Here is a 55,386-nt window from a genome sequence, read left to right on the forward strand (position 1 = left end):
CGCGGCGGAAAAGTCGGAAGAACTGCCTCACTCCTCGGCGAGGAGTTCTCCGACGCGCACCTGGAAGTCGAACGTCGAGGTGTGCCCGTGCGCGACCACGACGTAGGAGTCCGGTGCCACCCGGAAGACCTGCCGGCTCCGCAGCGCCCACGGGTACGCCGGCACGTACCGGTGCGCCAGGTCGAGCGCCAGCGCGCTCGCCGCCTCCCGCGACCCGGCCCGCTCCGTGTGCGAGAGCGTCCGCTCCCGGCCGTCGCCGAATCCCCGCACCTCGTCGATCAGCACCCACCACTCGCCGTCCACGCGGATTCGACGACCGCGGCGGCGGGGCCGTTCCCGGTCAGCCGAAGGCGAGCGCGATGCGCCGCCGGGCGAGCAGCCGCGTGAGGTGCACCTCGGGACGCACCGGGAGGCCCGGCCTGCGGTCCAGGCGGTCGTAGGACTTCGCCAGCAGCCAGTGCGCGGCCTCGGCGCTGATCCGGGTCAGCGGCGCGCAGGTGCTGAGCCGCTCCTTGACGAACGCGGTGTCGCGGACCACGAACGCGTTGCGCACCACACCGGCGGCCTTCTCGTCGAGCAGGAACACGATGCCGTGCTCGACGTCGCCGTAGGCGTAGGCGCAGAGCAGCGCGAGGTACCCCGCGTCGACGGACCGGTCGCCGATCCAGCACTCCCCGAACGTGAGGGCGCGCATGTCGTCCAGCCAGGGCGGCTCCTCGATGCCGCTGCCCGTGAGCACACCGGCCGCGGTGGTCGCCCACTCCCCCGGCCTGCCCGGCAGCAGCGACTCCAGCGCGCGCAGCAGCGCGAGACTGCGCCGGCTGGGCACCTCCACCGCACCCGCCACGACGTCCTCCCACACGCCCTCGCCGGCCTCGGCGCGCGCGGCGGACTCGCTGACGATCAGCTCGACCTCCAGCGGGTCGGCGAGGGGAGGCAACCGGCGGCCCGCGTCGAGCACGGCTCGCTGCACCGGGCTGAGCGGTGTCCGCTGTGGACGGCAGACGACCGGCACCGACGTGACGGGGCGCCGCAGGGGTTGCTTCCGAGACCGCGTCTTCCGCCTCACGCGGCCAGGCTGCCACGGGAGGTCGGACCCCGCCGGGCGAGAGGCGCCGGTTCCTCCTCCCGGTACCTCGTGCCGCCCGGCCGGGTGTTCAGCGACGGGGCCGGGCGGTCGTCACCGCAGGGCGAGCAGCAGCTTCGGCAGGTCCACGCCCAGCTCCGCGGCGGCCTCGCGGACGCGCTCGGGCACGGGTGCCAGGGGGTGGTTCTCGCGCGTGGGCGGCAGGCCCTCCGCGCCGACGAACTTCATCTGGGGCGTCACGGGCGCGTTGATCGTGTAGACGCGCCACCTCGGGATCTTGGAGTCCGCCATCGCCAGCGTCGTGCCGTGCCAGATCAGCACGATCGACTGAGCGCTGTTGCGGGCGAGCACGCACCCGCGCCCGATCAGCGTGATCGCTCTGGCGGCGACCTTCAGGGGCTTGCGGAACTCTCCGTCGACCACCCACACGCCGTCGATGCGCTGGGCGGAGATTCCCTCTGCTTCGAGTGCGTCGAGCACCTCGGCGTCGGGGTCATCGGCTGTTGTACTCGCCGACTCGGTCACGTTCTCGACCTCCACACTCACCTTCGCGGTGCTCGCACCCACCCGCGCGAGCACGTCCATTATCCGCCCTCTCCGGCGGCGTCCCCGAGTGGTGTCCGCCGGTCCGTCCATACTGGTCGCGACGACGCTGCCGAACGGAAGATGCGGTCATGGGCAAGCGCACCCGCGCGCGACGAGACGACCGGCCCACCGCGGCACCGCTGGACACCGAGGAGGTGGCGCGGCTCGTCCGCGCCGCCGCGACGGAGCCGCGCACCGTCGCCGAGCGGCTGGACGAGCTCGACCAGGTGGAGTCTCCGCAGCTCGGAGTCGCCGCGGACCTGGCGCTGCACCGCGAGCTGGACGTGCTGTGGACGCACGGCTGGCTGCCCGTGGACGTGGTGGAGATCTCGCGCCGGCAGCTCGGCGAGTCCGCGACGACGCTGGTGGTCGACGCCATCGCGGCGGAGGCCCTGCGGTACCCGGCGGCGACGGTGCACCAGCGCTGGCTGGACCAGCTGACCGAGATCGGCGCCGAGGTGTGGTGGAACTCTCCCGATCCGCTGCTGGAGCACTGGGCCGCGCGGCACATCGAGCTGCGCCGGGACGCCCTGGCCGTCGTCGTGGACGTGCTGGGCCTGTTCACCACGCTGCCGCCGCTGCCGGTGATCGTGGCGCGGCCGGGCACGGCCCACGCGGTGGCCGAGCACGCGGGGGTGGACCGCAAGGTGCTCAAGCGGGTGCGCGGTCTGCTCGCCAAGGCCGAGTCGACGCAGTTCCCCGACGAGGCCGAGGCGCTGTCGGCGAAGGCCCAGGAGCTGATGAACCGGCACGCCTTCGAGCGGGCCGCGCTCGACGCGCGGGACCACGTCCCGCAGGAGGCCACGTCGCGGCGGATGTGGCTGGAGAAGCGCTACTTCACCGAGAAGGCGCAGCTGGTGAACGTCGTGGCGGACGCCAACCGCTCGCGGGCGGTCAGCTACCAGCACCTCGGGTTCGTCGCGCTGGTGGGCGACGAGCTGGACCTGGAGATCGTGGAGGTGCTGTCGACGTCGCTGCTGGTGCAGGCGACCAGGGCGATGGTGGCCTCGGGCGACGGGGCGCGGCGCGGCGACGAGGAGCGCAGCCGCGGCTACCGGCAGTCGTTCCTGGTCGCCTACGCCCACCGCGTCGGCGAGCGGCTGCGCGCCGCCACCGAGGTGCACGAGGAGGACGACCGCCTGCTGCCGGTCCTGTCGGAGCGCAGGCAGGCGGTCGACCAGCTCTTCGAGACGCTGTTCACGCGCACGGTGGCGAAGTCGGTGTCCGTGCGCAGCGAGGCGGGCTGGCACGCGGGCCGCGCGGCGGCGAACACGGCCGACCTGGGTGTGCGCCGCCGCGCGGTGTCCGGGGGGTAGGCCGCGTCCCGAACCGGACCTCCTGGGCAGGACCTAACCGAGCACGTGGGCGATCCGGCGGCGGGTCAGGAGTCGCACCACGTGCACGTCGGGGTCGATGCCGCGGTCGGCGCCGGTGTCGACGCGGTCGTACGCGGCGGCGAGCAGGGTGTGCGCGTCGACCGGGTCCAGCGGGCTGAGCGGCACCTCGGTGGCGAGCATCTCGGTGGCGCTGGCGACGTCGCGGGTGACGAAGGCGTTGCGCACGGCCCCGGACCGCACGGCGTCCACGAGGAACACCCCGGCGTGCTCCTCGTGGTCGTAGGCGTAGGTGCACAGCAGGGTGCGGTGCCCGGCGCCGGCCGCCTGGTCGGCGATCCAGCACTCGCCCGCGGTCAGGCGGGTGATCCGCTGGCCCCACACCGGTTCCGGAACTCCGGTGATCCGGTCGGCCTCGTCGCGGGCGAGGCCCGCCACGGGCTCCGGCAGCAGGGCGGCGAGGGCGCGCAGCAGCGCGAGGCTGCGGCGGCTGGGCACGGCGACCGCGTGCTCGATCACGACGTCCCACGGTTCCCGCCCCGCTGGCAGCGGCCCGACGGAGGCGCTGATCGCCACCTCGACGTCGAGGGGGTCGGCGAGCTGGGGCAGTTGGCGTGCCGCGTCGATCACCGCCTGCTGGGCCGGGTCGAGCGCGACGGCGCGGGCGCGCGGTCCGGTGGCCGGAACGATCGGGCGTCGGGGGGTGCGGGGTTGTGTCTGGCGACTCACGAGCACAGGTTGTCACGCCGCTCGCGTTCACCGGTGGTGCCGCTCCGGTGGCACCGGGTGATCTCCGCTGGACGCGCTACCGGTCAGGGCGCCTGGAAGAAGACCGCCGGGACGGCCGACGCCTGACGTGGCACGGCCTGCGGGGGCGGGCTGAGCACGATCTCCGGCTCGGCCTCCGGCGTCGCGACGGAGGCCCTGGCCGCGGCGACGGGTCGCACCTCGACCGGTTCCGGCGCGTTGAGGGCCTGGGAAGCCTGGTTGATCCACACGAGGCGCATGGCCTCGTCCCTGGTGCCCCTCGCCTCGGACCGGAGCCCGGCGAGCACTCCGCGCACCCTGGCCGCGAGCACCTGGTCCCGGCGCACCAGCGCCCACACCTCGCGGGATCGCGCGTCGCGGTTCTTCACCAGGTGGTCCACCTCGTCGGCGAGCTCCTCACGAGTGAGGGCACCCCACGAACCGACCACGTCCTTTGCTCCCGCCACACCTCCATTCTGCACCATCGCACGAGGGTGCAGACCATGTCGGCCGCGAGGCCGCGCGTCGAGACATGTAACTCGAACGGGTGAACTCCTGCGCGGCCGTACAGCCCTGACCGAAAGGTCCGTTTCGCCTCCTCCGAACGGCAACACGGCAGGCAGGGACGCTCGTCCGCCTTCTCCGGGCCCGCGAGCACGTGACCTTCTCGCACGGCGCGACCGTTCGCCGCCAATTCGTCACGTGCTGGAAACCTCCAGTTCAGGGGAACGCGCGGCGCGCACCGGGGGCGTGTCAACCGCTGTTGCGGTGGACGAGTTGTCCAGAAGCGCGGATTTCCTTGCCCGTAACACCACCGGTACACCTGGCGACGTAGCTTCCAGAACCCGCTGCGGGTGATTCAAGGACGATTCTCAGCCAGAACTCAACCAGACTGTCGCGATCCCGTTTTCCCGGAGGATCGCGCGTCTCGTACGGAGGCCGTCGTGGTCGTGTCCGCAACCCTGCTGATGGACGAGCTCAAGTCGCTGCGCAAGGGCCGCGGCGTGCAGGCGCCGGGGGTCGATCGCCAGGTGGGACCAGCGTTGCGCGAAGTCTGCGGCATCGCCGAGTTCGACGGCGCCGAAGTCGTGCGGGAGAAGCTCCAGGAGTGGGTGCTGACCACGACCGCCGCTCTCCCCGTCGATCTGCGGCTCGCCGTCACCATTCCGCTCGCCCTGCACGGAGAAGCGCAGCACGCATTCTTGTCGGATCGCGTCGCGTGGCTCGCGCAACGCGAACAAAGAGATGCGCGCACGATCCGGCGGCGCATAGATCTGGGCCTCACCCGGCTCGTGGAAGCCGCGGTCAGACCCTCCGGAAACGCGTTCGGCTCGTCCGCCGACGGGTGGCACGTGCGCAAGTTCGAAGCGCTCCTGCGGGTCGACGCCGCCACCCCGGTCTGCCTCGAACGGCACCTGATCGTCGCCGAGCGCGACGACGTGGAGCAGGTCAGGGTCCCGGTGAGCGCTCCGGGCACCCCGGAGGAGCTGGACGTGGAGGTGCAGCTCGGCGCGGTGCTGGTCGAGAGCACCCGCTCCCCCGACGGGCGGCTGGTGCTCGCGCTCCAGCTGCCGCGCGCGCTGCGGGCGGGTGAGACGCACGAGTACGGCCTCCAGCTGCGGCTGCCCAGCACCGTGCGGGAGCACTACGTGTTCCGTCCCGAGCGCCGCTGCGACCTGTTCGACCTGCGGGTCCGCTTCGACCCGGCGCACCGGCCCGAGGTCGTGCGGCGCGTGTCGGGCGCGGTGCTCCAGGAGGAGGTCAGCGGCACGGAGGAGCCCCTGGCCGTCGACCGCGTCGGCGAGGTGGGAACCTCGTTCCGCGAGCCCCACCCCGGCCTGGCCTACGGACTGCGCTGGACCGCCTGAACGGTTCTCCGCGTTCGCGCGGCACGCGGTTCCCTGGGAGTCTGGTCCTCGCACCCCGACACCGCGACGCAGAGAGTGATGACCATCAGCGCGAGGAGCACGAGGACGGGCCTGGCGACCCTGGCGGCGGGTGCGCTGCTGGCGGCCGTGCTGAGCGAGTGGGCCGGCGTCGCCGGTCCGCCGAGCGAGGCGGGCACCGCGGTGGCGGCGAGCACCTCCCCCACCGCACCCGGCACCGGCGAACCCGCCACCAGCAGCACGCCTCCCAGCGCCACCGCGCCGCGCGACGAGTGCGCCGAGCCGATCGCCGCGCTGTCCCCGCGACAGCGGCTGGCCCAGCTCGTCGTGGTCGGCGTCGACCCGTCCGGTCCGGCCGCGGCGCTGGCCGCGGTGACCGGGGAGCAGGTCGGCGGCATCTTCGTCGGCGGTGAGGCCACCGGTCTGCTCAGCGGGGACGCGCTGACGGCCGTGCGCTCGGCCGCGCGCATCCCGCTCACCGTGTCGGTCGACGACGAGGGCGGCCGGGTGCAGCGCGTGGAGGCGCTCGACGGCGAGCTGCCCAGCGCGCGGCGGATGACCGCGACCCGGACGCCCGCCGAGGTGCGCGCGCTCGCGGCGCAGCGCGGCAGGGCCCTCGCGGCGCGCGGCGTGACGATGAACCTCGCGCCGATCGCGGACACCAGCCCGCAACCGGACGGCAGCGTGATCGGCGACCGCTCGTTCAGCGCCGATCCGGCCGTGGCCCGCGAGTACGTGACGGCGTTCGCGGCCGGGCTCCAGGACGCCGGGGTGAAGCCGGTCCTCAAGCACTTCCCCGGTCACGGCAACGCCACCGGCGACTCGCACCTCGCCCTGCCGTCCACCCCGCCGCTGGACGCGCTGCGCCGGGCCGACCTGCTGCCCTACCGCGACATCGGCGACTACGGCGACGTCGCGGTCATGCTCGGTCACCTGGACGTGCCCGGACTCACCGGCGGTGAGCCCGCGACGCTGAGCCCGGCCGCCTACGCGCTGCTGCGCGAGGAGTACGGCTTCACCGGCCCGGCGATGACCGACGACCTCGGGGCGATGAAGGCCGTCACCGACCGCGTGGACCTGCCGCTGGCCGTGCAGCGCGCGCTCGCCGCGGGTGCGGACCTGGCGCTGTGGTCCTCCGGTGGCCGCCTCGGCGAGGTGCTGGACCGGTTGGAGCAGGCGGTGGCGTCGGGCGACCTGCCGCAGGAGCGCGTGACCGAGGCGCTGCGGCGCGTGCTGACCTTCAAGGGAGTCTGCTGACCCCGAGAAGCCGGGGGTGCGACACGGGGGACGGGATCGGGGTCTCCCCCGATCCGCGCGGCCCCCGCACCGGCGACGCTGACAGGACGGCGTCGGTGACCCGGTGGCCGGAGGGGAGACGACGCGGAGATCGCGGCACCGTCCGGGCACGCTCGCGGCGGCGTTCTCCGGCACCGGCGGCGTCGACCGGATCGGGCCGGCCGGGATCGGCGTCACGGCGCCGACCGGGCCGGGGTCCGGGCGACCGCGCTGACGCGGCACCCCGGTGAGCGCGCCGCGACTTCGACCCGCGGCGCGCTCCCGCACGTCCGCCCCTCCCCCGCACGCCCGGAACCGGCCCCCAAACGCGACCTTGACTCACGTCCACCGGCCCCCAAGACTGTCCGGACTCGGAGGACGACACCGTCTCCGGCTGGTGGCCGTTCGGAGGAACGTCGTGGAGGCAGAGGACGGGCGCCGGGGAGGGAGCACGGTCCTCACCGTCGCACTGGTGACCGTCGGCGTGCTGGTGCTGCTGGGCATCGCCCAGGCCGTCGCCGTGGGACGGGTCGGCATCGGCGACCTCGCGGTCGAACTGCGCGATCCGGCGCCAGCGGCGGCACCCCGCACGACGTCCCCCACGACGACCGGAGCGGCGGGCGGCGGCCAGGGGCCGTCCAGCTCTCCCCCCGTGCGGACGACGACGCAGAGCGGCTCCTGGAAGCTCCAGCGCGGCATGCTCACGCTCGACGTGACCTCCGTGGAGAGCCGGGGCGGACGCGTCGCGGTCGCCGTCACGGTCACCAACGCGAGCCCCGGACAGATGAACCTGCCGCTGGCGTCGGTCGTGGCGACCGACAGCACGGGACGCACCCACGCGGCCGGTGTGCGGGAGAGCACGTGGCCCGGCACGGTCGTCTCGGGCGACACGTTCTCCGGCACGATCCTGCTGGACGGCGTGTTCGACCCGCTGGCCACGACGTTCTCGCTGGCGTTCCCCGTGGTCAGCGGCCAGTACGCGCCGCCGAAGGGCGCGACGGTCGCCGACCTGCCCGTGCCGAGCCAGCTCCCGGCACCGCCCGGTTAGTGTTCGACGGGTGTTGGTGCTGCACGGCGTGTGCACGGCCGAGGGGCCCGCGCTCTGGGTGGAGGACTCCGGCCTGCCCGCGCGCGCCGGGGACGGCGACGTGCACCCGTTCGCGCTGGACGGCGCCGCGCTCGCCGCTCTGCTCGGCGGCCGGGTGCGCGAGCGCGTGCTGCTGCTGCCGTCCCGCCCGTCCGGCCCCGCGCCGTCTCCCGAGCTGGTGCGCGATCCGCTCGCTCCCGGCCCGGCGCAGCGCGGGAAGCTCCGGCTGCGGCCGTGGCGGGTCGCGACGGTCGGCCTTCGGCCCGGCGCGACCCCTCCGGCGCACTGCCGGATCGGCCGGTCGGCCCGCTACCTGACGGACGTGGCGTCCTTCGCCCGCGACCTCGTCGCGGGCGGGCGCGTGCTGCCGTCGGTGGACGCCACCGCTCCCGAGGCCCGCTGGGTCCCCGTGGTGTCCGGAGTGGACGCCGCCCGGTTCGCGCGGCTGCGCGACGCCATGCCGCCCGCGTGCCGGTGCGAACGCGGCCACGACGATCCCGGCGCGCTGCTGACCCGCGCGTTGGAGCGCTGCGTGGACGACGGGGTGCGCGCGGCGTTCCCGCCCGACCTGCGCCTGGTCCCGCACACCGGCGGCGACCCCACCGCCGTGCAGGCGTGGCTGCGCGCCCTGACCGGCGACCCCCGCTTTCCCGCCGACCCGGCGGACCTCGACGAGCTGCGTGCTCGACTGGCGGCGTGGCACGCCACGGCCACGCGGCACGCCCCCGTGCGCGTGTGCTTCCGGCTCTCCGCGCCGGACCAGGGCTCGCCGCACGACGACGTGTGGCGGCTGGAGTTCCTGCTCCGAGCCGTGGACGACCCGAGCGTGCTGGTGCCCGCCGCGCACGTGTGGCAGCGCGCCGACGCCGTGCTGCACCGCTGGGTCCCCCGGCCGCAGGAGGTGCTGCTCGCCGAGCTGGGGCGCGCCAGCGGGCTCTACCCCCGGCTGGACGAGGCGCTGCGCGCACGCCGTCCGAGCGACCTGGAGCTGGACGTCGAGGGCGCGCACGACTTCCTCACCCGCGTGACGCGGCTGGAGGACGCCGGGTTCGCGGTCCTCCTGCCGTCCTGGTGGCACCGCCGCCCGCTCGGCCTGCGGCTGACGGCCACCGGCGCCGGCACGGCGGGAACCGTGGCCGGGGAGAGCGAGATCGGCCTGAAGGCGCTCGTGCGGTACCGCTGGGACCTCGCGCTGGGCGAGGAGCGCCTGCGCGAGGACGAGCTGGAGCAGCTCGCCGCGGCCAAGGTGCCGCTGGTGCGGATGCGCGGGCAGTGGGCGCACGTCGATCAGGAGCGGCTGGCCGCCGGCCTCGCGTTCCTGCGACGCGGCGGGACCGGGCGCACGACCGCGGCACAGGTGCTCCGGCACGCCGGGCTGCACCCCGACGACGACGCGCTGCCGCTGCCGGTGACCGGGGTGAGCGCCGACGGCCGGCTCGGCGACCTGCTGTCCGGGCGGGTGGAGCACCGGCTGGAACCGGTGGAGACACCGGCGGGCTTCACCGGGGTGCTGCGCCCCTACCAGCGGCGCGGCCTGGCGTGGCTCGTGTTCCTCGACCGGCTGGGACTCGGCGCGTGCCTCGCCGACGACATGGGCCTGGGCAAGACCGTGCAGCTGCTGGCGCTGGAGACCGTGACGCGGGAGCGCGGTCCGCGCCCGCCGACGCTGCTCGTGTGCCCGATGTCGGTGGTGGGCAACTGGCAGCGCGAGGCGGAGCGCTTCACACCCGGCCTGTCGGTGCTCGTGCACCACGGCGGCGACCGGCTCACCGGTGACGAGCTGCGGGCCGCCGTCGCCGGTCACGACCTGGTGATCACCACGTACGCGCTGGCCACGCGGGACGCGCGAACGCTCGCGACCGTGGAGTGGGATCGCGTGGTGCTCGACGAGGCGCAGAACGTGAAGAACAGCTCGACCCGGCAGTCGGCCGCCGTGCGGGCGTTCCCGGCGCGGCAGCGCGTGGCCCTGACCGGGACGCCGGTGGAGAACCGGCTCGCGGAGCTGTGGTCGATCGCGGACTTCGTCAACCCCGGTGTGCTGGGCTCGGTGCACACCTTCCGCGCGCGGTTCGCCGTGCCGATCGAGCGGCACGGCGACCAGGAGGCGGCGCTGCGGCTGCGCCGGATCACCTCGCCGTTCGTGCTGCGGCGGCTCAAGACCGATCCGCGGATCGTCGACGACCTGCCGGAGAAGGTCGAGATGAGGCAGCTGTGCACCCTCACGGCGGAGCAGGCCTCGCTCTACCGCGCGGTCGTGGACGACGTGCTCGCCAGGATCGAGGAGAGCGAGGGGATGGAGCGCAGGGGCCAGGTCCTCGCGGCGATGTCGCGGCTCAAGCAGGTGTGCAACCACCCGGCGCAGCTGCTGGGCGACGGGTCGCCGGTGGCCGGGCGCTCCGGCAAGGTCGCCCGGCTGGAGGAGGTGCTGGAGGAGGTCCTGGCCAGGGGCGAGAAGGCGCTGTGCTTCACGCAGTTCGCGGAGTTCGGCGGCCTGCTCGTGCCGCACCTGGCCGCGCGGTTCGACACGGAGGTGCTGTTCCTGCACGGCGGCACGGCCAGGGGCGCTCGGGACGCGCTGGTGGAGCGCTTCCAGTCCGCCGACGGGCCGTCGATCTTCCTGCTCTCGCTCAAGGCGGGCGGGACCGGGCTCAACCTGATGGCGGCGAACCACGTGATCCACCTGGACCGGTGGTGGAACCCCGCCGTCGAGGACCAGGCGACCGACCGGGCGTTCCGGATCGGCCAGCGCTCGCGGGTGCAGGTGCGCAAGTTCGTGTGCGTCGGGACGCTGGAGGAGAGGATCGACCGGGTGATCGAGGACAAGCGGGCTCTCGCGCAGCTCGTGGTGGGTGCGGGCGAGAGCTGGCTGACCGAGCTGTCGACCGACCAGCTGCGCGAGCTGTTCGCCCTGTCCCCCGAGGCCGTGGGCGGATGAGCGGGCCGGCCGAGCCCCGCGAGGGCCTGACGCTGCGCAGCAGGCGCGGCGAGGTCGCGCGGACGTGGTGGTCCCGCCGGTTCGTGCAGGTGCTGGAGTCCCTGGGGATGGGCGACCGGCTGGAGAGCGGGCGCGCGTGCGCCAGGTCGGGCCAGGTGCTCAGCCTGTCCCTGTCCACCAGCGTGGTCGTCTCCCTCGTCCAGGGCTCGCAGCCGCAGCCCCACCGGGCGCGCATCGGCATCCGCTCCTTCACCGGCGCCGAGTGGGAGCGCATCGAGCGAGCGCTGGCGGAGCGGGCGCTGTACGCGGCGAAGCTGCTCGCGGGCGAGATGCCGCCGGAGATCGAGGACCTGTTCGCCCGTCTCGGCCTCCAGCTGTTCCCGCGGACCGGCTACGAGCTGACGATGGACTGCACCTGCCCCGACTGGCAGGTGCCGTGCAAGCACCTGGCCGCGACCTGCCACCTCCTCGCCGAGTCCTTCGACGCCGACCCCTTCGAGATCCTGTCCTGGCGCGGACGCACCCGCGACGACCTGCTCGACCGGCTGCGCGAGCTGCGCGGCGATCCCGGCGGCACCGCCGGGCTGGACACCGCCGAGCCGGACGCCGTCCAGCCCGCGGGCACGCCCCCGCTCGCCGACCGCGTCGACGCGTTCTGGGAGTCGCCCGGCACCCCGCCCGCGGTCACCTCCGTCCCCCGGCGTCCCGACGCCCTGCTCGACCAGCTCGACCCGCTGCCGTTCTCGGTGGACGGTCGGAGCGTCACCGACCTGCTGCGCCCCGCCTACCGGCTCCTGGGCGACTCGTGAGCGCTCCCGTCAGCCTCCCGCGATCGAGGGCAGGATCAGCACCTCCGCGTCCTCGGCCAGCCGCGCCCCGGCACCACCGATGCGGCGGCACTCCTCCCCGTCGACGTAGACGTTGACGTAGCGGCGCAGCTCCGCCCGCTCGGTGCGCAGCCTGCGTTCCAGCAGCGGGTAGCGCACCGCCAGCACGTCGAACAGGGCGCCGAGGGTCGCGGGCTCGGCCACGTCGACGTCCAGGTGCGCGGCTCCGTCGGTCACGCCGCGCAGCACCCCCGGCACCAGCACCCTGACCCGCACCTCAGACCACCGCCGCTCGCACCGACAGCACGTCGGGCAGGTTCGCGGCGACGCACCGCCAGGAGTCGCCCTGGTCCCGGCTCGCGTAGACCGCGCCCGAGCGGGAGCCGAAGTACACGCCGCCGGGGTCGGAGTCGTCCACGCACAGCGCGTCGCGCATCACGGTGGTCCAGAAGTCCTCCTGCGGCAGGCCCTCGGTCAGGGCCGTCCACGTGCTGCCCGCGTCCTCGCTGCGGTAGACCCGGCAGCGCCCCTCCGGCGGGAAGCGGTCGACGTCGGCGACCAGCGGGAAGGTGTAGATCACCTCGGGGCGGGCGGGGTGCACCGCCATCGCGAAGCCGAAGTCGCTGGGCAGGCCGTCGGCGATCGACGTCCACGACTCCGCGCCGTCGTCGCTGCGGTAGACGCCGTGGTGGTTCTGGAGGAAGTACCGGTCGGGGTGCGCGGGGTGCCGTGCGATCTTGTGGACGCACTGGCCGAACTCGGGGTACTGGTCGGGCAGGAAGTACGCCCTCAGGCCGGAGTTCGCGGGCCGCCAGGAGGCGAGGGCGTCGTCGGTGCGGTAGACGCCGCCGCTGGACATCGCCACCAGGACGCTCGCCGGGTCGGCGGGGTGCGGCAGCACGGTGTGGATCGCCTGACCGCCGTACCCGGCTCCCCACTCCTCGCGGTGCGGGTGGTCCCACAGGCTCTGCACGAACTCGTAGGTGAGGCCGCCGTCGGCGGAGCGGAACAGCGCCGACGGCTGGGTGCCCGCGTAGACGACGTCGGGTTCGGCGGCCGGACCGGGCGCGAGCTGCCAGACGCGCTCCAGCGACACCCCGGTGGACTCCGGGAACGCGATCGGCGGGCGCTCCGGCTCCCGCCAGGTGGCGCCGAGGTCGTCGCTGACCGCGACGGTCGGCCCGAAGTGCTCGCTCGACACCCCCGCGAGCAACCGGGGCGTCTCGCGGCGAGTGTCGATCGCGACCGAGTACACACCGGTCATGGCGTGGTGCGGGCCGCTCAGCTTCCAGGTCGCGCGGTCGTCCGTGCTGGTGGCGATCCAGAGACCCTTGCGGGTCCCGATGGCCAGCAGAACCGTGTCGGACACGACGGACACCTCCTTCGATGTGGTTGCAGTGTGACGCGGCGCACACTACGCCGGGCGACCGACAGTTTTCGGAGGCACTAAGTTACTCACTAGTAACACGCTCGCCGACGAGCACCGGAGGGAAACGCCGTGAACGACAGCACCGCCACCACCGCGGGGGCCGCAGAGCTGTTCGACCCGAACAGCTACGACCCGCAGCACCTCGACGCCGAGAGCCGCCGCCTGCTGCGCGCGACGATCGACTGGTTCGAGGAGCGCGGGAAGACCCGGCTCCTCGCGGACGACCAGAACCGCGTCTGGTACTCCGAGTTCCTCGACTTCGTCCGGCGGGAGAAGCTGTTCTCGACCTTCCTGACCCCGGCGGCGGAGGGGAACGGGGACCAGCGGTGGGACGCCGCCCGCAACGCGGCGCTGAGCGAGGTCCTCGGCTTCTACGGCCTCCAGTACTGGTACGCCTGGCAGGTCACGGTGCTCGGCCTCGGCCCGATCTGGATGAGCGACAACGCCGAGGCCCGCCGCCGCGCGGCGCGACTGCTCGACGAGGGCGCGGTGTTCGCGTTCGGCCTGTCGGAGAAGGAGCACGGCGCCGACGTCTACTCCACGGACATGGTGCTGACCCCGGACGGCGCGGGCGGGTTCACCGCGAGCGGCGGCAAGTACTACATCGGCAACGGCAACGTCGCCGGGATGGTGTCGGTCTTCGGCCGCCGCGCCGACCTGGAGGGCCCGGACGCCTACGTCTTCTTCGCCGTCGACAGCCAGCACGAGAAGTTCGACCTCGTGCGCAACGTCGTCGACTCGCAGATGTTCGTCTCCGAGTTCACCCTCCAGGACTACCCGGTGAGCGCGGCGGACGTCCTGCACACCGGCCAGGAGGCGTTCAGCGCCGCGCTCAACACCGTCAACGTCGGCAAGTTCAACCTGTGCACGGCGTCGATCGGCATCTGCGAGCACGCGTTCTACGAGGCGATCACCCACGCCCGCAACCGCGTCCTCTACGGCAACCCGGTGACCGACTTCCCGCACGTCCGGCAGAACTTCGTCGACGCCCACGCCCGGCTGATCGCGATGAGGCTGTTCTCGGCCCGCGCGGTCGACTACTTCCGCTCGGCGTCGGCCGAGGACCGCCGCTACCTGCTGTTCAACCCCATCACCAAGATGAAGGTCACCAGCGAGGGCGAACGGGTCGTCGACCTGCTGTGGGACGTCGTCGCGGCCAGGGGCTTCGAGAAGGACACGTACTTCCACATGGCGACGCGGGACATCAGGGCGCTGCCGAAGCTGGAGGGCACGGTCCACGTGAACCTCGCCCTGGTGCTGAAGTTCGTGCCGAACTACCTGTTCGACGCGGTCGAGCACGCCGAGGTCCCGACCCGGCTCGACCCGGCGGACGACGAGTTCTTCTTCCGGCAGGGCCCGGCCAGGGGGCTGGGGGCGATCCGCTTCCACGACTGGGAGACGGCCTACCGGCGGTTCGCGCACGTGCCGAACGTGGCCCGCTTCCACGAGCAGGCGGCGGCGCTGCGGACCCTGCTGACCGAGGCCGCCCCGGACGCGGAGCAGCAGCGCGACCTGGACTTCGTGCTGACCGTGGGCCAGCTCTTCACGCTCGTGGTCTACGGGCAGCTCGTGCTGGAGCAGGCGGCGCTGACCGGCCTGGAGCCGGACGTGCTCGACCAGGTCTTCGACGTGTTCGTGCGGGACTTCTCCGCGTCAGCGGTGGCCCTGCACGGCAAGGCGTCCTCCACCGGGGCCCAGCAGGCGTGGGCGCTGGCGCAGATCCGCAAGCCCGTCGTGGACGAGGAGCGCTTCGCCCGCGCGTGGGCGCGAGTGGAGGCGCTGTCGGGCGCGTACGAGATGCGCCCCTGATGCGACGAGGCGCCTCCGCGGAACTCCCGCGAAGGCGCCTCGATCGCGCATCGTCACCGCCGCGGGCCGCACCGCGGGACCAGAGGTCCCCACGACCTGCGCTGACGAGACGGAAAGTGAAAGGAACCGCCACCCCTCACGAAGTGGCGGTTCCGCCAAGTCGGAGGACTCGGATCAGGCGACCGGGCGAACGGCCTGGGCCTGCGGGCCCTTCTGACCCTGACCGATCTCGAACTCCACGCGCTGGTTCTCCTCCAGGCTGCGGTATCCGTTGGTCTGGATCTCCGAGTAGTGGACGAACACGTCGGCGCCACCGTTGTCCGGGGAGATGAAGCCGAAGCCCTTCTCCGCGTTGAACCACTTGACGGTGCCCTGAACTGCCATCTTCTTGCTTCTCCTCTAACAGGTGCCGGGAACGGCTGTCGCAGTTGCGACCATCCGGGCCGGTTCAGACGGCAACTTCTCCGCCGTACCTGGAGGAAAGCAACGCGCCCGCAACATCGTTCCGCGAGCGTGGTCAAACACGAACACAGAAACTACGACCGTCGACAGTCAACCACGTCCCCCGGCCCTCCGTCGAGTGCGACTTCTGATCGCGTCCCGCTGCTACCGTGGAGTCATCACCGATCACGGTGTGCACACCCCAGGGGGCAAGGAGGACGACGTGCCGGAACCGGTGCTCGTTTCCGTCGCGGCCGCGCTGGCCGGCCGTGCCGTCATCAGCCTGTACCAGCTGGTCAAGGACAAGTTCGCCGGCGACGAGACGGCCACGGCCGCCCTGGAGGCCGCCGAGGGCGCCGCAGAGGGCTCTCCGGAGGTCGCGGCGCTCGAACGGGCGCTGGAGCGCACCGAGAGCGCCGATCCCGAGTTCGGCGCGCGGCTCCGCGAGGAGTGGGCGCGCGTCGCGGTCCAGCAGCACGCCGAGACCGGCGGGGTCGTGAACCAGGTCACGGGCAACGTGTCCGGCAAGGTGCTCCAGGCCAGGGACATCCAGGGCGGCGTCAGCTTCTAGAAGCTCCACCCGTTCCCCCGTTCAGGCGTAACCTCCTGATCTCGCGCAGGTCGGCACGAGGGGACGCGGGGCGGTGCGCACGGAGGCGGTGTTCCACCACCCGGGACGGGCGGCGGGCGTCGACGCGGCCAGCACCGGGAGTTCGCGGCTGCTGTTCTTCTTCCTCGGCCTGGTGATCACGTTCGTGCTCATCCGGATCAGCGTGCGGCTCATCCGGGCGCGGGTGCGCTGGTGGCCGGGCAACATCACCCCCGGCGGCACCCACATCCACCACGTGGTGTTCGGCACGGTCTTCGTGCTGCTCGGCGGGGTCGCCGGGCTGGCCGTGCCGGACGACTCCCACGGGCTGAGACTCGGGGCGGCCGCCCTGCTCGGGGTGGGCGCCGCGCTCGTGCTCGACGAGTTCGCCCTGATCCTGCACCTGCGCGACGTGTACTGGACCGAGAACGGCCGGCTGTCCGTCGACGCGGTGTTCCTGGCGATCGGCATGACCGGTCTGCTGCTGCTCGGCGCACGCCCGCTGGGCTACGACGACTTCTCCGCGCTGGACGGCACGGCTCGTCCGACCGTGCTCCTCGGCAACCTCGTCTTCGCCGTCCTGAGCCTGCTCAAGGGCAAGATCTGGACCGGTCTGCTGGGTCTGCTCGTGCCCGGCCTGCCCGTCGTCGGGGCGGTGCGGCTGGCCCGGCCGGGCTCGCCCTGGGCCCGCTGGAGGTACCGGGCGGACTCGCGCAAGCTGCGCAGGGCCTCCCGGCGGGAGGCGCGCGTCCGGCAGCCCACGATCCGGGTGAAGATCCGCTTCCAGGAGTTCATCTCCGGCCGCCACGACCTGCCGGACGAGCGCTGAGGCCGCTCGGAGGGGACGGCCCGGCGCCGACCGGATCAGCCGCTGACGATGTCGTTCTGCCGGCACAGCTCGGCGAGGTCACCGCCGCACAGCTCCTCCGAGCCCACGACGCCGTCCACGACGAGCGAGCGCAGGTTCGCCCTGGTGATGAGGGTCGCCCCGAGCAGCACCGACTTCACGTCCCGGCGGGCCACCAGGTCGCGGGTGTTGCCGGTGGCGAGGTCGTCCGCGCCGCTGACGTCCCCCTTGGCCAGCGCGGTGGCGAGCCGCGCCGCGGCCTCGGCCTCGTTGCGGATGTGCTTGTGGACGGTCATGCACTGCTCACCGCGCAGCACGGACTTCAGGCCGTCCAGGGTGGCGTCCTGACCGGTGACCGGGATCTTCCCGGCGAGACCGCGCTCGCGCAGCACCTCGACGACGACCTCGGCGAGACCGTCGTTGGCCGCGACGACCGCGTCGACCCGTCCACCGGCGTCGGCGAGGTTCCGCTCGAACACCTGCTTGCCCAGCACCGGGTCCCAGCGGTCGATCTGCGTGCTCGTGAGCAGCGTCAGCGCCCCGCTGTCGTACTTCGGGCCCAGCAGGCGGCGCTGGCCGTTCTGGAACTGCGTCGCGTTGTAGTCGCTCGGGGAGCCCTGGATCTCGATCACCCTGGCGCCCGGCCGGTCGCCGAGGCAGGAGACCAGCCCCTCCGCCTGGAGCTCGCCGACGTCCTCGTTGTCGACCGACACGTAGTACTCGGCGCTGCCGCCGAGGCTGATCCGGTCGTAGTCGATCACCGGGATGCCCGCGGCAGCCGCCTGCGCCTCGACGGCGGCACCGCTCTCCGACGTCAGCGGCGTGATCATCAGGACCTCCACGCCGCGGTGGATCATCTCGTCGGCGATGCTGCGGAACCTCGTCTCGTCGCCGTCCGCGTTCTCGATGAACGGCTCGACGCCCGCGAGCTGGAACGCCTGCGACAGCAGCGGGCGGTCCTGCTCCTCCCAGCGGGTGGAGGAGGTGCGGTCGGGCAGGATGACGCCCACCACGGGCTTCTCCCCCCGCGTGGCCGGCGGGGGCGCGTCGCCTCCCCCGCCGCTCGTGCCGCAACCGGCCGCGAGCGCCAGGACGAGCCCCGCGGGCAGAGCTCTGCCGGATCTTCGCATTCGCAATCCCTCGCAGCTGTCGACTTCGACCGTGGTCCCGAAGCGGGATGCGGCAGTTCAACTCGGCGGGGTGTCGTTCGTCAAGGCGCTCGAACCAGCTGGCCGCGACCGGTCGTCCCCACGCGGCGCGTCGGCGTTCCGCACCTGGTCACGGTGCGCGTACGGGTGACTACGACACACCACGGTGTTGTCCCCCGATTCCCGACGTTCGGTTCTTACGCGTGGTGCGTCTTCTGTGTCAGGGTGTCGATCCCGGAGCGGTGGGACGAGCACCGCCCCGGCGCACGCGACCCCTGACGGGGTGGGAGGAGACAGCTCAGGTGAGATCACGCAGAACGGTTGTTCCCGCTGTGCTGGTGACGGCTCTGTCGTTGCTGGCGGCAGGAGCACAGGGCGCCAGTGCTGCACCCGCCGCAGCAGCGCAGGACCAGAGCACCGAGTACACCGTGCTGGTCGAGGACGGTGCCGGGCTCGACGCGGCGGTCTCAGCGATCAACGCCGCGGGTGGCCGCGTCACCCGCGAGAACACCGCGGTCGGCGTGCTGACCGTGCAGGCCCCCGCGAACGGGTTCGCCCAGCGGGTGTCGGCGGCCGACGCCGTCTACGGCGCGGCGCCGACCAGGCCGGTCGGCCACTCCCCGGACGCGGGGAGGGTCACTCCCGGCGACGTCGAGGCCCAGCGCGACGCGGTCGAGAAGGAGCACCGGTCGGCCCAGCAGAAGGGGACCGCGCCGAAGGCCGCTCCGGCCACCGCGGGACTCGACCCCCTCGACGGCGACCTGTGGGGCCTCAAGCAGGTGCGCTCGGACATCGCCCGCAAGAAGCAGGCCGGTGACAAGCGCGTCCACATCGGCATCCTGGACACCGGCGTCGACGGCACGCACCCGGACATCGCTCCCAACTTCGACGCGGAGCTGTCCCGCAACTTCACGATCGACATCCCGAACGACGCCGACGGCAACCCCTTCGACGGGCCGTGCGAGTTCCGCGGCTGCGTCGACCCGGCGAACCACGACGACGGCGGCCACGGCACGCACGTCGCGGGCACCATCGGCGCGGCGGCCAACGGCTTCGGCGTCTCCGGCGTCGCCCCGAACGTCTCGCTGGTGAACATCCGCGGCGGCCAGGACGCGGGCTCGTTCTTCCTCCAGCCGGTCGTGGACGCGCTGACCTACGGCGCCGACGTCGGTCTGGACGTCATCAACATGTCGTTCTACGTCGACCCGTGGTACATGAACTGCACCGCGAACCCGGCCGACAGCCCGGAGCAGCAGCTGGAGCAGCGCACGGTGATCAAGGCCGTGCAGCGGGCACTGAACTACGCCCACGGCAAGGGCGTCACGCTGATCGGCGCCGGCGGCAACAACCACGAGGACCTCGGCGCGCCGCGGACCGACGTGCAGAGCCCGAACTACCCGCCCGGCCACTCCTACTCCCGGCCGATCGACAACAGCACGTGCCTCAACCTCCCCACCGAGGGCGACCACGTGATCTCCGTGTCCGCGCTGGGCCCGTCGACCGCGAAGGCCGACTACTCCAACTACGGCACCGAGCAGACGACCGTGTCCGCCCCCGGCGGCTACTTCCGCGACGGCCTGGGCACCGACTGGTACCGGACCAACGAGAACATGATCCTGTCGACCTACCCGCGCAACGTCGCGGTGGCCGACGGCGCGGTGGACGAGGCCGGGAACATCACCGAGTCCGGGCTCGCCGCGGGTGTGAAGAAGGCGTGCCAGGGCGAGGTCTGCGGCTACTACCAGTTCTCCCAGGGCACCTCGATGGCCGCTCCGCACGCCTCCGGCGTCGCGGCGCTCGTCGTCAGCCAGTTCGGCAAGAAGGACCGCGAGCACCCCGGCACGCTGACCCTGGCGCCGTCGAAGGTCGAGAAGGTCCTCACGAAGACGGCCACGAAGCGCGCGTGCCCGAACCCCCGCACGGTCTCCTACGTCGACATCGGCCGCCCGGCCGAGTTCGACGCGACCTGCGTGGGCGACACGGCGTTCAACGGCTTCTACGGCCACGGCATCGTCGACGCCTACGGCGCCGTGACCAGGGGCGGCAGCTTCATCTAGATCGCGTCGCGACCTGCGCGGAAGGCCCCCGGTTCGCCGGGGGCCTTCTCCGTCTCCGCCGGTGGGCACGGGGGAGGTCGAGAACGCGGACGCGGCAGAGCCGGCCGCGGGTCGCACCGCGGTCGAGCGCGGACGAGCGGACCCGTCGGCGGAGACGACCGGTCGTGGCCGCCCGGTGCCGCGTCGCCGCGCTGTGCGCCGGGAAGCCGCGCTCCCGCGCCTGCGACGCGCGAACGGGCGGCCCGCGACGTGCGGACCGCCCGTTCCCGCGAGATCAGGCGAGGGCGGTGCCCAGCGCCTGCCAGTCCAGGTGCGGGGCCGCCAGGTCGCGGATCTCCGCCAGCAGCCCGAGCCTGGCCCGCTTGACGGCCGGGTCCTCGGCCATGACCAGCACCTCGTCGAAGAAGGTGTTGACCGGAGCGGTCAGGCCGCGCGCCGCCGCGACGAACCCGGCGAGGCCGCTCACCTGCTCCGCGAGCAGCTCCCGCGTCCGGCCCAGCGCCTCGACCAGTGCCAGCTCGGCCGGCTCGGACAGCGCGGCGGCGTCGTAGCCGCCCTCGACGCCGGCCGGGACGATGCGCCGCACCCGCTGGAGCGCCGCGACCAGCTCGGCGAAGCCGGGGTCGGTCGCGAGTCCCGTGAGCTGGACGAGCGTCTCGTCGGCGAGCGCGGGGGCGTCGGCCAGCGGCAGGACGGCGTTGACGAACCGGTGGTCGTTGCCCGCGTCGAGCAGCTGCTGCTCGTGGCGGCGGACCGCGAACTCCCGCGCCGTGCGGACCGTCTCCTCCGGCACCTCCACCCCGGCGGCCACGAGCTGGCCGCGCGCCAGCTCCAGCGCGCCGGACAGCGTGACGCCGTGCAGCTGGGGGAACGCCCGCAGCACGCTCACCGCGCCCAGAGCGGCCCGGCGCAGCCCGAACGGGTCGGAGCTGCCGGTCGGGTTGGCGCCGATGCCGAACAGACCGGCCAGCAGGTCGACCCGGTCGGCCAGCGCGAGCAGCGCGCCCGGCGTGGACACCGGCAGCGCGTCACCGGCGGAGCGCGGCAGCTCCATCTCGAACAGGGCCTGCGCCACCTCCGGCGTCTCCCCGGCGCGCAGGGCGTACTCGCGCGCCATGACACCGGCGAGGCTGGACAGCTCGATCACCATCTGCGAGCCGAGGTCGAACTTGGCGAGCGCGGCGGCGCGGTCCAGCGCGGCCCGCTTGTCCTCGTCCAGACCGATCTCGTCGGCGAGCAGCCCGGCGAGCCCGGCGATCCGGTCCGCGCGGTCGGCCATCGAGCCCAGCTTGTCGGCGAACGTGAGCTTCGCCAGGCCCGACTTCATGTCCTCCAGCGCCGTCTTGAGGTCCGCGCGCCAGAAGAACGCGGCGTCCTCGTAGCGGGCGCGCAGGACGGCCTCGTTGCCCTCGCGGACCTTGTCGACGTCGACCTCGCCGTTGGCGACGGCGATGAAGTGCGGCAGCAGCGCGCCGGAGGCGTCGCGCACCGGCAGGTAGCGCTGGTGCTTGCGCATCACCGTGGTGAGGATCTCACCCGGCAGCTCCAGGTAGCGGTCGGAGAACGCGCCCAGGATCGGCGTCGGGCGCTCCACGAGGTTGGTGACCTCGTCGAGCAGGGCCGACTCGCCCTCGACGTCCACCGAGCCGCCGACGGAGGCCGCCAGCTCGGTCGCGACGGCGACGATCCGCTCGCGACGCGCCGCGGCGTCGGCGTCGATCCCGTGCCGGGCCAGGAAGTCCGGGTAGCCGTCGGCTCCGGTCACCTCGACCACGGGGGTGGCCGCGGTGCGGTGCACGCGGGTCGTGGTGCCGGAGGACAGCGCGGAGACCACGACGGGCACGGGCGTGTCGCCGAGCAAGGCGAGCAGCCAGCGGATCGGCCGGGTGAACGACAGCTTCGGGTCGTTCCACTTCATGTTCTTCTCGGCGCGCAGATCGCTCACGACCGAGGCGAGCAGGCCGCTGAGCACCTCGACCGCGCCGCGGCCGACGTCGGTCTTCACGACGGCCACGTGCTCGACGCCGTTCTCCACCACCCGGCCCAGCGCGGCCGGGTCGACGCCCTGGCCGCGCGCGAAGCCCTTCGCGGCGCCCGTGGGCTCCCCGGAGGCGTCGAACGCCGCGGAGACCCGCGGGCCGCGCACGGTGCGCTCGGCGTCGGGCTCGCGGGGCGAGACCTCCGCGACGGTGACGACCACGCGGCGCGGCGTGCCCAGGACGGTCACGTCGCCGAAGGTCAGCCTGGTCGCGGCGAGCTTCTCGGTGACGGCGGCGCGCACGGCGTCGGCGGTGCGGGTCACCTCGGCCGGGGGCAGCTCCTCGACGCCGATCTCGAACAGCAGCGTCGCGGGCTCGGCGACCTCGGCGAACGCCGTGGGCGCCGGGGCGGGCGCGGGAACCTCGGCGAGGCCCAGCGGGTGGCCCAGCTCCTCGCGGCGCTCGGCCCACAGCGCGGCGACCTCGCGGGCCAGGCCGCGCATCCGGCCGAAGGCGCGGGCCCGTTCCGTGGTGCTGATCGCGCCGCGCGCGTCGAGCACGTTGAAGGTGTGCGAGCACTTCAGCACGTAGCTGTGCGCGGGCACCGGCAGGCGCGCGTCGAGCATCCGGCGGGCCTCGTTCGCGTACTCCTCGAACAGGCGCTTGTTCGCCTCGACGTCGGCGTCGTCCAGGTAGTACCGGCTCATCTCGTACTCGGACTGGCCGAACGCCTCGCCGTAGGAGATGCCCGGCGCGTAGGCGATCTTCTTGAAGTGGTCGACGCCCTGGAGCGCCATCATGATGCGCTCGATGCCGTAGGTGATCTCCACGGACACCGGCTCCAGCGTCTGGCCACCGGCCTGCTGGAAGTAGGTGAACTGGGTGATCTCCAGACCGTCCAGCCACACCTCCCAGCCCAGGCCCCACGCGCCGAGCGCGGGCGAGGCCCAGTTGTCCTCGACGAACCGGACGTCGTGCGCGCGCACGTCGATGCCCAGGGCCTCCAGGCTGCCCAGGTACAGCTCCTGGGGGTTGCCGGGATCGGGCTTGAGGATCACCTGGAACTGGGTGTGGGTCTGCAACCGGTTCGGGTTCTCGCCGTAGCGCGCGTCGTCCGGCCGCACGCTCGGCTCGACGTAGGCCACGCGCCAGGGCTCTGGACCGAGGACCCTCAGCACTGTGGCGGGGTTCAGCGTGCCGGCGCCGACCTCGGTGTTGAAGGGCTGGACCACGGCGCAACCGCGATCGGTCCAGTACTTGGTCAACGCGAGCAGCGCGTCCTGCATGGTCAACACGGCGACAACCTCGGTCGGAGGGGACAACGGGCTTTCCCGAAGAGTCTACGGAGAGCGTTCATCCGGCTTCACGATCGGGCGTCCGGGCTGCTCACCGTGCATCATGACCCGTGTCACGGGGCACGTGACACGGCTGTGCCACCCTTTTGGCAACCTCGCGGGCGTACGGAGCGTCCACTGTGCGAGCACCGTGAGTGGGGGAGGAACGCGCGTGGAGAACCGGCCGCCGAGGTCAGGCGATCCCAACGGGGTGCCGGGGCGACCTCGTCCGCAGCAGGGGCACCCCCAGGGGTCCGCCCAGCGTCGTCAGCAGCCGAGGACCACCGGGGGGGACGGTCCGCTGCCGCCCCCGCGCAGGATCGCACCGGTCGACCCGGCGCGCGCGTTGCAGCAGCGGCGCCGCAGCATCGCCGAGCAGCCGACCGAGCGCCGCGAGCCGGTCGAGCCGCCGGTGCGGCAGCGCCAGGAGCGTCCCCGCGGCGGCGCAGCGGGGGCGAAGGCCGACGCAGCCGCGAAGGCCGGTGCGGGTGTGGCCAAGCCGCGCCGGGTGGGCCCGGTGGAGCCGCGCAGGCGCCCGCCGCAGCGCCCCGAGTCGCGTCCCTCGGCGGCGGCGAGGAGCGGCAGCTACGCCGGACGCGCCCTGGTCGGGGTGATGTCGCTCCTGGTGTTCACCGGTACGGCTTACGGCTACTTCAACCTGAAGTCGTTCCAGGACAACCTCGCCACCACCGACGTGATCGGCGCGAACGCGGGCGAGCGGCCCGCCGACGGCGCGCTGGACATCCTGCTGGTCGGCATGGACAGCCGCACCGACTCCAAGGGCAACCAGCTGCCGCAGAACGTCCTGGACGAGCTCCAGGCCGGTGGCACCGCGGACGGCGGCTTCAACACCGACACGATGATCCTGATGCACATCCCCAACGACGGGGGCAAGGCGCACGCGATCTCGTTCCCCCGCGACTCCTACGTGGACATCGCGGGCGGCTACGGCACCCACAAGCTCAACTCGGCCTACGGCTACGCCAAGGACGAGAAGGCCGCCGAGCTGACCGGCGGCGGCGAGACCGACCAGGCCAAGGTCGAGACGGCGTCGCGGCAGGCGGGCGCGAAGAACCTCATCGAGACGGTCCAGGACCTCACCGGCGTGACGATCGACCACTACGCCGAGGTGAACCTGGTGGGCTTCTACGAGATCACCAAGGCCGTCGAGGGCGTCGACGTCTGCCTGATCAACGACGTCGACGACGACTTCTCCGGGGCGCGCTTCACCGCGGGGCAGCACACGATCTCCGGCAAGGACGCCCTGGCGTTCGTCCGGCAGCGGCACGACCTGCCGATGGGCGACCTGGACCGCGTGGTGCGCCAGCAGGTGTTCATGGCCGGTCTGGCGAAGAAGATCCTCTCCACCGGCGTGCTCACCGACCAGTCCAAGCTCACCGCGCTCATCTCGGCGGTCACGAAGTCCATCGTGCTCGACAAGGACTGGAACATCCTCGGCTTCGCCGGGCAGATGCAGGGCCTGACGGGCGGCAACATCGCGTTCGTCACGATCCCGACCGGCAACCCCGACCTCCAGACCCCCGAGGACGGCTCGGCCGTCGAGGTGGACGAGGACGAGGTGCGCGAGTTCGTCAAGGGGCTCTCCGCCCCTCCGCCGGGGTCGTCCGACCCGTCCGGCACGCCGACGACCGGCTCGTCGGCGGCGGACGCCGCGAGCGTCACCGTGGACGTGCGCAACGCCTCCGGCGTGCCGGGGCTCGCCGCCAAGGTGCTCCAGGCCCTCGTGGACGAGGGCTTCGCCGAGGGCACGGTGGACAACGCGAGCCAGGAACTGGCCACGTCGGTGGTCCTGCACGGCCGGGGCGGCGAGGCGGGCGCGGAGAGCGTGGCCGACGCGCTGGGCGGCATGGAGGTCCAGCTGGACCCCGACATCCCCGCCGGGACCGCCAGGGTGTTCGTCGGCGCCGACTACTCCGGCCCGGGCCAGGCGTTCGCCGGCGACAAGCGGGTCGCGCTCGACGGCGGCAGGCGGCAGCCGGTGGACCCGAGCGGTCCGAGCACCTCGGCGCAGCAGCCGATCACCGCAGACGGTGTGCGCTGCGTGAACTAGTCCGCCCTGCTCCACACGTCGAAAGTGGGGGAAAACCTGTCGAAAACTCTACTCGGGGTACGACTCCGTTAGCCCGTTCGAGGGATAATGGGGTGAACCCGCGTAATCAAAGCGAAGGTCGCGCTTTCCATCTCCGTGGAACCGAGGGGTTCCGGCTCACGGGTGGAGGAAGCGACGGTGCAGATCGACACAGCGGCGTACCAGCGCGTGCTGGGCGACGAACTGCGGAACCTCCGCAAGCAGCGCGGATGGACGCGGAAGGAGCTCAACAGCAGGCTCCAGAGCGACATCTCGCTGCAGACGCTGGCGACCTACGAGCTGGGCACGCGGCAGTGCTCGGTCGTCCGGCTGGTCGAGATCTGCCACGCGCTGGAGGTCCCGGCGCACCAGGTGCTGGCGCGCGTGCACGAACGCGTGTTCGGGGACGCGCCCGCCGGACACCTGACGCTGAGCCTGACGCTCGTCGCGAAGGACACCCGCCCGCACCTGACGCCGCTGCGCCGCTGGGCGCAGGGGCGGTTGCAGCAGCTGACGCCCGGCGCGTCGACCGACGTGCACCTCGACGCGTCCGCGGTGGAGTACATGGCGCAGTTGTGCCAGCTCAGCGCGGCCGACCTCGTCCGCACCGTGCGCGATCTCGGCCGGACCGGAAGACAGGTGGAACGACCTTGCTAGGCTCGCCTCCGTGACCAGGGGCGCACCCGTTCCGAACGCAGGAAGCCGCTTGCCGAACATTCAAGGTGAAGACCCAGCATCCGCCCGCCTGCCTCTGCGCACCGCGGCCGCCGTTCGCCTGGGCAACATGAGTTCGAAGCTGTCCCAGAAGATGGGCCTCGGAGCCGGCGGCATGATCGGCGGGCGCGTCGCGCTGAAGTTGGACCCGCAGGCGCTCCGGCGTCTCGCGTCCGGCAAGCACGTCGCGCTCGTGACCGGCACCAACGGCAAGACCACGTCGACGATGATGCTGGCCCGTGCGGTCGGCGCGCTCGGCGAGGTCGCCACCAACCACAGCGGCGCCAACATGCCCGACGGGCACGTCACCGCGCTGAGCAAGCAACCCGACGCGCCGTACGCGGTGCTGGAGGTCGACGAGGGGTACTTCCCCGCCGTCGCGGTCGCCGCTCAGCCGTCGGTGGCGGTGCTGCTCAACCTCAGCCGCGACCAGCTCGACCGGGTCGGCGAGGTCCGCACCATCGAGCGCTCGCTGCGGGACGTGATCTCCGGGCTGCAGAACTGCACGGTGATCGCCAACTGCGACGACGTGATGGTGACCTCGGCCGCGAAGGACGCCCGCCGCGTCGTGTGGGTGGCCACCGGCACGGGCTGGCACCAGGACTCGGCGTCGTGCCCGCGCTGCGGCGAACCGATCCGCTGGCAGGGCGAGCACTGGACGTGCACCCACTGCGACCTCGCCAGGCCGAAGCCGGACTGGGTGACCTCCAACGGGCACCTGATCGCGCCGAACGCCTCGAAGGTCGAGCTGAAGCTGCGGCTGCCCGGCGTGTTCAACCAGGCCAACGCCGTGATGGCGACGGCGGCGGCGACCAAGCTCGGCGTGCCGATCGAGGAGGCCGTGCGCAGGCTGCGCGGGGTCTCCAACGTCGCGGGTCGCTACCGGTCGATCATCCGCAGCGGCCGCGCCGCGCGGCTGCTGCTGTCGAAGAACCCGGCCGGGTGGAGCGAGACGCTGACCGTGGTCAAGGAGGCCGAGCACCCGGCGGTCCTCGTGATCAACGCCAACGAGGCGGACGGCCGCGACCTGTCGTGGCTGTGGGACGTGCCGTTCGAGCGCCTGCGGGGCCGCCGGGTCGTCGCGTCGGGCGAGCGGGCCACCGACCTCGCCGTGCGGCTGACCTACGCCGAGGTCGAGCACACGATCGTGCCCGACCCGATGAAGGCCATCGACTCCCTGCCGATCGGCCCGGTCGAGGTCATCGCCAACTACACCGCTTTCCGCGACTTGAACGCCAGGGCAGCTGATGAGTGAGTCGACAGTCCAGATCGCGCTGGTCCTGCCCGATCTGCTGGGCACCTACGGCGACTTCGGCAACGCCGTCGTCCTGGACAAGCGCATGAAGTGGCGCGGGATCTCCTCGGAGATCGTCACCGTGAACTTCGGCGAGCCGGTGCCGGAGACGTGCGACATCTACGTCGTCGGCGGGGGTGAGGACACCGCGCAGACCCTGGCGGTGCGGCACCTGCGCGAGCACCCCGGGCTCCAGCGCGCGGTGACGCGCGGGGCGACCGTGCTCGGCGTGTGCGCCGGCATCCAGATCTTCGGCGAGAGCTTCACGCGGGCCGACGAGATCACCCACCCCGGCCTGGGGCTGATCGACTCCACGAGCCACGCGGGCGGCAGCCGCGCCATCGGCGAGGTGCTCGCCAAGCCGGCGCACGGCCTGTTCGACGGCGTGCTCACCGGGTTCGAGAACCACCAGGGCCGCACGGTGCTCGGCCCGGCCGCGCGCCCGCTGGCGCACGTGACGGTCGGGACCGGCAACGACGGCAAGAACGAGGGCGCGGTGCAGGGCAAGATCGTCTGCACCTACCTGCACGGCCCGGTGCTGCCGCGCAACCCGGCGCTCGCGGACATGCTGATCGAGTGGGCGACCGGCAGGAAGGTCGAGCCGCTGGAACTGCCGGCCGTGACGCAGATGCGCGCCGAGCGCCTGAAGGCGGCCGGGCAGCGCGCCGAGGTCTGAGAGCCGAGGTCTGAGAGAGGTGCTCCGCACGGCCCCGCCCCTGCACGGGCGGGGCCGTGCGTCGTCCTAGGCCGCCGGCACGCGGTCGCGCCCGCGGCGGGCGGACAGGACGTAGGCGCTCGGATCGACCCTCCTGGTGCGCATCCAGTAGCGGAAGGCGAAGCCGGGCCACACCGTGCGGTTCACGCCCCGCTCGTCGAGGTACCAGCTCACGCAGCCGCCCTCGCTCCAGACGCCCCTGCGGAGCTTGCTCTGGAGATCGCGGTTGAAGCGCTCCTGGACGTCGGCGCGCACCTCGATCTCGTCGGCGTGGTGCTCGTCGAGCAGGTCCAGGCACTGCGACACGTACCTCACCTGCGACTCGATCATGAACACGACCGAGTTGTGGCCGAGGCCGGTGTTGGGCCCCAGCAGGAAGTACAGGTTGGGGTAGCCGGAGACCGTGATGCCGTAGTAGGTCTCGGCGCCCCGCTCCTTCCACTCCCTCGCGATGTTGCGCCCGTCCCTGCCGGTGAAGTCCAGGTGGTCGTACGCCTCGATCACCTGGAACCCGGTGCCGTAGACGATGGCGTCGACCTCGTGCTCCACCCCGGCGGAGTCGACGATCGAGTGCTCGCGCACCTCGGCGATGCCGTCGGTGACGAGGTCGACGTCGTCCCGGTTGAAGGTCGGGTAGTAGTCGTTGGAGATGAGGATGCGCTTGCAGCCCATCGCGTAGTCGGGGGTGAGCTTGCGCCGGATCTCCGGGTCGCGGACCTGCGCGTGGATGTGCCGCTCCGCGTGCTTCTGGGCCACCCGCATCAGCCGTGACGCGCCCGTGAAGGCGATGGCCCTGGACTCCAGCGCCCAGTAGAGGGCGCTGCGGAACACCCGCTGAACCCCCGGCACGGTCCGGAAGAGCCGCTGCCGCCACGGCCGCACGGCCCGGTCGCCCTTGGGGATGATCCACGGCGGCGTGCGTTGGAAGACGGTCAGCCGCGCGACCTCGGGGGCGATCCTCGGCACGAACTGCACGGCGCTGGCACCGGTGCCGACGACGGCGACGCGCTTGCCCCGCAGGTCGTAGTCGTGGTTCCAGCGGGCGGAGTGGAAGGTCTCGCCGCGGAACCTCTCGACTCCGGGCAGCGTCGGCACGCTGGGCAGGTGCAGCGCGCCCACGCCCGCCACGACGGACCTCGCGGTCCAGGTGTCGCCGCTGGTCGTGCTGACGTGCCAGACCCGCCGCTCGGCGTCCCACCGCGCGCCGGAGACCTCGGCGCCGAAGGTGATGTGGCGGCGCAGGTCGTGCTTGGCGGTGACGTGCTTGAGGTAGTCCCAGATCTCCGGCTGCGGCGCGTAGCTGCGCGACCAGTCGGGGTTCTGCTCGAAGGAGAACGAGTACACGTGCGAGGGGACGTCGCACGCGCAGCCGGGGTACTGGTTGTCGCGCCACGTCCCTCCGACGTCGGCGGCCTTCTCCAGGACCGCGAAGTCCCGGCCGGTGCGCTTCAGCTCGATCGCCATGCCCAGGCCGGAGAAGCCCGTGCCGACCACCAGGACGTCCGTCTCCCGATGCGTGCCCATCCGTCCTCCAGTTCGCCGTCTACCGACCAGTAGGTTACTCGAAGTAAGTTACCTCCGGTAGTCTGGATCTCGTGACGAGCCCCGAGACGGCGCCGAAGCGGCGCCGGATGCCCAAGGCGGAGCGCAAGGCGCAGATGCTCGCCGTCGCCGAGCAGGTCTTCGCCGAGCGCGGGTACCCGGCCGCGTCCATGGACGAGATCGCCGAGCGGGTCGGCGTGTCCAAGCCGATGCTCTACGAGTACTTCGGCTCGAAGGAGGGCCTGCTCATCGGCTGCATCCACCGCGCGCGCGCCGAACTGCGGACCGCCACCGAGGAGTCGATCCTCGGCGCGGAGGGGCCGGAGGAGGTGCTGCGGCGCGGTCTCGTCGCGTTCTTCCGGTTCGTCGACGAGCACGACGCGGCGTGGGCGCTGCTGCGCCAGGAGGCGGCGATCACCGTGCCGTCGGCGGTCGAGGAGATCGAGGGCATCCGGCAGCAGCAGACCGGCCTCATCGCGACCGTGCTCGCCGGGTACGCGCCCACGACGACCGGCCTGGTCGCGCAGGCGTGGGCGGAGATGATCGTCGGCGCGTGCGAGCGGCTCGCCCTGTGGAGCCACCAGCAGGGCGGTGTGGGCCCGGAGCGGGCCACGAGCCTCGTGCTCGACCTGGTCTGGCCGGGCCTGAGCGCCCGCATCACCCCGTGACCCGCGCCCCGATCGCCGACATCAGCAGCGGGAACGAGCGCTTCAGCGCGCGGTCCCAGTAGGGCCAGGTGTGGGTGCCGGGGCCGTACAGGTCCGCGGTGACCGGGACGCGCAGCTCTCCCAGGCGCCGCACCACGGCCTCGTTCTGCGCGGCCAGCAGGGCCTCCAGGCCGTCGTGCGCCGTCCCCGGCGGGTCCAGCGGCCCCGGCTCGCCGTCACCGGAGGAGACGTAGAGCCGCGTGCCGCGCAGTCGAGAGGCCAGGTCGTGGGGGTTGTGCGCCCGCCAGACGTCCGCCTGCGCCACCGGGTCGCCCCACAGCGCGTCCGGGTCCGCGCCGGTGCTCGCCACGAGGCCGCGCACCAGGTCGGAGGACGTCCGGTCGAGCGTGGTGTGCACGACCCCGCTGTACGCGGCGGCGGCGCGGAACGTGCCGGGGTGGCGGGCGGCGTAGGACAGGGCGCCGAAGCCGCCCATGGACAGCCCGGCGACGGCACGCCGCTGCCCGGCCCCGTACCCGCGCTCCAGGATCTGCCGCAGCTCGGTCAGGTGGAAGGTCTCCCAGGCCGGCGTCCCACCGGCGCCGCCGTTCCACCAGTCCGAGTAGAACCCGGCCCGCCCGGCCTCCGGCATGACGATCAGCGCGCCGGTGCGCCGGCTGATCTCCTCGACGTCGGAGAACTCCGTCCACGACGTGTAGTCGCCGCAGCAGCCGTGCAGCAGGTGCAGCACGGGCCAGCGCCGGTGCGGACGCGCCTCCCAGCCGGGCGGCAGCAGCAGCCTGGTCATCACCTCGCCGCCGAGCGCGGGCGAGGAGACGGTCAGGTCGAGCGTCCGCTCGGCGACGTACCGCTCGGCGACGACGCGAGCCCCGTCGTCGGCGTGCGGCGGAGCCGGGACGGCTCGTGCGGGAAGCCCGGCGAGCAGCCCGGCCAGGACGACGAGGACGAGCGAGATCCTGGACACGACACACCTCCTGCCCTCGACCCTGGCCCGTCGAACCTCCGGATGGACCGCCCGATCGGGTGACTCGCAGTCGTGCGCGAGAGCCCGGCACCTCCACGGGGGCCACGCGCCGCTCCGGGTCGGTCGGGACCAGGACGACCGTGACGACCCCGGCGACCCCGGCGATCACGGCGAACCGCGTGCCGCGCTGCGACGGCCGGCCGGTGCGCGTCACGGGAGGCCACCGGAGCCCGAACGCGCTGGCACCGGGCTTGATCGCCGCACGGGACCAGGTCGGCCGGTTCGTCGGGAGGCAGCCCGCGGGCTGCGCGGACCGCGCCGTCGCGCACCTCCTCCAGCGGAATCCGCCCGCCTTCGCGGTGGCCCACCTCCGGACCCGGCGCGGCGTGCGGATTCCGCTGGACGCGATCTGACCAGCGCCGCCGGTATCACCCGGCACCTAGGATGATCCGCCAGAGGTACGGGGCAGGCGGACCGCCGTGCCCCCTCCCGAGGAGGTGCACGCCGTGCCGACTACGGCTTACAGCGACGAGACGAGAACGCCGCAACGAGGACGTCCCCGCGACGCCACCCGCGACGACGCGCTGCGCCAGGCCGCGCTCGACGTCATGGCGGAGGTGGGGTACCGGGCGCTGACGATGGACGCCGTCGCGGCGCGGGCGCGGGCGGGCAAGGCGACGATCTACCGCAGGTGGGAGTCGAAGCTGGACCTCGTGGTCGACACCTGCACGCAGCTCGCGAGCCGCAGCGTCCCCGTGCCCGACACGGGCTCGCTGGCGGAGGACCTGCGGGAGTTCCTGTCGTCGTTCGCGGCGTTCCTGGCCGGTCCGGTGGGCCGGGCGGCGCAGGCGCTCGTCGGTGAGCTGCCGCACGAGCCGGAGCTGGCGAAGGCGTTCCGCGAGACGTTCCTGACGTCGCAGCGCAACGTGCTGCGCGGCCTGCTCGACCGGGCCAGCGGACGCGGTGAACTGCGTCCCGACGCGCCGCTGGCCATGACGGTCGAACTCGCGGGCGCGGCACTGACCCACCGGCTCATGCTCACCGGTGAACCGCTCGACGTGCCGTTCGTGGACCGGCTGGTGGACCAGGTCCTGGTGCCCCTGGTGCGGAGCTAGCGGAACAGCCTGCGCACGACCGCGATGCCGACGACGACGCCGACGGCGATGAGCGCGTAGCGCACCCTGGGGTCGTCGAGCTTCGAGCGCACGCTCTCCTTGCCTGCCTCCACGAAGCGCTTGGGGTCAGCCCTCGTGCCCAGCTCGTCCAGGGTCAACGCCAGCGCGTCGCGAGCCTGCTCGATCTCACGCTGGATGGTGTCGGGGTCGCGAGCCACATTTCCTCCTGACAGCGGTGCCTGCACCACCGTAGTTGACCTCGCCCTCCGGTGCCCCGAGGGTCGGTCGATAAACTGCGCGGGACGGGGCCGTGGCCCAATTGGCAGAGGCACACGGTTTAGGTCCGTGACGGTGTGGGTTCGAGTCCCACCGGCCCCACGACGTCGTGCCCGCCCCCGGCGGGGGCGGTGAGCACGGCACCGGCGTCAGGGCCAGAGGCGGGGGCACGCCCAGACGACGAGGCCGAGCACGCCCAGCACGGCCGCGACCTGGAGGCCGAGCAGGACGTGGACGAGCCCGATGCCGCTGATCGCCGTGCCCGTGAGCAGCCGCTGGTGGCACAGGTCGCTCAGCGCCGAGCGGGCGGACGCGTCGCGCGCGGGCGGCGGTTCGCGGTGCGGCGCGGCCGGCGGCGCGGTGTCCCGGCGGGCCCGCACCAGGTGCAGTTCCACCGCTCGGCGCACCGGCGGGGACCGCACCCCGTCCGGCGGCACCTCGGGTGAGCCGTGGGTGAACAGCACCGGACCCATGTCGTTCCTCCGACGAGTGCTCGGGCTCTGCGGCCCGGTGCGCGGACGGACGCCCGCGGCCTCCCGTTCCGGCGGGGCCGCGTCCGCACGAGCCTGCGATCTTGCCGTGAGCAGCATGGCGCACCCGCCGCGACGCGGTCGCCACCTCGCGGGCGGTGTCGGCGGACGGCCCTCTGGACGTGCCGAAAGGTCGGCGCTTTCGGCGCTGCCGATCAGCCGGGCGACACCGGTCGAACCCCGCCGTGGCCCGCCGTGGCCCGAGCGACGTTTTCGTCCCCCCGCAGCGGTGGTACCCCTCCGGGGATGTGCGGACCTCCTGAAAAAACAGACAAAGAGGACTTGTAGCGTGGTCGTATGAGTGAACCGGGTGGAATCGTCGGGTGGGTCACCGACCTGATGGAGACGCTGGGCGCACCGGGCGCCGGGCTCGCCATCGCGCTGGAGAACCTCTTCCCGCCCCTGCCGAGCGAGTTCTTCCTGCCACTGGCCGGGTTCACCGCGAGCCAGGGGAAGATGAGCCTGATCGCGGCGATCGTGTGGACCACGTTCGGCTCGGTGGTCGGCGCCCTGGTGCTCTACTGGGCGGGCGCCGCGCTCGGCCGCGACCGCGTCCGGGCCGTCGTGGACAAGATGCCGCTGGTGGACGTGTCCGACGTGGACCGGACGGAGGCGTGGTTCTCCCGGCACGGCAGGAAGGCCGTCTTCTTCGGGAGGATGGTCCCGCTCTTCCGGAGCCTGATCTCGCTGCCGGCGGGCGTCGAGCGGATGCCGCTGCACACGTTCGTCGCGTTCACCGCGCTCGGCAGCCTCGTCTGGAACTCCGCGCTCATCGTGGCCGGGTACCTGCTCGGCGAGCAGTGGCACCTGGTGGAGAACTACGCCGGTGTCGTCTCGAAGGTGGTGCTCGCCCTCGTGGTCGCCGCCGTCGTCTGGTTCGTCGTGTCGCGCGTGAGGTCCCGCAAGCGCGCGAGGTCCTGACCGGCGCGTCACCCCGCGAACGCCGGCCCGAGCAGCGCGCGGACCTCCCGCACGGCGACGCGCCCGGCGCGGGTGGCGCCGACCGTGCTGGCCGACGGCCCGTAGCCGACGAGGTGCACCCGCGGATCGGCCACCACGCGGGTGCCGTCGAGGGCGATCCCGCCGCCGGGGCCGCGCAGCCGCAGCGGGGCCAGGTGCTCGACGGCGGGGCGGAACCCGGTCGCCCACAGGATCGCGCCGGCCCGCAGCTCACCGCCGTCCACGGCGACGCCGTCCGGGGTGACGCGGTCGAAGACGGGACGCGCGACGAGCAGGCCCCGCGCCCTGGCCGCGGCGACCTCGGGCGTGTTCGGCAGTCCGGTGACGCTGACGACGCTGGCGGGCGGCAGGCCGTTGCGGACGCGCTCCTCCACCAGCGCCACGGCGGCACGCCCGCGCTCGGAGGTGAACTCGCCGTCGACGAACACCGGGGGACGACGGGTGAACCAGGTCGTCGTGGCCACGCCCTCCAGCTCCAGCAGGAACCCGACCGCGGAGATGCCGCCGCCGACCACCACGACGTGCTCCCCGGCGAACTCCTCCGGGCGCCGGTAGTCGGCCGTGTGCAGCTGACGGCCCCGGAACGTCTCCTGGCCGGGGTAGCGCGGCCAGAAGGGACGGGTCCACGTGCCGGTGGCGTTGATCAGCGCACGGGCGGCCCAGGCACCGGCGTCGGTCTCCACGAGCAGCCGGCCGTCCGGCCGGGAGCGCACGGCGTGCACGCGCACCGGGCGGAGCACCCGCAGGTCCTCGCGGCGCTCGAACTCGGCGAAGTAGGCGGGCACGACCTCGGCGGCCGGAGCCTCCGGGTCGACGTGCCGCAGCGGCATCCCCGGCAGGTCGTGGATCGCGTTCACCGTCGCCATGCGCAGGGTCGGCCAGCGGTGCTGCCACGCGCCGCCGGGACGGGCGTCGGCGTCGAGCACCACGTGGTCCAGTCCCGCGCGGCGCAGGAAGTGGGCGCTCGACAGCCCGGCCTGCCCCGCTCCGATCACCACGACGTCCACGAGGGTGGTCACACCCCGCACAACCACGCGCGCGCGGCGGCGCTTCCGTCTGATCGATCACACGGGCGGTCGAGTCAGCGAAACGTCGGCGGCCGCGGCTACCGTCCCGATCTTCGCAGGTGACCACGGAGAGGATCGACCACGGTGCAGAGAGTGCGCACACTGGCAGCAGCATCCGCAGCGACGGCCCTACTGGGAGTGGTGATGGCGGCGACACCCGCGGGGGCGGCCTCGCCGGACGAGGCCGCCGTCAGGCCGCCGGAGGGCGTGACGGCCGCCTACGTCGTGCTCGACCGGTACGACGGCGACGTCCTCGCGGCGAGGAACGCCCACCAGCAAATCCGCTCGGCGTCCCTCGTGAAGATCCTGATCGCGCTCGACTACCTGGAGACGCGCGGTCCGGACCCGGTGATCCCGGAGGCGGACCTGGTGCGGCTGGAGCCGATGCTGCGCTCCAGCGACGACGACGCGGCCAGCGAGCTGTGGGTGCAGGAGGGCTGGGAGCAGATCGTGGTGCGGATGGCCGCGAAGATCGGCCTGGAGGACACCGCGCCGCCGGTGGACGTCGGCTTCTGGGGCTACACGGCGTTCAGCGCGGCCGACGTGGCGAAGATCTACCGGTACGTGCTGGAGCAGGCCCACCCGTCGCACCGGGACTTCGTCATGGGCAACCTGCACCGGGCGACGGACTGCGCCACGGACGGCTTCGACCAGAGCTTCGGCCTGCCCGCCGTGCTCCGGCACCGACCGGCGTTCAAGCAGGGCTGGTCGGGCTTCGGCTCCACGCCGCCGCGGCCGTGCGCGACGGACACCGTCTCCAGCGCCGCCGACGCCGAACCCGGCGTGGCCGAGGAGGCCCCCGAGGCGCGCGCCAGGGCGCTGGCCGAGGAGACCGAGCTGGACCTGACCAGCGCGGCCATGCACACGACCGGGACGTACGGGCCGGGCGACCGCACGATCTTCGTGCTGCTGACCCTCCAGCCGACCGGCACGCCGTGGGACACCTCGGTGGCCACGGTGAACGCGATCACCCAGCACCTGCACCGCGGCACGCACGGCTGAGCACCGCCACGTGCGGCCCGTTCCGGCGGACGGGAACGGGCCGCACGTGGCACCGGCAACACCGGGGAAGAGGCGGACCCGGTGAGGTGTTGACCGGGGAATGAGCAGACTCCGCGACGTCGCCCTGTCCGCACTGGACCTGGCCCCCGTCAACTCGGGCTCCGACGCGACGACGGCCCTGCGCGCCACGCGCGAGCTGGCCCAGCACGTCGAGCGTCTCGGCTACGTCCGGTACTGGGTGGCCGAGCACCACAACATGCCCGGCATCGCCAGCTCGTCCCCGGCGGTCCTGATCGGCCACATCGCCGACGCCACGTCGACGATCCGGGTCGGGTCCGGCGGCGTCATGCTGCCGAACCACGCCCCGCTGGTCGTGGCGGAGCAGTTCGGGATGCTGGAGGCGCTGCACCCCGGCCGCATCGACCTCGGCATCGGGCGCGCGCCCGGCACGGACCAGAAGACCGCGCTGGCGCTGCGCCGCACCGCGGCCGGGCTGTCGGCGGAGAACTTCCCGCAGGAGCTGCGGGACCTCCTGGACTACTTCGACGGCCCCAGCTCCACCGGCATCACCGCCGTTCCCGCCGCGGGCAACAAGCCGCCGGTGTGGCTGCTCGGGTCGAGCGGGTACAGCGCCCAGGTCGCCGGTGTGCTCGGTCTGCCGTTCGCCTTCGCCCACCACTTCAGCGCGCAGAACACGTTGCCCGCGCTGGAGCTGTACCGGTCGAACTTCCGGCCGTCGGCCGTCCTGGAGCGTCCTCACGCGATGGTGTGCGCCTCGGTGATCGCCGCCGACTCCGACGAGCACGCGCGGTGGATCTCGGGTCCCGGCGCGCTGTCGTTCGTGCGGTTGCGCACCGGCAACCCCGGCCCGCTGTCCAGCCCGCAGGAGGCCGCGGACTACCCGTACACCGAGATCGACCGCCTGGTCGTGGAGGAGCGGATGTCCTCGCAGATCGTCGGCGGTCCGGAGACCGTGGAGCGCGAGCTGGAGGCCCTGCTGGAGGCCACCGAGGCCGACGAGCTGATGGTGACGACCATCGCGCACGACCTCCAGGACCGGTTGAGGTCCTTCGAGATCGTCACCGAACTGGCGGGCGGCCGTTCGGTCGCCGCCGCTGCGCCGTCCACCGCGCCAGCCACGTGACAATCGGCTGAGTAAATTTCACACTTCACACCAGGTAGAACCGTTCTGGTCCGAACGGGTGAATACGCGCGGAAGTCGTAGCAACGGACACACCGTGTGCGATGGTGCTTGTGGAGCGCGCACGCCCCCCGACGCGCTCCTCAACTTCCGGGCGCCGGACGCCCGACGAGCCGCATCCCGACACGGCGTGGGCGGCACCGCTCGCGGTGCCACCCACGCCGTGTCGGTGCTCACGCGGATCGCACACGGCATCACGGGACGGCCACATCCTGACACCAGGTGCGAATCAAGCCCTCGGATCAGCCCCCGCTCCCCCGCCGACCCGTCATGGTGGAGGTCGGTTCCATCTCGTCCCTTCCGCCGGGGCGGAAAGGGGAGGTTCGTGAGGTTCGCCAGACTGGCCGTCGGCGCGTGCGCCGTCGCGGCCTTGGCGGGATGTACGGCGGCGCCTGCCATCTCCCACTCGGCCGACACGGCCGTCGAGACGACACCGCCCAGCGCGGGCGGTGCCGCACCCTCCGTCAGACAGGACGCCCAGGTGCCGCTGTCGGCGACCCTGGCCCCGTTCGGGTCCGAGCACACGTGGGGCAACGGCCTCGCGGTGACGATCTCCGCGCCGAAGTCGCTCACGCCGAGCGACACGGCGTTCCCCAGGGCCGGCCGCATGGCCGTGTTCACCGTCGTGGTCCTGAACGGCACCTCGACCGTCTACCGGCCCCCGCAGCTCGCGGTCCGTGCCGTGGCGGACGGCCGACCGGCGCAGGAGGTGCTCGACGCCGTGCAGGGCCTCAACGGCGTCGCCTCCGCCGTGCAGGAACTGCCGCCGGAGCGCGACGCGACGCTGACGCTGGCGTTCGCCGTGCCCGACGAGCCGGTGCGGATGCGCCTGACCGTCCAGCCCGGCGGCGGTGGCTCCGAGACGATGGCGATCTTCGAGGGCACCGCCTGACCCTCCTTGCGCCCGGTTTCAGAACAGTGTTTTATAACGCTGTCACGCCACCTGGAACCGGAGTGCCCCATGCACGCGCTGCTGCTGTCGGACCCGTCGAGAATCCTCGCCGGCGCCATGCTGCTGTCGATCGTCACGATCGAGTTCGGCGGCTGGTTCGTGCTGCGGACCTCCTCCGGCGCCGTGGCCGCGACGGACTTCCAGCGCTCGTTCGCGAGGGCCGGACACGGTCACGCCGGGGTGCTCGTCACACTCGGTCTGGTGTGCCTGCTGCTGGCGGACGCCTCGGGCCTGACCGGACCGCTCGGCTGGATCGCGCGCCTCGGCGTGCCGGTGGCCGCGCTGCTCGTCCCCGGCGGGTTCTTCGCCTCGTCGGCGGGCCGTGGCCGCACGAGGCCGAACCGCGCGTTCGTCCTGGTGTGGCTGGGCGTGGCGTCGCTGGCGCTCGGCGTCGGCGTGCTGGGGATCGGCCTGCTGACCGGCTGACCGGCGGCGGAGACGCGGGGAGGGCGCGGTAGCGTCGGGGCATGAGCGAGCAGAAGCGCCTCTCCCCCGGCGACCAGGCGCCGGCGTTCACCCTGAACGACAGCACGGGCAAGCCCGTGTCGCTGTCGGACTACCTGGGCAGGTCCGTCGTCGTCTACTTCTACCCGGCGGCCTCGACGCCGGGCTGCACGAAGCAGGCGTGCGACTTCCAGGAGAACCTGGGCTCGCTGGCCGACTCCGGCTACGCCGTCGTCGGCGTCTCCCCCGACGAGCCGGCGAAGCTGGCGAAGTTCGCCGCGGCCGAGCAGCTCGACTTCCCGCTGCTGTCCGATCCGGAGCGCGCGGTGCTCGCGGAGTGGGGCGCGTTCGGCGAGAAGCAGAACTACGGCAGGACCGTGCAGGGCGTGATCCGCTCGACGTTCCTGGTCGACCCGGAGGGCAAGATCGCGAAGGCGATGTACAACGTCCGGGCGACGGGCCACGTGGCGAAGCTGCTGCGCGAGCTGCCCGCCTGAGCCGGCACGCGCGGGCGGTGCGCGGAACGCACCGCCCGCGCGGACTCAGGCCAGGTCGCGCAGGTGCGGGAGCAGGGCCTTGATCGCCCGCCCCCGGTGCGAGGACGCGTCCTTCTCCCGCGGGCTCAGCTCCGCCGACGTCACGTCCGAGCCCTCGGGCCGGAAGATCGGGTCGTAGCCGAAGCCGTTCGTCCCGCGCGGGGCGCGCACGATCTCACCGCGCCACTCGCCGCGCACCGCGGTCTCCGTGCCGTCGGGCAGCACCAGCGCCAGCGCGGACACGAAGGCCGCGCCCCTGCGCTCGTCCGGCACGTCGGAGAGCTGACCCAGCAGCAGGTCCAGGTTCGCCACGTCGTCGCCGTGCTTGCCCGACCAGCGGGCCGAGAGCACGCCCGGCATCCCGTTCAGCGCGTCCACGGCCAGCCCCGAGTCGTCGGCCACCGAAGCCAGTCCCGTCGCCGCGCACGCGTCGCGGGCCTTGAGCAGCGCGTTGCCCTCGAACGTCGCCTCGGTCTCCGGCGCCTCCGGGAACCGCGGCACGTCGTCCAGACCCAGCACCTCGATGCCGTCGAGGCCCTCGGCGGCGACGATGCGGCGCAGCTCGTCCAGCTTCTTGGCGTTGCGCGACGCCAGCAGCAGCCTCGTCATCCGCGCGACCTCTTCGGCTTCGGCTCGGGCAGGACACCGGGGTAGGGCAGCGCGAGCGCCTCGGCCTGGAGCCGGTTCAGCTCGGCGCAGCCCGCCAGCGCGAGGTCCAGCATCGAGTCCAGGGTGGACCGGGCGAACGTCGCGCCCTCACCGGTGCCCTGCACCTCGACGAGCGTGCCGGCGTCCGTCGCCACCACGTTCATGTCGACCTCGGCGCGCGAGTCCTCCTCGTACGGCAGGTCGAGGCGCACCCGGCCGTCCACGACGCCCACGCTCACCGCCGACACCGCGCACGCCAGCGGCTGCGGGTCCGCGAGCCTGCCCGCCGCGCCGAGGTACGTCACCGCGTCGGCCAGCGCCACGTAGGCGCCGGTGATCGCGGCGGTCCTGGTGCCGCCGTCGGCCTGGATCACGTCGCAGTCGATCACGATGGTGTTCTCGCCCAGCGCGGCCAGGTCGATGCACGCGCGCAGCGAGCGACCGATCAGCCTGCTGATCTCGTGCGTGCGACCACCGATCCGGCCCTTCACCGACTCGCGGTCGCCGCGGGTGTGCGTGGCCGACGGGAGCATCGCGTACTCGGCCGTCACCCAGCCCAGCCCGGAGCCGGACCGCCAGCGCGGCACCCCCTCGGTCGCGCTCGCCGCGCACAGCACCCGCGTGTTCCCGAACTCCACCAGCACCGAGCCGGCGGGCCACTGCTGGTAGCCGCGCGTGATCCGGACCTCGCGCAGCACGTCGTCGTTTCTGCCATCGCTCCTCGCCACGCGGCTAGCCTAGGCTGCGCGCGCGGTGAACCCCGGACGGGTCACCGGCGTAGGGAGAGGCATGGCAATCGCAGACGACCTGGTGACGATCTTCGGGCTACCGGCGCACCCGCTCCTCGTGCACGCCGTGGTGGTGCTCCTCCCGCTCTCCGCCGCCGGTGCGATCGCCGTCGCCGTCCGGCCCGCCTGGCGCGCGCGGTTCGGCTGGCCGGTGCTGGCGCTCACGGCCGCCGCCGTCGGCGCGGTGCCGATGGCGCAGGCGGCGGGCGAGCAGCTCGACGCGGCGCTCGGCACGCCGCAGGACCCGCTGATCCGGCGGCACGCCGACCTCGGCAACGACCTGATGCCCTTCGCGCTGGGCTTCGGCGTGCTGGTGGTCGTGCTGCTCGTCGCGGGACGGCTCGCCGACCGGGAGCGCGCCGCCGACGGCGAGGGCGGCGGCGACGCGAAGACCTGGCGCACGATCTCGGTGCTGGTGTCGGCGCTCGTGGTGGTCGCCGCCGTCGCGGCGGTCGTGCAGACCGTCCGCGTCGGGCACAGCGGTTCCACCGCGGTGTGGGACTACGTCACGAACCTGTAGGCAGGTCCAGCGGCGCCGGCGTCGGCTTCTTCAGCGTCCGCGTCACCGTGCACAGCTGCTCGACCGCGCGCCGCACGGCCGTGTCGAGCGCGGCGCGCTGCGCGTCGTCCAGCGCGGAGACGTCGAAGTCCAGCGCCAGCGGGATCTCCACCACCGAGTGGCCGTCGGGCGTGCGCACGGCCTCCGCGCTCGCGCGGATCTCCGCTCCCTCGCCGATCCTGCGCTCCACCAGCGACTCGGCCGTGACCGCGACGCACCCCGCGGCGGCGGCGAGCAGGAGTTCGACCGGGGTGAAGGACCCGTCCTGGCCGGCACGGCCGATCTGGACCTCCGCCCCCCGGTCGTTCCTCGCGGTGAAGCGGTGCTGCGCGGTGCGCCGCAGTGCGACGCTGCTGGTCTCGGCCACGCGGCCGACGCTAGTCGATGCGGTCCTGCGTGGCCTTCGCCACCCGGCGCACGTTCTCGAGGTCGCCGCAGTCCTCGTCGAGCTTCTCCTGGCGCGCGGCCAGGAAGTCGGTGCCGAGCTGCGCCCTGCGCTCGTCGGGGACCTGCTCGCGGGCGTCGTTGAGGATGGTCCGCTCCTCCTCGTCGACGTGGTGGTTCATCGCCTCGACGAGCTCCTCCAGCTTCTCCTCCCACTCGTCGCTGGTGGTGTCGGAGATCTCCATCAGCGCGAGCAGCGCCTGGTGGCCCTCGGCGTGCTCCTCCGCGCCGTGCTCCACCTCGTCGTCGTCGATCTCCTTGTACCGCCGCAGCGCCGGGTAGACCTTGGCCTCCTCGGCCTCGGCGTGGGCCACCAGCAGCGCGGCCAGCTCGCCGAGCACGGCGGGGCGGTCGGAGGAGCGGTCGCGCAGGTCTCGGAACAGCTCCTCGAACCTCCGGTGGTCGTCCAGGATCAGGTCAACGACATCAGCACTCATGGTGTGTTCTCCGCGTCACGTGGTCAGGGGTCGACCGGATACCCCGAACCCTCCACGATCAACCGAGTACCGCGCACCGCGCCGAACGGCCTCCACCGGACCGGGAAACTCCGCGCGCGCCTCGGCCAGCACCGCGTTCCGGTCCGTCCAGGGCGGCACGTGCGTCAGCAGCAGGGAGCGCGCTCCCGCCCGCCGCGCCAGATCGCCCGCCTGGGTGCCGGACAGGTGCACGCCGACCGGCCGCTCCGGCCCGTCGGTCCAGCTCGCCTCGGACAGCAGGACGTCCGCGTCGCGCGCCAGGTCCTCCAGCGCGTCGCACGGGCCCGTGTCACCGGTGTAGACCAGCGACGCGCCGCCGTGCCGGATGCGGAAGCCGTACGCCTCGCACGGGTGGGCGACGAGGGCGGGCGTCACCTCGAACGGTCCGATGTGGACGGTCTCCTCGGCGATCGGGTGGAAGTCGAACACCTCCAGCACCACCGACCTCCCGTCCTCGACCGGTGTCGCCTCGTAGGCCGCGGCGAACCGCTGCGGCGCGTTGCGCGGAGCGTGCACGGGCAGCCGGCGCGCGCACACGTCGAACGGCGGCGACGGGTGGTAGCGGCGCAGGACCGTCAGCGCCGTCAGGTCCACGCAGTGGTCGGGGTGCAGGTGCGAGATCAGCAGGGCGCCGAGGTCGAACGGATCGCACACGGTCTGCAACGAGGCCAGGACGCCGTTGCCGAAGTCGACGGCGAGCAGGAAGCCCTCCGCCTCCAGCAGGTAGCCCGACGCGGGTTCACCGGGTCCGGGGACGCTGCCGGAACACCCGAGCACGGTCAGTTCCACGGGGTCAGCCCCGCACGCCGGGAGAGGCGGTGCCGAACATCGGCAGGAACCGCTTCGCGAGCTTCGCGAACGGCTCCGGCGGACCGGTGCAGGTGAACTCGTGGTCGGCCGCGTCGACCGGTCCCTCGTTGAGCAGGTCGTTCTCCGTGAGCACCCGCACGACGTCCTTCACCGTCTCCTCCGCGCTCGACACCAGCGTCACGTCCTCGCCCATCACGATCTGGAGCACACCCGTCAGGAGCGGGTAGTGGGTGCAGCCGAGCACCAGCGTGTCGACCCTGGCCCGCTGCAACGGTTCCAGGTACCCCTGGGCCAGGCCCAGCACCTGGCGGCCGGAGGTGATGCCGCGCTCGACGAAGTCCACGAACCGGGGGCACGCCGCCGCAGTCACCCGCACGTCGCGGGCTGCGGCGAAGGAGTCCTGGTAGGCGCCGGAGGCGATGGTGCTCTGCGTGCCGATCACACCGACGCGCCCGGTGCGGGTCGTGGCGACCGCCCGGCGTACCGCGGGCAGCGTCACCTCGACCACGGGGACGTCGTAGCGCTCCCGCGCGTCGCGCAGGCAGGCCGCCGACGCGGTGTTGCAGGCCATGACGAGCATCTTGACGCCGTCGGCCACGAGCCGGTCGGCGATCTCCAGCGCGTTCTCGCGGATCTGCGCGATCGGCAGCGGGCCGTAGGGCGCGCGGGCGGTGTCGCCCACGTAGCGGATGCGCTCACCCGGCAGTTGCTCGGCGATGGCGCGGGCGACGGTGAGTCCGCCCACTCCGGAGTCGAAGATCCCGATGGGGGCGTCGGCGGTGCGGCTCACGCGGCGAGGCTACCCGGCGCGGGCACCATCGGCCGCTGCTCCTTTCGGGCGTCTCGCGCGACGCCCCACGCTGCGAGGACACCGCCGATCGCGCCGAAGAGGTGGCCCTCCCAGGAGATGCCGGGCTGGCCGGGCAGCACGCCCCACAGGGCGTAGCCGTAGACGCCGAGGACGACCACCGCGATGGCGATCTGGAGCACGCCGCGGGCGAAGATCCCGCGAACCAGCAGGAAGGACAGGAAGCCGAACACCAGGCCGGACGCGCCGATGTGCACGGCCGGGCTGCCGACCAGCCAGATGCCGAGCCCGCTGGTCAGCCAGATCACCGCGGTCACCTGGAAGAACTGCTTCGCGCCGCCGGAGCTGGCGAGGAAGCCGAGCACCAGCAGCGGCCCCGCGTTGCCGGTGAGGCGCCCCCAGTCGCCGTGCAGCAGCGGGTACCAGGCGAGGTTGTCCCACTGCGAGAAGTCGCGCGGGACCACCCCGTCGTCGTCCAGCGAGTGCCCGGTGAGCACGTCGAGCGCCTCCACCGCGTACAGGAGGGCGACGAAGCCCGCGACCACCACGAGCGACAGCAGTGGCCGCGGTGGTACCACGCGTCGGGCCGACGACGTCGATCTGGCTGGTCGGGCGAGGGCAGCGGCTGGCTCCACGTGTTCAGGCTACGTCCACCGGGGCCGGATCGGGCCGGGATCTCGGCACCTCACCGCCTGCTGCCTAAGCTGTGGCGGTGTCGACAGACGTAGCGGTGAAGACCGAGGCCGTTCTGGGCGAGGGACCGACCTGGGACGCGGGTACCTCCACGCTCCTGTGGGTGGACGTCCTCGCCAGTCAGGTGCACCGCTACGCGCCCCGCAGCGGTGCTGACGCGGTGCTGGACGTGCCCCAGCACGTGGGGGCCGCGAAGCCGCGCGAGCAGGGCGGTCTCGTGCTGAACCTGCGCGACGGCGTCGCGCTGGTGGACCGGGACGGCACGCGCACGTGGCTCGTCTACTGGGCCCGCGACGGCGTGCGCGGCAACGACGCGGCGGTCGACCCGGCGGGACGGCTGTGGGCCGGGACGATGCGCTACGACGAGGCCAGGGGCGGCGGGTGGCTGGCGCGCGTGGAGCCGGACGGCGCGGCGAAGGTCGTGCTCGGCGACGTGACGATCAGCAACGGCACCGGCTGGAGCCCCGGCGGCGAACTCATGTACTACGTGGACACCCCGGAGCAGCGGATCGACGTGTTCGACTACGACACCGCCACCGGCGAGGCCACCGGGCGGCGCGCGCTGTGCGCGGTGGCCGACACCCCCGGCAAGCCGGACGGGCTGTGCGTGGACGCCGAGGGGTGCGTGTGGGTGGCGCTGTGGGGCGGCTCCGCCGTGCGCCGCTACACGCCGGACGGCAGGCTGGACCGGGAGATCGCGCTGCCCGTGGAGCAGCCCACGGCGTGCTGCTTCGGCGGGGACGACTTCACCGACCTGTACGTGACGACGGCCCGCACCGGCCTGAGCGAGCGGTCGCTGGCGGAGAACCCACTGTCGGGCTCGGTCCTGGTGCTTCCGGGCATCGGTGCCGGTGTCCCGTCGTTCTCCTTCACGGGCTGAGCGGGCCGACGCCCCGCCGGACCGCCGTCGAGCGCGGTCCGGCGGCGGGTCGTCAGGCCCAGAGGTGCCCGTCCAGGCGTTCGGACGCCTCGTCGAGGGTGCCGGAGTACGCCCCGGTCGACAGGTACTTCCAGCCCGCGTCGCACACCACGAACACCACGTCGGCCGGGGTGCCCGCGGTCACCGCCTTGTCCGCCACGGCCAGGGCCGCGTGCAGGATCGCGCCGGTGGAGACGCCCGCGAAGATGCCCTCGGCCTCCAGGAGCTGCCGGGTGCGGCGCAGCGCGTCGTAGGAGCCGACCGAGTAGCGGCCGGTGAGCACGCTCGCGTCGTACAGCTCCGGCACGAAGCCCTCGTCGAGGTTGCGCAGCCCGTACACCAGCTCGCCGTAGCGCGGCTCGGCGGCGACGATCTGCACGTCCGGCTTCTGCTCCCGCAGGTACCGGCCGACGCCCACGAGCGTGCCGGTCGTGCCCAGGCCCGCCACGAAGTGGGTGATCTCCGGCAGGTCCTTCAGGATCTCCGGCCCGGTGCCCCGGTAGTGCGCCTCGGCGTTGGCGGGGTTGCCGTACTGGTAGAGCATCACCCACTCGGGGTTCTGCTCCGCCAGTTCCTTGGCGCGCGCGACGGCCTGGTTGGAGCCGCCCGCCGCCGGGGAGAAGACGATCCGCGCCCCGTACGCCTGGAGCAGCTGCTTGCGCTCGGTCGAGGTGTTCTCCGGCATCACGCACACCAGGCCGTAGCCCTTGAGCTTCGCCGCCATCGCCAGCGAGATGCCGGTGTTGCCGGACGTGGGCTCCAGGATCGTCGCCCCCGGCCGCAGCGTCCCGTCCCGCTCGGCCGCCTCGATCATGGCCAGCGCGGGCCGGTCCTTGATCGAACCGGTCGGGTTGCGGTCCTCCAGCTTCGCCCACAGCCGCACGTCCCGCGACGGCGACAGGTTCGGCAGGCCGACCAGCGGCGTGCCGCCGAGGGCGTGGAGCAGCGAGTCGTAGCGCGCCACGGCAGATCAGCCGCCGGCGACGGCGGGCAGGATCGTCACGGTGTCGCCGTCCTTCACCGCCGCCTCCAGGCCACCGGAGAAGCGCACGTCCTCGTCGTTGACGTAGACGTTGACGAACCGGTGCAGCGAGCCCTCCTTGACCAGGCGGGCCTTGAGGCCACCGTGGTTGGTCTCCAGGTCCTCGATGACCTCGGCGAGCGTGCCGCCGCTGGCCTCGACGGACTTCTGCCCGCCGGTGTGGGTGCGCAGGATGGTGGGGATGGAGACGGTGATGGCCATGGTGCTGGAACCTCCGTGAACTGACGCCGTTCGGCCGGTCTTCTGCTGGGTGGAGACGCGCGGGAGCCCGCGGGTGTTCCCGAGGCGGTCGCTCAGGACCGGTCGGGGGTGTCGTCGCTGCCCGTGTGGGAGAACATGTAGGACTCGACCACCTCGACGGGCTCCTCGGTCACGACGCCGTCGACGATCCGGTAGGAGCGCAGCTCGTGCTCCCGCGGGTCGCGGGTGGACACGAGGACGTAGTGCGCGTCCGGCTCGGCCGCGTAGGACACGTCGGTGCGCGACGGGTACGCCTCGGTGGCCGTGTGCGAGTGGTAGACGACGACGGGGACCTCGTCGGCCGCGTCCATCTGCCGCCACACCCGCAACTGCTCGCCGGAGTCGAAGCGGTAGAACGTCGGCGAACGCTCCGCGTTCTCCATCGGGACGAACCGCTCCGGGCGGTCGGAGCCCTCGGGGCCCGCGACGATGCCGCACGCCTCGTCCGGGTGGTCGCGACGGGCGTGCGCCACCATCGCGTCCACGAGGTCACGACGGATCACCAGCACGTGCCCCATCCTACGTCGTGGTGGAACCCCTCCCGCTGGGTGAGAACCCCCTCGTCGTCACACGGGCTCGCGGTGGACGCCCGCGCCCTGCGCGTAGCTCAGGTGGCCGCCGATCAGGCCGCCCGCGCCGATGAGCGACGCCCCGGCGAAGCCGACCAGGCGGCCGGACAGCGGCCTGCCCCTCCCGCGCAGCACGAAGGAGGCGAGGTAGCACGTCGACGCGAGCAGGTTGGTCGCCAGGTGCACCACGGCGGTGCGCTGCTGCCGCTGGTCCAGAGTCGTCCACTCGGCCAGCCCGGTGGCGACGGCGGCGGGGGTGGTCGCGAGCCCGGCGCCGACGAGTCCGCGTGCCGCGCCGCCCTGACCCGGCACGACGTCGAGCAGCGCCGACGACAGGTACAGGCCGATCGGCAGCAGGACCACGGCCGGGTGGGCGGGGTGCCCGAGGGGCTTCCCGCGCAGCACGTCGGTGACGGGGTGCTGCCGCAGCGCGGGCGGCAGCAGTTCCGACACCGCGGCGGCGGCGCGGTCCAGCGCCTCGGTGTTCTCGATCTTCTTCAACAGCTTCGTCAGGGCGGACATTGCCCCGGGGTACCCGTTACAGGTCGCGGTACGCCGCCACGTCGCCGACGCGGGTCGCCGTCAGCACTCCCCGCACGAGAGCGCGGGCGAACACGTCGGCCGCCGCCGCGCACAGGGCGTCCAGGGCGACCGCCCGTTCCGGACCGGGCGGCAGCTCCCGCGCGCCGGTGGCGAGGGCGAACACCGTGTCGCCGTCGAACAGCGAGTGCGCCGGACGGACGGCCCTGGCCAGACCGTCCTGAGCGGACATCGCCAGGCGGCGGCACTCGGCCTTGTCCAGCGCGGCGTCCACCGCGACGACCCCGATCGTGGTGTTCAGCCGGGACGCGGTGACCCGCGGCAGCGTCACCGGGCGGTCCGGCGTCTCGGGCGACCGCTCCCAGAACAGACCGGTGCGCGGGTCGACGGCCTCCCCCACCGCGTTCACGGCGGCGAGCGCGCCGACGACGTGGCCGCCGACGCGGGCGCTGGCCGTGCCCACTCCGCCCTTGAGCGAGCCGGTGCGCGCACCGGCCCCCGCTCCCACGGAGCCCTCGGCGACGCGGGTGCCCGCCGCCTCGCACGCCGCGTACCCGAAGGACGCGTCGGGCCGGTTGCCCCACTCGCCCAGGTCGAGGTCGAACAGCACGGCGGCCGGGACGATCGGCACGACCTGGTGCGGCAGCGGCCCGACCGGGAACCCGGTGTCGCGCTCGGCGAGCCAGCGCACCACGCCGTCCGCCGCGGCGAGCCCGTAGGCGCTGCCGCCGGTCAGGCACACCGCGTGCACGGTCCGCACGAGGTTGGCCGGGTCGAGCAGGTCCGTCTCCCTGGTGCCGGGAGCGCCGCCGCGCGCGTCGACGCCGCCGACCGCGCCCTCGGGCGCGAGCACGACGGTGGTGCCGGTCGCCCAGCCGTCGCCGACGCGGTCGTGGTGGCCCACGAGCACGCCGGGGACGTCGGTGATCGAGCCGCTGGTCTCCCGGTTCACGCGGAGACGGCCTCGATCAGCGTCTCCTGCATCCAGGTCAGCCAGTGGTAGACGCCCAGGTGCGGCGAGCGCGGGTCGTCCGGGGGCAGCTCGTCGGGCATCTCGTCGTGCACGTCCAGCGCCGTGCCCAGCGCGAGCCGCACGTCGTTGATCGCCGCCAGCCACGCCTCGGCCTGCTCGACCGACAACCGCACCGTGCCGCCGTCGGGCGGGCAGGTGTCCAGCACGACTCCGGCGACCCCCGTCTTGAGGTCCAGCAGCTCCGGTTCGTGCAACGAGCGCAGCGCACCGGCCGAGTCGACGTCACCGGGATCGGGCGCGTCCGGGTCGAGCCGGTGGAAGTCGGGCAGCAACCGGCTCAGGATCGGGTCGTCCGGCGCCGTGGAGGGACCGGTGCGGATGCCGGTCAGCTCGGCCAGCTCGTCCTGCGGCGCCTCCTCGGCGCGCGCCAGGAGCATGTCCTGGATCTGGCTGACGAGCCCCCGCACCACGGCCGCCTCCTGGCGGTCGAACCGGGCGAGGACGAGGTCCCCGTCGCGCGTCCACTTCTTCACGAGGCACGCTGCATGGTCGCCCAGAGCCCGGCGGCGTGCAGCTTCGCCACGTCGATCTCCATCTTGTCCTTGGTCCCGGAGGAGACGATCGCCCTGCCCTTGTGGTGGACGTCCAGCATCAGCTTCGTCGCCTGTTCCCGGCTGTAGCCGAACAGCTTCTGGAACACGTACGTCACGTAGGACATCAGGTTCACCGGGTCGTTCCAGACCACCGTCTGCCACGGTCTGTCCTCGGCGCGGATCTCCGCGCCCGACGGTTCAACCTGCGTCCGCTCCTGCTCGACGGGCGTGGTCATGTCGTCAATGGTGTCACGCCCCGGTTGGTGGCGGAGACCACAGGTCATCTCGTGCGCGCAAAAGTGCTCCCCGCCTAGGCTCACGTCATGTCGACGTCCACGGCGCTGTTCACCGACCACTACGAGCTCACGATGCTCGCCGCAGCGCTGCGCGACGGCACCGCGGAGCGCCCCTGCGTCTTCGAGGTGTTCGCCCGGCGGCTGCCGGAGGGACGTCGCTACGGCGTGGTCGCGGGAACCGGCCGGTTCCTCGACGCGGTGCGGGACTTCCGCTTCGCCGACGAGGAGATCGCCCAGCTGCGCGAGTCCGGCGTGGTGGACGAGGCCACGCTGCGGTGGCTGGCCGCGTACCGCTTCAGCGGCGACGTCGACGGCTACCCCGAGGGGGAGCTGTACTTCCCCGGTTCCCCGCTGCTGTCGGTGCGCGCCTCGTTCGCCGAGGGGGTCGTGCTGGAGACGCTCGCCCTGTCGATCCTCAACCACGACAGCGCCATCGCCTCCGCCGCGGCGCGCATGGTCGGCGCGGCCAACGGCCGCAGGATGATCGAGATGGGCTCCCGGCGCACCCACGAGGAGGCCGCCGTCGCGTCCGCCCGCGCCGCCTACCTCGCGGGCTTCACCGCGACCTCGAACCTGGAGGCGGGCCGCCGCCACGGCATCCCCACGGCGGGCACGTCGGCGCACGCGTTCACCCTGCTGCACAGCGACGAGAAGGCCGCGTTCCGCAGCCAGGTCGAGGCGCTGGGCGCGGGGACGACGCTGCTCGTGGACACCTACGACATCACCGAGGGCATCCGCAACGCCGTCGAGGTCGCCGGACCGGGTCTGGGCGCGGTCCGCATCGACTCCGGCGACCTGGGCGTGCTGGCCCGCCAGGCCCGCGACCAGCTCGACTCGCTGGGCGCGCGGAAGACCCGGATCGTCGTCTCGGGAGACCTGGACGAGTACGCCATCGCCGCGCTGCGCGCCGAGCCGGTCGACGCCTACGGCGTGGGCACGTCGCTGGTCACCGGGTCGGGGGCCCCGACAGCGGGCATGGTCTACAAGCTCGTCGAGGTGGAGGGCCGCCCGGTCGCGAAGCGCAGCTCCCACAAGGAGTCGCGCGGCGGCTGGAAGAACGCGCTGCGCCGCCACAAGGAGACCGGCACGGCGCTGGAGGAGGTCGTGTTCCCCGCCGCCGAGCCCGTCGAGCCGGGCGAGCACGACCGGCTGCTCCAGGTGCCGCTGCTGCGCGGGGGCGAGCCGACCGACCGGGTGCCGACGCTCGCGCAGAGCCGTGACCGGTTGCGTGCGGCACTCGTGACCGTGCCCTGGGAGGGTCTGAAGCTGTCGCGCGGCGAACCCGCGATCCCGACCACGTTCCTGTGAGGTGCTGACATGACCAAGGCGCTGATCGTCGTCGACGTGCAGAACGACTTCTGCGAGGGCGGCTCGCTGGCCGTCGCCGGTGGGGCGGCGGTGGCCGCCGCCGTGTCCCGGCACATCGCCGCGGGCGGGTACGACCACGTCGTCGCCACCAGGGACTACCACGTCGACCCCGGCTCGCACTTCAGCTCCACGCCCGACTACGTCGACTCCTGGCCCGTGCACTGCGTCGCCGGCACGGCGGGCGCGTCGTTCCACCCGGAGCTGGACGTGACGGGGATCGAGGCGGTGTTCTCCAAGGGCGAGTACGCGGCGGCCTACTCGGGTTTCGAGGGTGCGGCCGGTGACGGCTCCGACCTCACGACGTGGCTGCGGGCGCACGACGTGGACGCCGTCGACGTCGTGGGCATCGCGACCGACCACTGCGTGCGGGCCACCGCCCTGGACGCGGCGGCGGCCGGGTTCAGCACGACGGTGCTGCTGGACCTCACCGCCGGGGTGTCGGAGCCGACCGTGCGGACCGCCCTGGCGCGGTTGCGCGAAGCGGGCGTCGAACTGGCCTGAGGCCGTGGCCGCCCGCACCGGGCGGCCACCTCGCTCGCTCAGGGGGTCGGCGCGCACTCCGTCGAGCCCACGACCAGGCCGCCGGTGAGACCGGAGGCCGGGGTGAACTCGAAGCGCATCAGGTTCATCGCGATGCTGCCGTCGTTGGGCTCGGGCAGGACCACCTCGCTGAAGATCACCCGCGCGAGCACGGTCCCGTCGGGCCTCGTCACCTCGTGCAGGTGGTTCGTCGGGACCTGCTCGGGCAGGCCGGCGAAGCCGGTCACGCCGCTGACCTGCCAGCCCGCGTTCGTGCCGGTCTGCGTCGCGTCGCACACGATCTTCCAGGTGCCGACCTTGAGCCGCGGGCCGCCGGCCGGCACCAGCGCCGACAGCTCGAACTTCTCCCCCGTCGCCTCGGAGTGCGTGGTGGTCACCGAGTTGACCTCGTCCACGACCGTCCTGGTGCAGGACGACGCGCCCGCGCCGAACGCGAGACCTCCGACGGCGACCGGGACGGAGGTGTTGGTGGTGGCGCCGTCGACGTCGCAGGGCGCGAGCGTCTCGACGGTGACGGCCTCCCCGTTCCTGGTGAAGTCGGCCGAGCCGACCGAGGCGACGCCCGCGAGGGCGTCGGCGCGGGCCGGTGCTGCCGAGGCGAGCAGGCCCGTGACGAGTGCCGCTGCCACCAGGCCGGCCCTGTGCACGCCGGTGCCGTTCATCTGTTCCCCTATCTGCTCCGGTCGGGGGTCCTCACGCCGGTCACCGGCGGTCCACCCCCGCCGCGATCATCGGTGGGAACGGCCGGACGGGTGGTGGTTCGCCGCCCCATGTCACTCGTCCGATCACACGCACAACCCGACCGGGTGGTCGGTGAGGTGCCGCGAGCCCGGTCCGGCACGCGCTCCGGACGCCCGAGGTCTCCTCGGCGCGTCCGAGGAGGACCACGGCCGCGGGCCGCGGCCGTCCCGAGCACTGGAACCCCTCCGTGAGGTGCGCAACTTTGCGGGACGACGACGGGGACCGCGGCGGTGTCCGGCGGTTAGCCTCCGGGAAGTTCCACCGATGACCTGGAGGTTCCCGTGTCCGTGCTCGCCGTTCCCCGCCGTGCGGTGCTCGCCGACTTCGTCCCCGGCGCACTGGCGCGCGACGTCGCGCTCGTCGTCGCCGGCGCCGCGCTGACCGGGCTCGCCGCCCAGGTCGCGCTGCCCGTGCCCGGCAGCCCCGTCCCGATCACCGGCCAGACCTTCGCCGCGCTGCTCGTCGGCGCGTCCCTCGGCTGGCAGCGGGGCGTCACGTCGATGGTGCTGTACCTGATCGCGGGCGTCGCGGGCGTGCCGTGGTTCCAGGGCGGCTCCTCCGGGGCCCCCGCGTCGCTGGGCTACGTGATCGGCTTCGTCTTCGCCGGTGCCGTCGTCGGCGCGCTGGCCGCGCGCGGCGGTGACCGCACGCCGGTCCGCACCGTGGGCACGATGGCGCTGGGCAGCCTGGTGATCTACGCGTTCGGCGTGCCGTGGCTGATGGCGGCGGCCGACATGGGCTTCGGGACCGCGCTCCAGGTCGGCGTCGTGCCGTTCCTGATCGGCGACGCCGTCAAGACCGTGCTGGCCGCTGGCCTGCTGCCCGCCTCCTGGTCGCTGGTGCGCCGCTTCCGGAGCTGACGCTCCCGGCGCGGGGCGCGCTCGCGCCCCGCGCCGTGCTCGGGCCGGAGCGAGCGGCGCGACGGGTACCGTCTTCGCGTGCCCGCCCCGATTCCCCCCACCCGTGCACTGCTCGCCACCGCCGTCGAAGCGGTCGGTGGCGCGGAACGTCCAGGCCAGGTCGAGATGGCGGAGGCCGTCGACCGGTCCATCCGCACCGGTGAGCACCTCGCCGTGCAGGCGGGCACCGGCACCGGCAAGTCGCTGGCCTACCTCGTCCCCTCGGTGCGCCACGCGATCGCCGAGGAGGACACCGTCGTCGTGTCGACCGCGACGATCGCGCTCCAGCGCCAGCTCGTCGACCGCGACCTGCCGCGCCTCGCGAAGGCGCTGCGCGCGGAGCTGGGACGCGAGCCGCGCTTCGCGATCCTCAAGGGCCGCCGCAACTACCTGTGCATGCACCGCGTGCACAACGGTGCGCCCGACGAGCCGGACGAGGCCGCGCTGTTCGACCCGTTCGCCGTGTCGCGGCTCGGGCGCGAGGTGAAGCGGCTGCACGAGTGGTCCTCCGACACCGAGACCGGCGACCGCGACGAGCTGGTGCCCGGCGTGAGCGACCAGGCGTGGCGGCAGGTGTCCGTCACCGCCAAGGAGTGCCTCGGCGTCGCCAAGTGCCCCGTCGGCACCGACTGCTTCGCCGAGCGGGCCAGGGCCGAGGCCGGCAGGGCCGACGTGGTCGTGACCAACCACGCGATGCTCGCGATCGACGCCCTGGAGGGCTACCAGGTGCTGCCCGACCACGACGTCGTCGTGATCGACGAGGCGCACGACCTCGTGGACCGCGTGACGTCCGTGGCCACCGAGGAGCTGAGCGCGTCCGCCATCGCCACCGCGGCGCGGCGCTGCGGGCGGCTCGTCGCGGACGAGGTCGCCGACCGGATGCACGAGGCGAGCGACGGTCTCGCGATGATCCTGGAGGAGCTGCCCGTCGGGCGGCTGGACGAGATGCCGACGGCGCTCGCCGGAGCCCTGCGGGTCACCAGGGACGCGGCGCACGCGTGCATCACCTCGCTCGGGCCGGAGCGCAAGGAGGACGTGGAGGGCGCCACGTCCCGCAAGCTCGCGATGTCCCTGCTGGAGGAGGTGCACGACTGCGCCGTGCGCCTGCTGGAGGCGTTCGACGGGGACGAGGCCGACCGCCGCGACGTGGTCTGGGTGTCCGGCGACTTCGCCGACCGGGGCAAGGCGCCGTCCCTGCGGGTCGCGCCGCTCGGCGTGGGCGGCCTGCTGCGGGAGCGGCTGTTCGGCAAGCGCACCACGGTCCTCACGTCCGCCACTCTCACCCTCGGCGGCGCGTTCGACACCCTGGCCCGGCAGTGGGGGCTGCCGCCGTCGTCGTCGGTGCGCAAGGCCGAGGGCGCGGCGTCGGACAAGGAGCCGCCGTCGGACGGCGACGCGCCCCGGTGGAGCGGGCTCGACGTGGGCTCGCCGTTCTCCCACGCCACCAGCGGCATCCTCTACGTGGCGCGGCACCTGCCGCCGCCCGGCCGCGACGGGCTGCCGCCGGAGTACCTGGACGAGTTGCAGGGTCTCGTGGAGGCCGCCGGAGGGCGCACGCTCGGGCTGTTCTCGTCGATGCGGGCGGCGAAGGCCGCGGCCGAGGTGCTGCGGGACCGCCTGGAGCACACCGTGCTGTGCCAGGGCGACGACGCGACCGGCCAGCTCGTGACCCGGTTCGCCGCAGACCCGCGGAGCTGCCTGTTCGGCACGCTGTCGCTGTGGCAGGGCGTCGACGTGCCCGGCCCCTCGCTGCAGCTCGTCGTGATGGACCGCATCCCGTTCCCGCGTCCCGACGACCCGCTGGCCTCGGCCCGGCAGCGCGCCGTCGCCGCGCGCGGCGGCAACGGCTTCCTGGGCGTGGCGGCCACCCACGCGGCCCTGCTGCTGGCCCAGGGCGCGGGCCGCCTGCTCCGCTCGATGAACGACAGGGGCGTGGTCGCGATCCTGGACCCCCGCCTGGCCACCGCCCGCTACG

Annotated in this window: 59 protein-coding genes and 1 tRNA gene (1 of these 60 running past the window's edge); 30 read left to right on the forward strand and 30 right to left on the reverse strand. The window is 73.2% G+C overall.

Annotation, left to right across the window (positions count from 1 at the left end):
• Nucleotides 1–27: 27 nt before the first annotated feature.
• The 3 genes from IMZ35_RS19050 to IMZ35_RS19060 form a co-directional block, all read right to left on the reverse strand.
• Nucleotides 28–303 carry a hypothetical protein gene (locus tag IMZ35_RS19050; protein WP_199442467.1) on the reverse strand — a complete coding sequence of 92 codons (276 nt, stop codon included), beginning with the start codon at nt 301–303 and terminating at the stop codon, nt 28–30.
• 37 nt (nt 304–340) lie between these two features.
• A complete protein-coding gene (locus tag IMZ35_RS19055) occupies nt 341–973 on the reverse strand; it encodes a hypothetical protein (protein ID WP_307868382.1) in 633 nt (210 codons plus the stop codon).
• Between the two features lie 207 nt (nt 974–1,180).
• Entirely contained in the window at nt 1,181–1,633 is a 453-nt protein-coding gene (locus tag IMZ35_RS19060) for a hypothetical protein (protein ID WP_199442468.1), read from the reverse strand.
• Between the two features lie 128 nt (nt 1,634–1,761).
• Between IMZ35_RS19060 and IMZ35_RS19065 the strand changes: the two genes are divergently transcribed.
• Complete coding sequence (locus IMZ35_RS19065) at nt 1,762–2,988, forward strand: DUF2786 domain-containing protein (RefSeq protein WP_199442469.1); 1,227 nt, start codon at nt 1,762–1,764, stop codon at nt 2,986–2,988.
• A 33-nt stretch (nt 2,989–3,021) separates the two neighbouring features.
• On the opposite strand, the gene IMZ35_RS19070 is transcribed toward IMZ35_RS19065, so the two are convergent.
• The gene (locus tag IMZ35_RS19070; RefSeq protein WP_199442470.1) at nt 3,022–3,735 is read right to left on the reverse strand and encodes a hypothetical protein; all 714 of its coding nucleotides are present in this window, start codon (nt 3,733–3,735) and stop codon (nt 3,022–3,024) included.
• Between the two features lie 83 nt (nt 3,736–3,818).
• Nucleotides 3,819–4,220 (reverse strand): hypothetical protein, encoded by a 402-nt coding sequence (locus tag IMZ35_RS19075; RefSeq protein ID WP_199442471.1) that lies wholly within the window; start codon nt 4,218–4,220, stop codon nt 3,819–3,821.
• A 477-nt stretch (nt 4,221–4,697) separates the two neighbouring features.
• Here IMZ35_RS19075 and IMZ35_RS19080 point away from each other — a divergent pair, with 477 nt between their 5' ends.
• From IMZ35_RS19080 to IMZ35_RS19100, 5 genes are all read left to right on the forward strand, one after another.
• A complete protein-coding gene (locus IMZ35_RS19080) occupies nt 4,698–5,621 on the forward strand; it encodes a hypothetical protein (protein ID WP_199442472.1) in 924 nt (307 codons plus the stop codon).
• A 78-nt stretch (nt 5,622–5,699) separates the two neighbouring features.
• Nucleotides 5,700–6,896 (forward strand): glycoside hydrolase family 3 N-terminal domain-containing protein, encoded by a 1,197-nt coding sequence (locus tag IMZ35_RS19085; protein ID WP_199442473.1) that lies wholly within the window; start codon nt 5,700–5,702, stop codon nt 6,894–6,896.
• A 436-nt stretch (nt 6,897–7,332) separates the two neighbouring features.
• Complete coding sequence (locus IMZ35_RS19090; RefSeq protein WP_199442474.1) at nt 7,333–7,962, forward strand: hypothetical protein; 630 nt, start codon at nt 7,333–7,335, stop codon at nt 7,960–7,962.
• 10 nt (nt 7,963–7,972) lie between these two features.
• Entirely contained in the window at nt 7,973–10,936 is a 2,964-nt protein-coding gene (locus IMZ35_RS19095) for a DEAD/DEAH box helicase (protein WP_199442475.1), read from the forward strand.
• Nucleotides 10,933–11,745: an SWIM zinc finger family protein gene (locus IMZ35_RS19100; RefSeq protein WP_199442476.1), complete on the forward strand. Its 813-nt coding sequence runs from the start codon at nt 10,933–10,935 to the stop codon at nt 11,743–11,745. The genes IMZ35_RS19095 and IMZ35_RS19100 overlap by 4 nt, the downstream gene beginning before the upstream one ends.
• 9 nt (nt 11,746–11,754) lie before the next feature.
• Here the strand turns inward: IMZ35_RS19100 and IMZ35_RS19105 are convergent, their stop codons facing one another.
• Nucleotides 11,755–12,039: a MoaD/ThiS family protein gene (locus IMZ35_RS19105; RefSeq protein ID WP_199442477.1), complete on the reverse strand. Its 285-nt coding sequence runs from the start codon at nt 12,037–12,039 to the stop codon at nt 11,755–11,757.
• A 1-nt stretch (nt 12,040) separates the two neighbouring features.
• Nucleotides 12,041–13,132: a WD40/YVTN/BNR-like repeat-containing protein gene (locus IMZ35_RS19110; RefSeq protein ID WP_199442478.1), complete on the reverse strand. Its 1,092-nt coding sequence runs from the start codon at nt 13,130–13,132 to the stop codon at nt 12,041–12,043.
• 129 nt (nt 13,133–13,261) lie between these two features.
• On the opposite strand from IMZ35_RS19110, the gene IMZ35_RS19115 reads away from it, so the two are divergent.
• Nucleotides 13,262–15,001: an acyl-CoA dehydrogenase family protein gene (locus tag IMZ35_RS19115; protein WP_199442479.1), complete on the forward strand. Its 1,740-nt coding sequence runs from the start codon at nt 13,262–13,264 to the stop codon at nt 14,999–15,001.
• Nucleotides 15,002–15,175: 174 nt separating this feature from the next.
• Here the strand turns inward: IMZ35_RS19115 and IMZ35_RS19120 are convergent, their stop codons facing one another.
• Nucleotides 15,176–15,385: a cold-shock protein gene (locus IMZ35_RS19120; protein WP_199442480.1), complete on the reverse strand. Its 210-nt coding sequence runs from the start codon at nt 15,383–15,385 to the stop codon at nt 15,176–15,178.
• A gap of 280 nt (nt 15,386–15,665) precedes the next feature.
• On the opposite strand from IMZ35_RS19120, the gene IMZ35_RS19125 reads away from it, so the two are divergent.
• Nucleotides 15,666–16,013, forward strand: a complete 348-nt coding sequence (locus IMZ35_RS19125; RefSeq protein ID WP_199442481.1) for a hypothetical protein — start codon at nt 15,666–15,668, stop codon at nt 16,011–16,013.
• A gap of 73 nt (nt 16,014–16,086) precedes the next feature.
• Nucleotides 16,087–16,860, forward strand: a complete 774-nt coding sequence (locus tag IMZ35_RS19130; protein ID WP_307868383.1) for a hypothetical protein — start codon at nt 16,087–16,089, stop codon at nt 16,858–16,860.
• A gap of 35 nt (nt 16,861–16,895) precedes the next feature.
• On the opposite strand, the gene IMZ35_RS19135 is transcribed toward IMZ35_RS19130, so the two are convergent.
• Nucleotides 16,896–18,008, reverse strand: a complete 1,113-nt coding sequence (locus tag IMZ35_RS19135) for a sugar ABC transporter substrate-binding protein (RefSeq protein WP_199442482.1) — start codon at nt 18,006–18,008, stop codon at nt 16,896–16,898.
• Nucleotides 18,009–18,358: 350 nt separating this feature from the next.
• On the opposite strand from IMZ35_RS19135, the gene IMZ35_RS19140 reads away from it, so the two are divergent.
• Nucleotides 18,359–20,083, forward strand: a complete 1,725-nt coding sequence (locus tag IMZ35_RS19140) for a S8 family serine peptidase (protein WP_307868431.1) — start codon at nt 18,359–18,361, stop codon at nt 20,081–20,083.
• A gap of 274 nt (nt 20,084–20,357) precedes the next feature.
• Here the strand turns inward: IMZ35_RS19140 and IMZ35_RS19145 are convergent, their stop codons facing one another.
• Complete coding sequence (locus tag IMZ35_RS19145; protein ID WP_229372731.1) at nt 20,358–23,348, reverse strand: glycine--tRNA ligase; 2,991 nt, start codon at nt 23,346–23,348, stop codon at nt 20,358–20,360.
• A gap of 259 nt (nt 23,349–23,607) precedes the next feature.
• Between IMZ35_RS19145 and IMZ35_RS19150 the strand changes: the two genes are divergently transcribed.
• The 4 genes from IMZ35_RS19150 to IMZ35_RS19165 all read left to right on the forward strand — a co-directional run bounded on the left by IMZ35_RS19150 (nt 23,608) and on the right by IMZ35_RS19165 (nt 28,169).
• Nucleotides 23,608–25,467, forward strand: coding sequence for an LCP family protein (locus IMZ35_RS19150; protein WP_307868385.1), 1,860 nt, complete (start codon nt 23,608–23,610; stop codon nt 25,465–25,467).
• Between the two features lie 177 nt (nt 25,468–25,644).
• Nucleotides 25,645–26,142, forward strand: a complete 498-nt coding sequence (locus IMZ35_RS19155) for a helix-turn-helix domain-containing protein (protein WP_199442485.1) — start codon at nt 25,645–25,647, stop codon at nt 26,140–26,142.
• 127 nt (nt 26,143–26,269) lie between these two features.
• Complete coding sequence (locus tag IMZ35_RS19160) at nt 26,270–27,454, forward strand: MurT ligase domain-containing protein (RefSeq protein WP_229372532.1); 1,185 nt, start codon at nt 26,270–26,272, stop codon at nt 27,452–27,454.
• A complete protein-coding gene (locus IMZ35_RS19165; protein WP_199442487.1) occupies nt 27,447–28,169 on the forward strand; it encodes a type 1 glutamine amidotransferase in 723 nt (240 codons plus the stop codon). The genes IMZ35_RS19160 and IMZ35_RS19165 overlap by 8 nt, the downstream gene beginning before the upstream one ends.
• A gap of 66 nt (nt 28,170–28,235) precedes the next feature.
• Here the strand turns inward: IMZ35_RS19165 and IMZ35_RS19170 are convergent, their stop codons facing one another.
• A complete protein-coding gene (locus tag IMZ35_RS19170; RefSeq protein WP_199442488.1) occupies nt 28,236–29,732 on the reverse strand; it encodes a flavin-containing monooxygenase in 1,497 nt (498 codons plus the stop codon).
• 71 nt (nt 29,733–29,803) lie between these two features.
• On the opposite strand from IMZ35_RS19170, the gene IMZ35_RS19175 reads away from it, so the two are divergent.
• Nucleotides 29,804–30,418 (forward strand): TetR/AcrR family transcriptional regulator, encoded by a 615-nt coding sequence (locus IMZ35_RS19175; protein ID WP_307868389.1) that lies wholly within the window; start codon nt 29,804–29,806, stop codon nt 30,416–30,418.
• Here IMZ35_RS19175 and IMZ35_RS19180 read toward each other — a convergent pair.
• Nucleotides 30,408–31,382, reverse strand: a complete 975-nt coding sequence (locus IMZ35_RS19180; protein ID WP_199442489.1) for an alpha/beta hydrolase — start codon at nt 31,380–31,382, stop codon at nt 30,408–30,410. The two genes, IMZ35_RS19175 and IMZ35_RS19180, sit on opposite strands and share 11 nt — an antisense overlap.
• Nucleotides 31,383–31,522: 140 nt before the next feature.
• Here IMZ35_RS19180 and IMZ35_RS19185 point away from each other — a divergent pair, with 140 nt between their 5' ends.
• On the forward strand, nt 31,523–31,795 hold the full coding sequence (locus tag IMZ35_RS19185) for a hypothetical protein (protein ID WP_199442490.1): 273 nt from the start codon (nt 31,523–31,525) through the stop codon (nt 31,793–31,795).
• A gap of 93 nt (nt 31,796–31,888) precedes the next feature.
• The gene (locus IMZ35_RS19190; RefSeq protein WP_307868391.1) at nt 31,889–32,497 is read left to right on the forward strand and encodes a TetR/AcrR family transcriptional regulator; all 609 of its coding nucleotides are present in this window, start codon (nt 31,889–31,891) and stop codon (nt 32,495–32,497) included.
• On the opposite strand, the gene IMZ35_RS19195 is transcribed toward IMZ35_RS19190, so the two are convergent.
• Complete coding sequence (locus IMZ35_RS19195) at nt 32,494–32,715, reverse strand: DUF3618 domain-containing protein (RefSeq protein ID WP_199442491.1); 222 nt, start codon at nt 32,713–32,715, stop codon at nt 32,494–32,496. The genes IMZ35_RS19190 and IMZ35_RS19195 overlap by 4 nt on opposite strands.
• Nucleotides 32,716–32,801: 86 nt before the next feature.
• Here IMZ35_RS19195 and IMZ35_RS19200 point away from each other — a divergent pair.
• Nucleotides 32,802–32,875: transfer RNA gene (locus IMZ35_RS19200), tRNA-Leu, on the forward strand.
• A gap of 47 nt (nt 32,876–32,922) precedes the next feature.
• On the opposite strand, the gene IMZ35_RS19205 is transcribed toward IMZ35_RS19200, so the two are convergent.
• Nucleotides 32,923–33,246, reverse strand: a complete 324-nt coding sequence (locus IMZ35_RS19205; RefSeq protein WP_199442492.1) for a hypothetical protein — start codon at nt 33,244–33,246, stop codon at nt 32,923–32,925.
• Between the two features lie 354 nt (nt 33,247–33,600).
• On the opposite strand from IMZ35_RS19205, the gene IMZ35_RS19210 reads away from it, so the two are divergent.
• Nucleotides 33,601–34,224 (forward strand): DedA family protein, encoded by a 624-nt coding sequence (locus tag IMZ35_RS19210; RefSeq protein WP_199442493.1) that lies wholly within the window; start codon nt 33,601–33,603, stop codon nt 34,222–34,224.
• Nucleotides 34,225–34,232: 8 nt separating this feature from the next.
• Here the strand turns inward: IMZ35_RS19210 and IMZ35_RS19215 are convergent, their stop codons facing one another.
• Nucleotides 34,233–35,282, reverse strand: a complete 1,050-nt coding sequence (locus IMZ35_RS19215; RefSeq protein ID WP_199442494.1) for an FAD-dependent oxidoreductase — start codon at nt 35,280–35,282, stop codon at nt 34,233–34,235.
• 192 nt (nt 35,283–35,474) lie between these two features.
• On the opposite strand from IMZ35_RS19215, the gene IMZ35_RS19220 reads away from it, so the two are divergent.
• The 5 genes from IMZ35_RS19220 to bcp all read left to right on the forward strand — a co-directional run bounded on the left by IMZ35_RS19220 (nt 35,475) and on the right by bcp (nt 39,426).
• Complete coding sequence (locus tag IMZ35_RS19220) at nt 35,475–36,332, forward strand: D-alanyl-D-alanine carboxypeptidase family protein (protein WP_199442495.1); 858 nt, start codon at nt 35,475–35,477, stop codon at nt 36,330–36,332.
• A 100-nt stretch (nt 36,333–36,432) separates the two neighbouring features.
• Nucleotides 36,433–37,476 (forward strand): LLM class flavin-dependent oxidoreductase, encoded by a 1,044-nt coding sequence (locus IMZ35_RS19225; RefSeq protein WP_199442496.1) that lies wholly within the window; start codon nt 36,433–36,435, stop codon nt 37,474–37,476.
• Nucleotides 37,477–37,858: 382 nt separating this feature from the next.
• Nucleotides 37,859–38,425, forward strand: coding sequence for a hypothetical protein (locus IMZ35_RS19230; RefSeq protein WP_199442497.1), 567 nt, complete (start codon nt 37,859–37,861; stop codon nt 38,423–38,425).
• 69 nt (nt 38,426–38,494) lie between these two features.
• Nucleotides 38,495–38,911, forward strand: coding sequence for a hypothetical protein (locus IMZ35_RS19235; protein ID WP_199442498.1), 417 nt, complete (start codon nt 38,495–38,497; stop codon nt 38,909–38,911).
• A 41-nt stretch (nt 38,912–38,952) separates the two neighbouring features.
• Nucleotides 38,953–39,426: a thioredoxin-dependent thiol peroxidase gene (bcp, locus tag IMZ35_RS19240; RefSeq protein WP_199442499.1), complete on the forward strand. Its 474-nt coding sequence runs from the start codon at nt 38,953–38,955 to the stop codon at nt 39,424–39,426.
• Nucleotides 39,427–39,471: 45 nt separating this feature from the next.
• Here bcp and rdgB read toward each other — a convergent pair whose 3' ends face one another.
• Together rdgB and rph are read right to left on the reverse strand one after the other, a co-directional pair.
• Nucleotides 39,472–40,074 (reverse strand): RdgB/HAM1 family non-canonical purine NTP pyrophosphatase, encoded by a 603-nt coding sequence (gene rdgB / locus IMZ35_RS19245; RefSeq protein ID WP_199442500.1) that lies wholly within the window; start codon nt 40,072–40,074, stop codon nt 39,472–39,474.
• A complete protein-coding gene (gene rph / locus IMZ35_RS19250; RefSeq protein ID WP_199442501.1) occupies nt 40,071–40,841 on the reverse strand; it encodes a ribonuclease PH in 771 nt (256 codons plus the stop codon). Before rph ends, rdgB begins: the two co-directional genes overlap by 4 nt.
• Nucleotides 40,842–40,902: 61 nt before the next feature.
• On the opposite strand from rph, the gene IMZ35_RS19255 reads away from it, so the two are divergent.
• Entirely contained in the window at nt 40,903–41,421 is a 519-nt protein-coding gene (locus IMZ35_RS19255; protein WP_199442502.1) for a DUF2231 domain-containing protein, read from the forward strand.
• Here IMZ35_RS19255 and IMZ35_RS19260 read toward each other — a convergent pair.
• The 5 genes from IMZ35_RS19260 to IMZ35_RS19280 are packed head-to-tail and all read right to left on the reverse strand — an operon-like array spanning nt 41,408 to nt 44,576.
• Nucleotides 41,408–41,827: an OsmC family protein gene (locus IMZ35_RS19260; protein WP_307868394.1), complete on the reverse strand. Its 420-nt coding sequence runs from the start codon at nt 41,825–41,827 to the stop codon at nt 41,408–41,410. The genes IMZ35_RS19255 and IMZ35_RS19260 overlap by 14 nt on opposite strands.
• 10 nt (nt 41,828–41,837) lie before the next feature.
• On the reverse strand, nt 41,838–42,341 hold the full coding sequence (locus IMZ35_RS19265; protein WP_199442503.1) for a hemerythrin domain-containing protein: 504 nt from the start codon (nt 42,339–42,341) through the stop codon (nt 41,838–41,840).
• 15 nt (nt 42,342–42,356) lie between these two features.
• Entirely contained in the window at nt 42,357–43,169 is an 813-nt protein-coding gene (locus tag IMZ35_RS19270) for an MBL fold metallo-hydrolase (protein ID WP_199442504.1), read from the reverse strand.
• Between the two features lie 4 nt (nt 43,170–43,173).
• The gene (gene murI, locus IMZ35_RS19275) at nt 43,174–43,980 is read right to left on the reverse strand and encodes a glutamate racemase (protein WP_199442505.1); all 807 of its coding nucleotides are present in this window, start codon (nt 43,978–43,980) and stop codon (nt 43,174–43,176) included.
• Complete coding sequence (locus tag IMZ35_RS19280) at nt 43,977–44,576, reverse strand: rhomboid family intramembrane serine protease (protein WP_199442506.1); 600 nt, start codon at nt 44,574–44,576, stop codon at nt 43,977–43,979. Before IMZ35_RS19280 ends, murI begins: the two co-directional genes overlap by 4 nt.
• Nucleotides 44,577–44,710: 134 nt before the next feature.
• Here IMZ35_RS19280 and IMZ35_RS19285 point away from each other — a divergent pair, with 134 nt between their 5' ends.
• The gene (locus tag IMZ35_RS19285; RefSeq protein ID WP_307868397.1) at nt 44,711–45,571 is read left to right on the forward strand and encodes an SMP-30/gluconolactonase/LRE family protein; all 861 of its coding nucleotides are present in this window, start codon (nt 44,711–44,713) and stop codon (nt 45,569–45,571) included.
• Nucleotides 45,572–45,623: 52 nt separating this feature from the next.
• Here IMZ35_RS19285 and IMZ35_RS19290 read toward each other — a convergent pair whose 3' ends face one another.
• The 7 genes from IMZ35_RS19290 to clpS all read right to left on the reverse strand — a co-directional run bounded on the left by IMZ35_RS19290 (nt 45,624) and on the right by clpS (nt 49,803).
• Nucleotides 45,624–46,574 carry a PLP-dependent cysteine synthase family protein gene (locus IMZ35_RS19290; RefSeq protein WP_199442508.1) on the reverse strand — a complete coding sequence of 317 codons (951 nt, stop codon included), beginning with the start codon at nt 46,572–46,574 and terminating at the stop codon, nt 45,624–45,626.
• Between the two features lie 6 nt (nt 46,575–46,580).
• Entirely contained in the window at nt 46,581–46,853 is a 273-nt protein-coding gene (locus IMZ35_RS19295; RefSeq protein ID WP_199442509.1) for a MoaD/ThiS family protein, read from the reverse strand.
• A gap of 92 nt (nt 46,854–46,945) precedes the next feature.
• Nucleotides 46,946–47,401: a M67 family metallopeptidase gene (locus tag IMZ35_RS19300; protein ID WP_368857018.1), complete on the reverse strand. Its 456-nt coding sequence runs from the start codon at nt 47,399–47,401 to the stop codon at nt 46,946–46,948.
• Between the two features lie 57 nt (nt 47,402–47,458).
• Nucleotides 47,459–47,983, reverse strand: coding sequence for a DUF2231 domain-containing protein (locus tag IMZ35_RS19305; RefSeq protein ID WP_199442511.1), 525 nt, complete (start codon nt 47,981–47,983; stop codon nt 47,459–47,461).
• Nucleotides 47,984–47,999: 16 nt separating this feature from the next.
• Nucleotides 48,000–48,953 carry a P1 family peptidase gene (locus IMZ35_RS19310; RefSeq protein ID WP_307868399.1) on the reverse strand — a complete coding sequence of 318 codons (954 nt, stop codon included), beginning with the start codon at nt 48,951–48,953 and terminating at the stop codon, nt 48,000–48,002.
• A complete protein-coding gene (locus IMZ35_RS19315; protein WP_199442512.1) occupies nt 48,950–49,507 on the reverse strand; it encodes a DUF2017 domain-containing protein in 558 nt (185 codons plus the stop codon). The genes IMZ35_RS19310 and IMZ35_RS19315 overlap by 4 nt, the downstream gene beginning before the upstream one ends.
• Nucleotides 49,504–49,803, reverse strand: coding sequence for an ATP-dependent Clp protease adapter ClpS (gene clpS, locus IMZ35_RS19320; RefSeq protein WP_199442513.1), 300 nt, complete (start codon nt 49,801–49,803; stop codon nt 49,504–49,506). The genes IMZ35_RS19315 and clpS overlap by 4 nt, the downstream gene beginning before the upstream one ends.
• Before the next feature lie 87 nt (nt 49,804–49,890).
• Here clpS and IMZ35_RS19325 point away from each other — a divergent pair, with 87 nt between their 5' ends.
• Both IMZ35_RS19325 and IMZ35_RS19330 read left to right on the forward strand, forming a co-directional pair.
• Entirely contained in the window at nt 49,891–51,171 is a 1,281-nt protein-coding gene (locus tag IMZ35_RS19325) for a nicotinate phosphoribosyltransferase (protein ID WP_199442514.1), read from the forward strand.
• A gap of 9 nt (nt 51,172–51,180) precedes the next feature.
• Nucleotides 51,181–51,732, forward strand: coding sequence for an isochorismatase family protein (locus IMZ35_RS19330; protein WP_199442515.1), 552 nt, complete (start codon nt 51,181–51,183; stop codon nt 51,730–51,732).
• Between the two features lie 38 nt (nt 51,733–51,770).
• Here IMZ35_RS19330 and IMZ35_RS19335 read toward each other — a convergent pair whose 3' ends face one another.
• Nucleotides 51,771–52,433: a hypothetical protein gene (locus tag IMZ35_RS19335; RefSeq protein ID WP_199442516.1), complete on the reverse strand. Its 663-nt coding sequence runs from the start codon at nt 52,431–52,433 to the stop codon at nt 51,771–51,773.
• A gap of 360 nt (nt 52,434–52,793) precedes the next feature.
• Here IMZ35_RS19335 and IMZ35_RS19340 point away from each other — a divergent pair, with 360 nt between their 5' ends.
• Together IMZ35_RS19340 and IMZ35_RS19345 are read left to right on the forward strand one after the other, a co-directional pair.
• Entirely contained in the window at nt 52,794–53,372 is a 579-nt protein-coding gene (locus IMZ35_RS19340; protein ID WP_199442517.1) for a biotin transporter BioY, read from the forward strand.
• A 78-nt stretch (nt 53,373–53,450) separates the two neighbouring features.
• A protein-coding gene (locus IMZ35_RS19345) for an ATP-dependent DNA helicase (RefSeq protein ID WP_498063212.1) crosses the window boundary here: on the forward strand, nt 53,451–55,386 show its 5' portion. The gene runs 98 nt beyond the window's last position; 1,936 of the gene's 2,034 nt are visible here — the first part of the coding sequence; the start codon lies at nt 53,451–53,453; its stop codon lies off the right edge, out of view.

Source organism: Umezawaea beigongshangensis, assembly GCF_016464305.1.
GTDB classification, from domain to species: domain Bacteria; phylum Actinomycetota; class Actinomycetes; order Mycobacteriales; family Pseudonocardiaceae; genus Umezawaea_A; species Umezawaea_A beigongshangensis.

Excerpts from the sequence above, each read along its gene's own strand:
- IMZ35_RS19065 (WP_199442469.1), top strand. The coding sequence starts at position 1,762 with ATGGGCAAGCGCACCCGCGCGCGACGAGACGACCGGCCCACCGCGGCA.
- IMZ35_RS19085 (WP_199442473.1), top strand. The coding sequence starts at position 5,700 with ATGACCATCAGCGCGAGGAGCACGAGGACGGGCCTGGCGACCCTGGCG.
- IMZ35_RS19100 (WP_199442476.1), top strand. The coding sequence starts at position 10,933 with ATGAGCGGGCCGGCCGAGCCCCGCGAGGGCCTGACGCTGCGCAGCAGG.
- IMZ35_RS19120 (WP_199442480.1), bottom strand. The coding sequence starts at position 15,385 with ATGGCAGTTCAGGGCACCGTCAAGTGGTTCAACGCGGAGAAGGGCTTC.
- IMZ35_RS19135 (WP_199442482.1), bottom strand. The coding sequence starts at position 18,008 with ATGCGAAGATCCGGCAGAGCTCTGCCCGCGGGGCTCGTCCTGGCGCTC.
- IMZ35_RS19145 (WP_229372731.1), bottom strand. The coding sequence starts at position 23,348 with ATGCAGGACGCGCTGCTCGCGTTGACCAAGTACTGGACCGATCGCGGT.
- IMZ35_RS19160 (WP_229372532.1), top strand. The coding sequence starts at position 26,270 with ATGAGTTCGAAGCTGTCCCAGAAGATGGGCCTCGGAGCCGGCGGCATG.
- IMZ35_RS19165 (WP_199442487.1), top strand. The coding sequence starts at position 27,447 with ATGAGTGAGTCGACAGTCCAGATCGCGCTGGTCCTGCCCGATCTGCTG.
- IMZ35_RS19170 (WP_199442488.1), bottom strand. The coding sequence starts at position 29,732 with ATGGGCACGCATCGGGAGACGGACGTCCTGGTGGTCGGCACGGGCTTC.
- IMZ35_RS19205 (WP_199442492.1), bottom strand. The coding sequence starts at position 33,246 with ATGGGTCCGGTGCTGTTCACCCACGGCTCACCCGAGGTGCCGCCGGAC.
- IMZ35_RS19210 (WP_199442493.1), top strand. The coding sequence starts at position 33,601 with ATGAGTGAACCGGGTGGAATCGTCGGGTGGGTCACCGACCTGATGGAG.
- IMZ35_RS19220 (WP_199442495.1), top strand. The coding sequence starts at position 35,475 with ATGGCGGCGACACCCGCGGGGGCGGCCTCGCCGGACGAGGCCGCCGTC.
- IMZ35_RS19225 (WP_199442496.1), top strand. The coding sequence starts at position 36,433 with ATGAGCAGACTCCGCGACGTCGCCCTGTCCGCACTGGACCTGGCCCCC.
- IMZ35_RS19235 (WP_199442498.1), top strand. The coding sequence starts at position 38,495 with ATGCACGCGCTGCTGCTGTCGGACCCGTCGAGAATCCTCGCCGGCGCC.
- bcp (WP_199442499.1), top strand. The coding sequence starts at position 38,953 with ATGAGCGAGCAGAAGCGCCTCTCCCCCGGCGACCAGGCGCCGGCGTTC.
- rdgB (WP_199442500.1), bottom strand. The coding sequence starts at position 40,074 with ATGACGAGGCTGCTGCTGGCGTCGCGCAACGCCAAGAAGCTGGACGAG.
- IMZ35_RS19255 (WP_199442502.1), top strand. The coding sequence starts at position 40,903 with ATGGCAATCGCAGACGACCTGGTGACGATCTTCGGGCTACCGGCGCAC.
- IMZ35_RS19265 (WP_199442503.1), bottom strand. The coding sequence starts at position 42,341 with ATGAGTGCTGATGTCGTTGACCTGATCCTGGACGACCACCGGAGGTTC.
- IMZ35_RS19295 (WP_199442509.1), bottom strand. The coding sequence starts at position 46,853 with ATGGCCATCACCGTCTCCATCCCCACCATCCTGCGCACCCACACCGGC.
- IMZ35_RS19305 (WP_199442511.1), bottom strand. The coding sequence starts at position 47,983 with ATGTCCGCCCTGACGAAGCTGTTGAAGAAGATCGAGAACACCGAGGCG.
- clpS (WP_199442513.1), bottom strand. The coding sequence starts at position 49,803 with ATGACCACGCCCGTCGAGCAGGAGCGGACGCAGGTTGAACCGTCGGGC.
- IMZ35_RS19325 (WP_199442514.1), top strand. The coding sequence starts at position 49,891 with ATGTCGACGTCCACGGCGCTGTTCACCGACCACTACGAGCTCACGATG.
- IMZ35_RS19330 (WP_199442515.1), top strand. The coding sequence starts at position 51,181 with ATGACCAAGGCGCTGATCGTCGTCGACGTGCAGAACGACTTCTGCGAG.
- IMZ35_RS19335 (WP_199442516.1), bottom strand. The coding sequence starts at position 52,433 with ATGAACGGCACCGGCGTGCACAGGGCCGGCCTGGTGGCAGCGGCACTC.